General features: G+C 69.3%; 54 protein-coding genes, 2 tRNA genes and 1 pseudogene (1 of these 57 only partly in view). 41 read left to right on the forward strand and 16 right to left on the reverse strand.

Annotated features, from left to right (window positions below; translation table 11 throughout):
* From AWB92_RS30165 to AWB92_RS05225, 6 genes are all read left to right on the forward strand, one after another.
* A partial coding sequence (locus AWB92_RS30165) for a PGRS repeat-containing protein (RefSeq protein WP_193791387.1) occupies positions 1–1,976 on the forward strand: 1,976 nt, incomplete at its 5' end.
* Positions 1,977–2,052: 76 nt separating this feature from the next.
* Positions 2,053–2,538, forward strand: coding sequence for an SRPBCC family protein (locus tag AWB92_RS05205; protein WP_085184370.1), 486 nt, complete (start codon positions 2,053–2,055; stop codon positions 2,536–2,538).
* The gene (locus AWB92_RS05210) at positions 2,535–2,852 is read left to right on the forward strand and encodes a metalloregulator ArsR/SmtB family transcription factor (RefSeq protein WP_085184371.1); all 318 of its coding nucleotides are present in this window, start codon (positions 2,535–2,537) and stop codon (positions 2,850–2,852) included. Before AWB92_RS05205 ends, AWB92_RS05210 begins: the two co-directional genes overlap by 4 nt.
* Positions 2,853–3,046: 194 nt before the next feature.
* Positions 3,047–5,125 (forward strand): NAD-dependent DNA ligase LigA, encoded by a 2,079-nt coding sequence (ligA, locus tag AWB92_RS05215; protein ID WP_085184372.1) that lies wholly within the window; start codon positions 3,047–3,049, stop codon positions 5,123–5,125.
* Positions 5,122–6,246: a cystathionine gamma-lyase gene (locus tag AWB92_RS05220; protein WP_085184373.1), complete on the forward strand. Its 1,125-nt coding sequence runs from the start codon at positions 5,122–5,124 to the stop codon at positions 6,244–6,246. Before ligA ends, AWB92_RS05220 begins: the two co-directional genes overlap by 4 nt.
* Positions 6,243–6,917, forward strand: a complete 675-nt coding sequence (locus tag AWB92_RS05225) for a DUF5995 family protein (RefSeq protein ID WP_085184374.1) — start codon at positions 6,243–6,245, stop codon at positions 6,915–6,917. The genes AWB92_RS05220 and AWB92_RS05225 overlap by 4 nt, the downstream gene beginning before the upstream one ends.
* 5 nt (positions 6,918–6,922) lie before the next feature.
* Here AWB92_RS05225 and AWB92_RS05230 read toward each other — a convergent pair whose 3' ends face one another.
* Positions 6,923–7,579 (reverse strand): amino acid-binding protein, encoded by a 657-nt coding sequence (locus AWB92_RS05230; RefSeq protein ID WP_142281947.1) that lies wholly within the window; start codon positions 7,577–7,579, stop codon positions 6,923–6,925.
* 151 nt (positions 7,580–7,730) lie between these two features.
* Here AWB92_RS05230 and gatC point away from each other — a divergent pair, with 151 nt between their 5' ends.
* The 6 genes from gatC (at position 7,731) to AWB92_RS05260 (ending at position 14,143) form a co-directional block, all read left to right on the forward strand.
* Complete coding sequence (gene gatC, locus AWB92_RS05235) at positions 7,731–8,030, forward strand: Asp-tRNA(Asn)/Glu-tRNA(Gln) amidotransferase subunit GatC (protein WP_067153317.1); 300 nt, start codon at positions 7,731–7,733, stop codon at positions 8,028–8,030.
* On the forward strand, positions 8,027–9,514 hold the full coding sequence (gene gatA / locus AWB92_RS05240) for an Asp-tRNA(Asn)/Glu-tRNA(Gln) amidotransferase subunit GatA (RefSeq protein WP_085184376.1): 1,488 nt from the start codon (positions 8,027–8,029) through the stop codon (positions 9,512–9,514). Before gatC ends, gatA begins: the two co-directional genes overlap by 4 nt.
* Before the next feature lie 54 nt (positions 9,515–9,568).
* The gene (locus AWB92_RS05245) at positions 9,569–10,600 is read left to right on the forward strand and encodes an ATP-dependent 6-phosphofructokinase (RefSeq protein WP_068102091.1); all 1,032 of its coding nucleotides are present in this window, start codon (positions 9,569–9,571) and stop codon (positions 10,598–10,600) included.
* Positions 10,601–10,728: 128 nt separating this feature from the next.
* Positions 10,729–11,877, forward strand: a complete 1,149-nt coding sequence (locus AWB92_RS05250) for a MinD/ParA family protein (RefSeq protein ID WP_085184377.1) — start codon at positions 10,729–10,731, stop codon at positions 11,875–11,877.
* Positions 11,878–12,059: 182 nt separating this feature from the next.
* On the forward strand, positions 12,060–13,571 hold the full coding sequence (gatB, locus tag AWB92_RS05255) for an Asp-tRNA(Asn)/Glu-tRNA(Gln) amidotransferase subunit GatB (protein ID WP_085184378.1): 1,512 nt from the start codon (positions 12,060–12,062) through the stop codon (positions 13,569–13,571).
* Positions 13,572–13,603: 32 nt separating this feature from the next.
* A complete protein-coding gene (locus AWB92_RS05260) occupies positions 13,604–14,143 on the forward strand; it encodes a flavin reductase family protein (RefSeq protein WP_085184418.1) in 540 nt (179 codons plus the stop codon).
* On the opposite strand, the gene AWB92_RS05265 is transcribed toward AWB92_RS05260, so the two are convergent.
* Complete coding sequence (locus AWB92_RS05265; protein ID WP_068102085.1) at positions 14,140–15,261, reverse strand: sorbosone dehydrogenase family protein; 1,122 nt, start codon at positions 15,259–15,261, stop codon at positions 14,140–14,142. The two genes, AWB92_RS05260 and AWB92_RS05265, sit on opposite strands and share 4 nt — an antisense overlap.
* A gap of 219 nt (positions 15,262–15,480) precedes the next feature.
* Here AWB92_RS05265 and AWB92_RS05270 point away from each other — a divergent pair, with 219 nt between their 5' ends.
* Positions 15,481–16,341 (forward strand): DoxX family protein, encoded by an 861-nt coding sequence (locus tag AWB92_RS05270; RefSeq protein ID WP_085184379.1) that lies wholly within the window; start codon positions 15,481–15,483, stop codon positions 16,339–16,341.
* Positions 16,342–16,344: 3 nt separating this feature from the next.
* On the opposite strand, the gene AWB92_RS05275 is transcribed toward AWB92_RS05270, so the two are convergent.
* On the reverse strand, positions 16,345–16,722 hold the full coding sequence (locus AWB92_RS05275; protein ID WP_241523369.1) for a PH domain-containing protein: 378 nt from the start codon (positions 16,720–16,722) through the stop codon (positions 16,345–16,347).
* Between the two features lie 353 nt (positions 16,723–17,075).
* Here AWB92_RS05275 and AWB92_RS05280 point away from each other — a divergent pair, with 353 nt between their 5' ends.
* Genes AWB92_RS05280 through ilvC form a run of 3 tightly spaced genes read left to right on the forward strand, consistent with a single transcriptional unit; the run spans position 17,076 to position 20,479 of the window.
* On the forward strand, positions 17,076–18,944 hold the full coding sequence (locus tag AWB92_RS05280; RefSeq protein WP_085184380.1) for an acetolactate synthase large subunit: 1,869 nt from the start codon (positions 17,076–17,078) through the stop codon (positions 18,942–18,944).
* Entirely contained in the window at positions 18,944–19,444 is a 501-nt protein-coding gene (gene ilvN, locus AWB92_RS05285) for an acetolactate synthase small subunit (RefSeq protein ID WP_085184381.1), read from the forward strand. The genes AWB92_RS05280 and ilvN overlap by 1 nt, the downstream gene beginning before the upstream one ends.
* Before the next feature lie 33 nt (positions 19,445–19,477).
* Entirely contained in the window at positions 19,478–20,479 is a 1,002-nt protein-coding gene (gene ilvC / locus AWB92_RS05290) for a ketol-acid reductoisomerase (RefSeq protein WP_081665585.1), read from the forward strand.
* A gap of 136 nt (positions 20,480–20,615) precedes the next feature.
* Here ilvC and AWB92_RS05295 read toward each other — a convergent pair whose 3' ends face one another.
* Complete coding sequence (locus AWB92_RS05295) at positions 20,616–21,026, reverse strand: nitroreductase/quinone reductase family protein (RefSeq protein WP_085184382.1); 411 nt, start codon at positions 21,024–21,026, stop codon at positions 20,616–20,618.
* Positions 21,027–21,137: 111 nt separating this feature from the next.
* Here AWB92_RS05295 and AWB92_RS05300 point away from each other — a divergent pair, with 111 nt between their 5' ends.
* Entirely contained in the window at positions 21,138–22,088 is a 951-nt protein-coding gene (locus AWB92_RS05300) for a helix-turn-helix domain-containing protein (protein ID WP_085184383.1), read from the forward strand.
* Positions 22,089–22,175: 87 nt separating this feature from the next.
* Here the strand turns inward: AWB92_RS05300 and wrbA are convergent, their stop codons facing one another.
* Complete coding sequence (gene wrbA, locus AWB92_RS05305; RefSeq protein ID WP_085184384.1) at positions 22,176–22,775, reverse strand: NAD(P)H:quinone oxidoreductase; 600 nt, start codon at positions 22,773–22,775, stop codon at positions 22,176–22,178.
* 123 nt (positions 22,776–22,898) lie between these two features.
* Here wrbA and AWB92_RS05310 point away from each other — a divergent pair, with 123 nt between their 5' ends.
* Positions 22,899–23,561 carry a TMEM175 family protein gene (locus tag AWB92_RS05310; RefSeq protein ID WP_085184385.1) on the forward strand — a complete coding sequence of 221 codons (663 nt, stop codon included), beginning with the start codon at positions 22,899–22,901 and terminating at the stop codon, positions 23,559–23,561.
* Between the two features lie 6 nt (positions 23,562–23,567).
* Here the strand turns inward: AWB92_RS05310 and AWB92_RS05315 are convergent, their stop codons facing one another.
* Positions 23,568–25,013, reverse strand: a complete 1,446-nt coding sequence (locus AWB92_RS05315; RefSeq protein WP_085184420.1) for an NAD(P)/FAD-dependent oxidoreductase — start codon at positions 25,011–25,013, stop codon at positions 23,568–23,570.
* 35 nt (positions 25,014–25,048) lie between these two features.
* On the opposite strand from AWB92_RS05315, the gene serA reads away from it, so the two are divergent.
* Positions 25,049–26,635 (forward strand): phosphoglycerate dehydrogenase, encoded by a 1,587-nt coding sequence (gene serA, locus AWB92_RS05320; RefSeq protein ID WP_068102072.1) that lies wholly within the window; start codon positions 25,049–25,051, stop codon positions 26,633–26,635.
* Positions 26,632–27,642, forward strand: coding sequence for a 3-isopropylmalate dehydrogenase (locus AWB92_RS05325; RefSeq protein WP_085184386.1), 1,011 nt, complete (start codon positions 26,632–26,634; stop codon positions 27,640–27,642). The genes serA and AWB92_RS05325 overlap by 4 nt, the downstream gene beginning before the upstream one ends.
* A gap of 133 nt (positions 27,643–27,775) precedes the next feature.
* Here the strand turns inward: AWB92_RS05325 and AWB92_RS05330 are convergent.
* A pseudogene (locus tag AWB92_RS05330) lies at positions 27,776–28,840 on the reverse strand (MFS transporter); the annotation flags it as partial.
* 69 nt (positions 28,841–28,909) lie between these two features.
* On the opposite strand from AWB92_RS05330, the gene AWB92_RS05335 reads away from it, so the two are divergent.
* The 4 genes from AWB92_RS05335 to AWB92_RS05350 all read left to right on the forward strand — a co-directional run bounded on the left by AWB92_RS05335 (position 28,910) and on the right by AWB92_RS05350 (position 31,481).
* On the forward strand, positions 28,910–29,710 hold the full coding sequence (locus AWB92_RS05335; protein ID WP_085184387.1) for a fumarylacetoacetate hydrolase family protein: 801 nt from the start codon (positions 28,910–28,912) through the stop codon (positions 29,708–29,710).
* Positions 29,707–31,161: a glutamate--tRNA ligase gene (gene gltX, locus AWB92_RS05340; RefSeq protein WP_085184388.1), complete on the forward strand. Its 1,455-nt coding sequence runs from the start codon at positions 29,707–29,709 to the stop codon at positions 31,159–31,161. The genes AWB92_RS05335 and gltX overlap by 4 nt, the downstream gene beginning before the upstream one ends.
* Before the next feature lie 103 nt (positions 31,162–31,264).
* Positions 31,265–31,336, forward strand: a tRNA-Gln gene (locus tag AWB92_RS05345).
* Between the two features lie 72 nt (positions 31,337–31,408).
* A tRNA-Glu gene (locus AWB92_RS05350) sits at positions 31,409–31,481 on the forward strand.
* A gap of 7 nt (positions 31,482–31,488) precedes the next feature.
* Here AWB92_RS05350 and AWB92_RS05355 read toward each other — a convergent pair.
* A complete protein-coding gene (locus tag AWB92_RS05355; RefSeq protein ID WP_085184389.1) occupies positions 31,489–32,001 on the reverse strand; it encodes a PPOX class F420-dependent oxidoreductase in 513 nt (170 codons plus the stop codon).
* A gap of 228 nt (positions 32,002–32,229) precedes the next feature.
* The gene (locus AWB92_RS05360; protein ID WP_085184390.1) at positions 32,230–32,931 is read right to left on the reverse strand and encodes an IclR family transcriptional regulator; all 702 of its coding nucleotides are present in this window, start codon (positions 32,929–32,931) and stop codon (positions 32,230–32,232) included.
* A 65-nt stretch (positions 32,932–32,996) separates the two neighbouring features.
* Between AWB92_RS05360 and leuC the strand changes: the two genes are divergently transcribed.
* The 3 genes from leuC (at position 32,997) to AWB92_RS05375 (ending at position 35,903) form a co-directional block, all read left to right on the forward strand.
* The gene (gene leuC / locus AWB92_RS05365; RefSeq protein WP_085184391.1) at positions 32,997–34,433 is read left to right on the forward strand and encodes a 3-isopropylmalate dehydratase large subunit; all 1,437 of its coding nucleotides are present in this window, start codon (positions 32,997–32,999) and stop codon (positions 34,431–34,433) included.
* A 17-nt stretch (positions 34,434–34,450) separates the two neighbouring features.
* A complete protein-coding gene (gene leuD, locus AWB92_RS05370) occupies positions 34,451–35,047 on the forward strand; it encodes a 3-isopropylmalate dehydratase small subunit (protein ID WP_068102057.1) in 597 nt (198 codons plus the stop codon).
* Between the two features lie 214 nt (positions 35,048–35,261).
* Entirely contained in the window at positions 35,262–35,903 is a 642-nt protein-coding gene (locus AWB92_RS05375) for an HU family DNA-binding protein (protein WP_068189652.1), read from the forward strand.
* A 65-nt stretch (positions 35,904–35,968) separates the two neighbouring features.
* Here AWB92_RS05375 and AWB92_RS05380 read toward each other — a convergent pair whose 3' ends face one another.
* The 3 genes from AWB92_RS05380 to cofC form a co-directional block, all read right to left on the reverse strand.
* Positions 35,969–36,916 carry an NUDIX hydrolase gene (locus AWB92_RS05380; RefSeq protein WP_085184392.1) on the reverse strand — a complete coding sequence of 316 codons (948 nt, stop codon included), beginning with the start codon at positions 36,914–36,916 and terminating at the stop codon, positions 35,969–35,971.
* Between the two features lie 63 nt (positions 36,917–36,979).
* A complete protein-coding gene (locus tag AWB92_RS05385; RefSeq protein ID WP_085184393.1) occupies positions 36,980–39,169 on the reverse strand; it encodes an RNA degradosome polyphosphate kinase in 2,190 nt (729 codons plus the stop codon).
* A 105-nt stretch (positions 39,170–39,274) separates the two neighbouring features.
* The gene (gene cofC / locus AWB92_RS05390) at positions 39,275–39,931 is read right to left on the reverse strand and encodes a 2-phospho-L-lactate guanylyltransferase (protein ID WP_085184394.1); all 657 of its coding nucleotides are present in this window, start codon (positions 39,929–39,931) and stop codon (positions 39,275–39,277) included.
* 91 nt (positions 39,932–40,022) lie between these two features.
* On the opposite strand from cofC, the gene AWB92_RS05395 reads away from it, so the two are divergent.
* Complete coding sequence (locus AWB92_RS05395) at positions 40,023–41,042, forward strand: NAD(P)H-dependent glycerol-3-phosphate dehydrogenase (RefSeq protein ID WP_085184395.1); 1,020 nt, start codon at positions 40,023–40,025, stop codon at positions 41,040–41,042.
* A 79-nt stretch (positions 41,043–41,121) separates the two neighbouring features.
* Positions 41,122–42,231, forward strand: a complete 1,110-nt coding sequence (locus AWB92_RS05400; protein WP_085184396.1) for a D-alanine--D-alanine ligase family protein — start codon at positions 41,122–41,124, stop codon at positions 42,229–42,231.
* A gap of 55 nt (positions 42,232–42,286) precedes the next feature.
* Here the strand turns inward: AWB92_RS05400 and AWB92_RS05405 are convergent, their stop codons facing one another.
* On the reverse strand, positions 42,287–42,802 hold the full coding sequence (locus AWB92_RS05405) for a DUF3515 domain-containing protein (RefSeq protein ID WP_085184397.1): 516 nt from the start codon (positions 42,800–42,802) through the stop codon (positions 42,287–42,289).
* Between the two features lie 172 nt (positions 42,803–42,974).
* On the opposite strand from AWB92_RS05405, the gene AWB92_RS05410 reads away from it, so the two are divergent.
* Genes AWB92_RS05410 through AWB92_RS05425 form a run of 4 tightly spaced genes read left to right on the forward strand, consistent with a single transcriptional unit; the run spans position 42,975 to position 45,855 of the window.
* Positions 42,975–43,937, forward strand: a complete 963-nt coding sequence (locus AWB92_RS05410; protein ID WP_085184398.1) for a thiamine-phosphate kinase — start codon at positions 42,975–42,977, stop codon at positions 43,935–43,937.
* 9 nt (positions 43,938–43,946) lie between these two features.
* Positions 43,947–44,237 carry a DUF1330 domain-containing protein gene (locus AWB92_RS05415; RefSeq protein WP_085184399.1) on the forward strand — a complete coding sequence of 97 codons (291 nt, stop codon included), beginning with the start codon at positions 43,947–43,949 and terminating at the stop codon, positions 44,235–44,237.
* Complete coding sequence (locus tag AWB92_RS05420) at positions 44,234–44,917, forward strand: uracil-DNA glycosylase (RefSeq protein WP_085184400.1); 684 nt, start codon at positions 44,234–44,236, stop codon at positions 44,915–44,917. Before AWB92_RS05415 ends, AWB92_RS05420 begins: the two co-directional genes overlap by 4 nt.
* A gap of 5 nt (positions 44,918–44,922) precedes the next feature.
* Positions 44,923–45,855: an NADP-dependent oxidoreductase gene (locus tag AWB92_RS05425; protein WP_085184421.1), complete on the forward strand. Its 933-nt coding sequence runs from the start codon at positions 44,923–44,925 to the stop codon at positions 45,853–45,855.
* 79 nt (positions 45,856–45,934) lie between these two features.
* On the opposite strand, the gene rpmB is transcribed toward AWB92_RS05425, so the two are convergent.
* Positions 45,935–46,129 carry a 50S ribosomal protein L28 gene (rpmB, locus tag AWB92_RS05430; RefSeq protein WP_066930307.1) on the reverse strand — a complete coding sequence of 65 codons (195 nt, stop codon included), beginning with the start codon at positions 46,127–46,129 and terminating at the stop codon, positions 45,935–45,937.
* Positions 46,130–46,376: 247 nt separating this feature from the next.
* Here rpmB and AWB92_RS05435 point away from each other — a divergent pair, with 247 nt between their 5' ends.
* Genes AWB92_RS05435 through AWB92_RS05445 form a run of 3 tightly spaced genes read left to right on the forward strand, consistent with a single transcriptional unit; the run spans position 46,377 to position 51,000 of the window.
* Positions 46,377–48,050 (forward strand): DAK2 domain-containing protein, encoded by a 1,674-nt coding sequence (locus tag AWB92_RS05435; RefSeq protein WP_142281948.1) that lies wholly within the window; start codon positions 46,377–46,379, stop codon positions 48,048–48,050.
* Positions 48,051–48,052: 2 nt separating this feature from the next.
* A complete protein-coding gene (gene recG / locus AWB92_RS05440; protein ID WP_085184401.1) occupies positions 48,053–50,293 on the forward strand; it encodes an ATP-dependent DNA helicase RecG in 2,241 nt (746 codons plus the stop codon).
* Positions 50,290–51,000: an HNH endonuclease family protein gene (locus tag AWB92_RS05445; protein WP_085184402.1), complete on the forward strand. Its 711-nt coding sequence runs from the start codon at positions 50,290–50,292 to the stop codon at positions 50,998–51,000. The genes recG and AWB92_RS05445 overlap by 4 nt, the downstream gene beginning before the upstream one ends.
* A gap of 9 nt (positions 51,001–51,009) precedes the next feature.
* Here AWB92_RS05445 and AWB92_RS05450 read toward each other — a convergent pair whose 3' ends face one another.
* Positions 51,010–51,855 carry an aldo/keto reductase gene (locus AWB92_RS05450; protein ID WP_173817358.1) on the reverse strand — a complete coding sequence of 282 codons (846 nt, stop codon included), beginning with the start codon at positions 51,853–51,855 and terminating at the stop codon, positions 51,010–51,012.
* Positions 51,856–52,114: 259 nt separating this feature from the next.
* Here AWB92_RS05450 and AWB92_RS05455 point away from each other — a divergent pair, with 259 nt between their 5' ends.
* The 5 genes from AWB92_RS05455 to coaD all read left to right on the forward strand — a co-directional run bounded on the left by AWB92_RS05455 (position 52,115) and on the right by coaD (position 55,812).
* On the forward strand, positions 52,115–53,227 hold the full coding sequence (locus AWB92_RS05455; RefSeq protein WP_085184404.1) for an alpha/beta hydrolase: 1,113 nt from the start codon (positions 52,115–52,117) through the stop codon (positions 53,225–53,227).
* Between the two features lie 75 nt (positions 53,228–53,302).
* Positions 53,303–54,061 carry a DsbA family protein gene (locus AWB92_RS05460; RefSeq protein ID WP_085184405.1) on the forward strand — a complete coding sequence of 253 codons (759 nt, stop codon included), beginning with the start codon at positions 53,303–53,305 and terminating at the stop codon, positions 54,059–54,061.
* A gap of 11 nt (positions 54,062–54,072) precedes the next feature.
* A complete protein-coding gene (locus AWB92_RS05465) occupies positions 54,073–54,693 on the forward strand; it encodes a vitamin K epoxide reductase family protein (protein ID WP_085184423.1) in 621 nt (206 codons plus the stop codon).
* Between the two features lie 4 nt (positions 54,694–54,697).
* A complete protein-coding gene (rsmD, locus tag AWB92_RS05470; RefSeq protein ID WP_085184406.1) occupies positions 54,698–55,252 on the forward strand; it encodes a 16S rRNA (guanine(966)-N(2))-methyltransferase RsmD in 555 nt (184 codons plus the stop codon).
* A 77-nt stretch (positions 55,253–55,329) separates the two neighbouring features.
* Positions 55,330–55,812 (forward strand): pantetheine-phosphate adenylyltransferase, encoded by a 483-nt coding sequence (coaD, locus tag AWB92_RS05475; RefSeq protein ID WP_085184407.1) that lies wholly within the window; start codon positions 55,330–55,332, stop codon positions 55,810–55,812.
* Positions 55,813–55,831: 19 nt separating this feature from the next.
* Here coaD and AWB92_RS05480 read toward each other — a convergent pair whose 3' ends face one another.
* A protein-coding gene (locus tag AWB92_RS05480) for a permease (RefSeq protein ID WP_142281949.1) crosses the window boundary here: on the reverse strand, positions 55,832–56,961 show its 3' portion. 79 nt of this gene lie beyond the right edge of the window; only the last 1,130 of its 1,209 coding nucleotides appear in the window; its start codon lies beyond the right edge, outside the window; the stop codon is at positions 55,832–55,834.

The raw sequence follows: 56,961 nt of genomic DNA on the forward strand, positions 1-56,961 counted from the left end.
GTGCGGGCGGGGTCGGTGGTGCCGGCGGGGCCGGCGGTCTGTTCGGCGCGGGCGGCAATGGGGGGGCCGGGGGAATCGGCACCATCCTCGGCGGCGCGGGTGGTGCCGGCGGGGCCGGCGGTCTGTTCGGCGGACTGTTCGACGCCGGGGGCGGCAATGGTGGGACCGGCGGAGGAGCCTCAGCCAACGGGACCGCTGGTGCCGGCGGTGCAGGCGGGGCGGGCGGCCTCGTGTGGGGCAGTGGCGGCCTCGGCGGTCAGGGCGGCGGTGCCAACCTCAACGGCGGCACGGGCGGCGCCGGGGGTCAGGGCGGCAACGCGGGCGCGCTCCTTGGCTATGGAGGCGCCGGCGGTGCGGGCGGCGGCGGCGGGCTCACAGGTGGCAACGGCGGCCTCGGCGGCAACGGCGGGTTGCTGTTCGGCAGCGCCGGGGCCGGCGGCGCGGGTGGCCCCGGTGTACTCGGCTCCGGCGGAGCGGGCGGCGGCGGCGGCAACGCCGGCCTGTTCGGTTACGGCGGCGTCGGTGGTGCGGGCGGGAGCGGCGTGGTCGGCGGCGGGCTCGGCGGCAACGGCGGCCAGGCGGGTCTGCTCTTCGGTGGCGGCGGTGCCGGCGGCGAGGGCGGCAATGGTGGCGTCGCGGCGGCCGGCGGTAGCGGTGGGGCCGGCGGTAACGCCGTGCTGTTGGGCGACGGCGGCAATGGCGGCAACGGTGGCCTCGGCGCAACGACGGGCGGCACCGGTGACGGGGGCGCCGGTGGGCTGGCGTTCGGTGCCGACGGGTTCAACGCTCCCGTCAACCCCTCGCCGTGGCATGCGGTGACGCAGTCGGTGCTCGGGGCGATCAACGCGCCCACCGAGCAGTTCCTGGGCCGGCCATTGATCGGCAATGGCGCCAACGCGCCCGCGGGCAGCGGTCTTAACGGTGGCGCCGGCGGGATCTTGTTCGGTGACGGCGGTGCGGGCGGGTCCGGCTCCGCGGGTGCCGTCGGTGGTGCCGGAGGCGCGGCCGGGCTAATGGGTACCGGGGGCGCCGGGGGCGCGGGCGGGTTTGCGGCCGCCGGCACCGCCGGGGCCGGCGGCACCGGAGGAGCCGGCGGCCTGCTGTGGGGTGACGGCGGGGTCGGCGGCGGGGGCGGCAACACCGGTGTCGGCGCCACTAGTGGGGCCGGCGGCAACGGCGGGGCCGGCGGGCTGTTCGGCGCCGGCGGCAACGGCGGCGCGGGCGGGCTGAGCCACGCCGGCACGGCCGGGGCCGGCGGTGCCGGTGGGTCCGGCGGCCTGCTGGGCGGATTGATCGATGCCGGCGGCGGCAACGGAGGGGCCGGCGGGGCCACCGTGGCCGGTGTCGGCACCGCCGCTGGGGCAGGCGGAGCGGGCGGCAGCGGCGGTCTGCTCGCCGGCGCCGGCGGCGCCGGGGGCGTCGGCGGAACCGGTGCGCTCGGCGGGACAGCGGGAACCGGCGGGGCCGGCGGGCACGGCGGTAACGCCGGCCTGCTGTTCGGCAGCGGCGGCGCCGGCGGATCCGGCGGATTCACCTCGCTGAACGGCACCGGCGGCAATGGCGGAGACGGTGGCAACGCCGGACTGTGGTTCTCCAGCGCGGGTGTCGGCGGTGAAGGTGGGGGCGGGACCACCGGCGGCGCCGGCGGCGCCGGCGGCGACGCCGGCCTGGTCGGCTTCGGCGGCGCCGGTGGGCTCGGCGGCCACGGCAGGACTGTCGCGGGTAATGGCGGGTCCGGCGGGCACGCCGGTCAGCTGCTGGGCGACGGCGGCGCCGGCGGCGCGGGCGGGACTGGCGGCTTCTCTGGTGGCGTCACTGGTGTCGGGGGCGCCGGCGGTAATGGCGGCGGGGCCGCGGGGATCGGCGACGGCGGCAACGGCGGCAACGCGGGCATCGGCCCCGCGGGCACCGGCACCGCCGGCATCGGCGGGCCGTTGGGCATCTTCGGTGAAAACGGTTCGGACGGTTTGACCTAACAAACGCCATACGCAACTAAACGGTTGCGCTTCGGCCTGGGTTGTGGCAGCCTAAAAGGCAACCAGTAGGTTGCATATGAGTACTGATCAAATTCAGAAACAGGTCGTGTTGCGCGCGCCGCTGGACCGGGTGTGGCGGGCCATCACGGACGCCGAGCAGTTCGGGCGCTGGTTCGGCGTCCGCTTCGACGGGCCGTTCGTCGCAGGGCAGCCGGTCGCCGCCACCATCGCCCCGACCACCGTCGACGAGGAGGTCGCCAAGCGCCAGGAGCCACACGCCGGCGTGACCACCACGTGGGAGATCGTCGCGATCGAGCCGCGCCGGCGATTCGCCTACCGCTGGCAGCCGTGCGCGGGCGAGCCGGATGCGGACGATGCGCCGACCACGCTGGTCGAGTTCACCCTCGCCGAGACGCCCGACGGCGTGCTGCTCACGATCACCGAGTCTGGTTTCGACGCCATCCCGGCGGCGCGTCGGGCTTCAGCGTTCGAGGCCAACTCCGAGGGCTGGGCCATGCAGACCGACCTGGTGCGCCGGTATCTGGAGGGCACCCGGGTATGAGCGCCGTCGGCGCGCCGCTGTTCGACGCGCTGGGGGACGCGAATAGGCTGCGCATCGTCGTGCGGCTCTGCGACGTCGGGCCGTGCTCGACATCGCAAGTCACCCAAGCCATTCCGGTCACTCGGCAAGCCGCCAGCAAGCACCTGGCGCTGCTCGAATCCGTGGGAGTGGTCACCAGCGCCCGCCGCGGGCGCGAGCGCGTCTGGACGGTGCGGACCGAACCGCTGGCCCAGGCCAGCGACTACCTCGACCAGCTGTCGCGGCGTTGGGATGCCGCGGTTGAGCGGTTGCGGGCGTTCGTGGAAGAGGAGTGAGTCACTCCGGTCACAGCTCGGCGGGATGTGCGGTAGTGCCCGCCTCACAGCGACTACTGACTCGGCCAGCGTCGGGCTCGCGAATTGTCGCTATGAGGCGGGCACAAGGGGTGCCGGCTCTCGGAGAGGCAGGTGTGGCAGATGTGACCGACGCGCCGCAGGCTGGCGTCGGTCCCCTTCGATAACCTGCGAAGGTGACTTCAGCCGAAGCTGACCCGGTTGCGCCCGACGTTCGGCGGCAATGGCGGGAACTGGCCGACGAGGTGCGCGAACACCAGTTTCGTTACTACGTGCGCGACGCCCCGATCATCTCCGACGCGGAGTTCGACCAGCTCCTAAAGCGGCTCGAAGCGCTCGAGGAGCAGCATCCCGAACTGCGCACGCCCGATTCGCCGACCCAGCTCGTCGGCGGCGCCGGCTTCGCCACTGATTTCACCGAGGCCGAGCACCTGGAGCGAATGCTGTCCCTGGACAACGTGTTCAGCGCCGAGGAGTTCGAGGTGTGGGCCGCGCGCGTGCGCGCCGAGGTCGGCGACGACGTGCCCTACCTGTGCGAGCTCAAAATCGACGGTGTCGCGCTGTCGCTGGTGTATCGCGACGGTCGGCTGGTCCGGGCGGCGACGCGGGGCGACGGCCGCACCGGCGAGGACGTCACGCTGAACGCCAGAACCATCGACGACGTCCCGGAACGGCTGACAGCCGGCAAGGACTACCCGGTGCCGAAGGTTCTCGAGGTGCGCGGCGAGGTGTTCTTCCGGCTGCACGACTTCGAGGCGCTCAACGCCGCGCTGGTCGAAGACGGCAAGACCCCCTTCGCCAACCCGCGCAACAGCGCCGCGGGCTCCCTTCGCCAAAAGGACCCCGCGGTCACCGCGCGGCGCAGGCTGCGGATGGTCTGTCACGGCGTGGGGCACACCGAGGGCTTTCGCCCGGCCACGCTGCACGACGCCTACCTGGCGCTGGGCGCGTGGGGCCTGCCCGTCTCCGAGCACACCACCCGGGTGGAAAACGTGGCGGGTGCACTGGAGCGCATCACCTACTGGGGCGAACACCGCCACGACGTGGATCACGAAATCGACGGTGTGGTGGTCAAAGTCGACGATGTGGCGCTGCAGCGCAGGCTGGGCTCGACCTCGCGGGCGCCCCGGTGGGCGATCGCGTACAAGTACCCGCCCCAGGAGGTGCAGACCAAGCTCCTGGACATCCGCGTCAACGTCGGCCGGACCGGGCGCGTCACACCGTTCGCGTTCATGACGCCGGTCAAGGTGGCGGGGTCGACGGTGGGGCTGGCCACGCTGCACAACGCCGCCGAGGTCAAGCGCAAGGGCGTGTTGATCGGCGACACCGTGGTGATTCGCAAGGCCGGCGACGTCATTCCCGAGGTGCTCGGCCCGATCGTCGACCTGCGCGACGGCTCGGAACGCGAATTCGTCATGCCCACAACGTGTCCCGAATGCGGCACCCCGCTTGCCCCGGCCAAGGAGGGCGACGCCGACATCCGCTGCCCCAACGCGCGGTCGTGCCCGGCGCAGTTGCGGGAGCGGGTTTTTCACGTCGCGGGCCGCGGCGCGCTCGACATCGAGGGACTGGGTTACGAGGCCGCCACCGCGCTGCTGCAGGCCGGCGTGATCGCCGACGAGGGCGACCTCTTCGCCCTCACCGAAGATGACCTTTTGCGAACCGAGCTGTTCCGGACGAAGGCCGGCGGGCTGTCGGCCAACGGCGCGCGGCTGCTGGCCAATCTCGATGTGGCCAAGGCGAAGCCGCTCTGGCGGGTGCTGGTGGCGTTGTCGATCCGGCACGTGGGCCCGACGGCCGGCCGCGCGCTGGCCACCGAATTCGGCGACCTGCAGGCGATCGAGGTCGCGTCCACCGAGCAGCTGGCCGCGGTGGAGGGCGTCGGCCCGACCATCGCCGCCGCCGTCACCGAATGGTTCACCGTCGACTGGCACCGGGCGATTGTGGACAAATGGCGGGCGGCCGGGGTGCGGATGGCCGACGAACGCGACGCGAGTGTGCCGCGCACCCTCGAGGGGCTGACGATCGTGGTCACCGGTTCGCTGGCGGGTTTTTCGCGCGACGACGCCAAGGAGGCGATCGTGTCGCGCGGCGGCAAGGCCGCGGGATCGGTGTCGAAGAAGACCGACTACGTCGTCGCCGGCGACTCGCCGGGCTCCAAGTACGACAAGGCGGTGGAGTTGGGCGTGCCGATCCTCGACGAAGACGGGTTCCGAAAGTTGTTGGCCGACGGGCCCTCCGGGGCCGACGAGTGAGCAGTCCGTACGGTGATTCGACGCGCAGCGTCAAGGCCGTAAGCTCCCCGGCCGTCGCCGGCCTGGGAGTGGCGGCGCCGGCGGTGCTGGCCTCCACCTATCACCTGTCCGCCGACGAAACCGCTGATCTCGATGCCTACGGCCGCAGCTCCAATGCGACCTGGCGGCAAGTGGAATCGGCCCTCGCCGCCCTGGAGGGAGCGGCCGGCGCGGTGGTGTTCAGCTCGGGCATGGCGGCCATCAGTGCCGCACTGTGCGCACTGGCCCGTCCCGGGACGGCCTTGGTGGTGCCGTCCGACGGCTACTATCAGGTGCGCCAGTATGCAGCGGAACACCTTGCGCCCGCGGGTGTTTCGGTGATCGAGGCGTCGAGTTCGCAAATCCACGACGCGGCGGCCGGCGCGGACGTGGTACTGGCCGAAACCCCCACCAACCCCGCGCTGGATGTGATCGACCTCCAGCGGTTGGCCACCGTGTGCCAAGCTCGCGGGGCGCGGTTGATCGTCGACAACACCGCGGCAACACCTTTCGGTCAGTGCCCCCTGGCGCTGGGCGCCGACCTGGTGGTGGCCAGCGCCACCAAGGGACTCTCGGGGCACAGTGACCTGCTGGCCGGTTACGTGGCGACCAACCAGCCCGAGTTGATCGCCGCGGTCGAACGCCATCGGCTGCTCGCCGGTGCGATCCTGGGCGGCTTCGAGGCGTGGCTGCTGCTGCGCAGCCTGGGAAGCGCCGGGCTGCGATTCGACCGCCAGTGCCGGAATGCGCAAGCGGTGGCGACGATGCTGGCCAGCCATCCGTCGGTACGAGCCGTGCGTTACCCGGGGCTGGTTGAGGACCCGGCGCACCCGGTGGCCGTCGCGCAGATGCGGCGGTTCGGGTCCCTGGTCTCATTCGAGTTGGCCGACGCGGCCGCGGTGCGGGCACTGGTGGACGGGTCCGAGCTGCTGATCGCGTCCACCAGCTTCGGCGGCATGCACACCTCGGTGGATCGCCGGGCACGGTGGGGTGACCGCGTCGCCGCCGGATTCGCGCGCCTCTCGCTGGGCATCGAAGACACCGACGACCTGGTTGCCGACATCGAGCGGTCGCTCGCGGCGTCTGCTGTGATGGGCGGATGAGCCCAACCTCCGTTGCCGACGTGGTCGCGCGCATGCGGGCCATCGCGGCACAACTGCCGCCCGATGACGGTGCCGAGGTGTTCAACGGCGTCTACCTGCGAGTGACCGAGATGATGGCGGACCGGCTCGCGACGAAGGGCGTGTTCCACGACGAGGCGTTCGTCACCGACCTCGACGTCCGCTTCGCCGGTTACTGGTTCGACGCATACGACGCCGCCGGGGCCAAGCCCAAGGCGTGGGCGCCGCTGTTCGCCGCCCGAGGCAGCAAGGGAATCCTGCCGATTCAGTTCGCGCTTGCCGGCATGAACGCACACATCGAGCACGACCTGCCGCTCGCCGTGATCGCGACGTGTGCCGCGCGCCGGTGCACGCCGGACAGCGAGGGCGTGCACGCGGACTACGAGAAGATCAACGATGTCCTCGCCAGCGTCGAGGCCGAGATCCGGCGGTCCTTCCTTGACGACGTGGAGAGGTCGATCGACGATCACCTCGAGCCGGTCGCGCACCTGATCACCTCGTGGGACATCGCGAAGGCGCGCGATTTCGCGTGGCTGACCATGCAGACGATGTGGGAGCTGCGACGGGTCAGGGGGTTGTTCGACGCTTATGCCGCGGGGCTGGCCCGCACGGTGGGGATGGGTTCCCGGCTGTTGCTGACCCCGCTGACCTGAACGCCTCAGCGCAGCATCGTCGCCACGATGCCGGCCAGATAGCCCAGCCGGGCGACCTCCGAGGGCCGGAATTCCGGGCCCGGACGGCCAAGCATTACCGCCGTGTGCGGGTCGCCCAGCGGCGCCGCGACCATCGTGGTGTCCATGTCGCGCCACGCCTGCGGCACCCACTCGGCGGTATGGTCGAGCGCCGCCGCGCGTTCGATCGGCAGCCAGGGGGCGGAATCGGCCTTGGTTTCCGGGCACCCTGGGCTGTCGGCGAGGCGTTCCAGTTCCCCGTGTGAACTGCGCAACACCGTGCACCAGCTGACCCGCAGCACCTTGGGCGCCTCGTTGACCAGGACCTTCAGTCTCGACGCGTCGTCGCCCGCGGCGGCGACGTGGTCGAGCAGCTCCAGCTCGCGGTGCGCCTCCAGCAGCCCGGTGTGCGGGCGGACGCTGTCCACGCGGACGTTGGGCAGTGATTCCGCGGCGGTGATCAGCCGGTCCGGCATCGCCCCCGGCGGCAGCTCGATGACCAGGTCGTCGATCGCATAACCCGAGCTGCGCTCCACCACGTCGAGCGACAGGATGTCGGCGCCCGCCGAACCGAGCGCGACGGCCAGCGAGCCCAGGCTGCCCGGGCGGTCGGCTAGCTCGATGCGCAACAGATACGACGGCACGGCCAACACTTTGGCACAGCAATGTATCCGCGGCATTTCGGCTGGGACGGCGGCGTGAAGCCCGCGTCCTGCCCCCGACGGGGTCTGATCGCCCGCCGCCTCCTCCCGCCGCTCTGCGGCGCGCATCGTCGCCGGGCTAGGCTTTCCGGTCGTGTCCCAGATCTCCCGCGACGACGTGGCGCACCTTGCCCGGCTGGCCCGGCTGGCGCTGACCGATGCCGAGCTGGACAGTTTCGCCGGCCAGCTCGACGCCATCCTCACCCACGTCAGCCAGGTCCAATCGGTCGATGTCACCGGCGTCGAAGCGACCGACAACCCGCTCAAAGACGTCAACGTCACCCGCCCGGACGAGCGGACGCCGTGCCTGACGCAGGCCGAGGCGCTGGCCGAGGCGCCCGAAGCCGTCGACGGCCGCTTCGCGGTGCCGCAGATCCTGGGGGACGCCGAGTGACCGATATCGTCCGCTCCGACGCCGCGACGCTGGCCGACCAGGTCGCCGCCGGGGAGCTCTCGTCCACCGAGATCACCCGGGCCTGCCTGGACCAGATCGAGGCGACCGACGACCGGTACCACGCGTTTTTGCACGTCGCGGCCGACGAGGCGCTGGCCGCCGCGGCTGCCGTGGACGACGCGGTGGCCGCCGGCGAGCCGCTGCCGTCGGCGCTGGCCGGGGTGCCGCTGGCGCTCAAGGACGTGTTCACCACGGTCGACATGCCCACCACCTGCGGCTCCAAGATCCTGGAGGGCTGGCGTTCCCCCTACGACGCGACCGTCACCGCGCGGTTGCGCGCGGCCGGCATCCCGATCCTGGGCAAGACCAACATGGACGAGTTCGCGATGGGCTCGTCGACGGAGAACTCCGCCTACGGCCCCACCCGCAACCCGTGGGACACCGACCGGGTGCCCGGAGGTTCCGGCGGCGGCAGCGCGGCCGCGCTCGCCGCGTTCCAGGCCCCGCTGGCCATCGGGTCCGACACCGGGGGCTCCATCCGCCAGCCGGCCGCGCTGACCGCGACCGTCGGCGTCAAGCCCACCTACGGCACGGTGTCGCGCTACGGGCTGATCGCCTGCGCGTCGTCGCTGGATCAGGGCGGCCCGTGCGCCCGCACGGTGCTGGACACCGCCCTGCTGCACCAGGTGATCGCCGGGCACGACGTCCGCGATTCGACGTCCGTCGACGCCGAGGTGCCCGACGTCGTCGGCGCCGCCAGGGCCGGCGCGGGCGGTGATTTGCGCGGCGTGCGCGTCGGCGTCGTTCGGCAGCTGCGCGGCGAGGGCTACCAGGCCGGGGTCCTGACGTCGTTCGAGGCCGCCGTCGAGCAGTTGACCGAGCTGGGCGCCGAAGTCAGCGAAGTCGACTGCCCGCACTTCGATCACGCGCTGGCCGCCTACTACCTGATCCTGCCGTCCGAGGTGTCCAGCAACCTGGCCCGCTTCGACGCGATGCGCTACGGCCTGCGGGTGGGCGACGACGGCACGCATTCCGCCGAGGAGGTCATGGCGCTGACCCGCGCGGCCGGCTTCGGCCCGGAGGTCAAGCGGCGCATCATGATCGGCACCTACGCGCTGTCCGCCGGCTATTACGACGCGTACTACAACCAGGCGCAGAAGGTCCGCACACTGATCGCGCGCGACCTCGACCGGGCCTACGAAGCCGTCGACGTGGTGGTGTCGCCGGCGACCCCGACCACGGCGTTCCCGCTGGGGGAGAAGGTCGACGATCCGCTGGCTATGTATCTGTTCGACCTTTGCACGCTGCCGCTGAACCTGGCCGGCCACTGCGGCATGTCGGTGCCGTCCGGGCTGTCCCCGGACGACGGCCTGCCGGTCGGGCTGCAGATCATGGCCCCCGCGTTGGCCGACGACCGCTTGTACCGGGTGGGCGCCGCCTACGAGGCGGCCCGCGGGACGCTGCCTAGCGCGGCCACCGTCTAGCGGCAATTTGCGCCAGGTCGCGCCATCCGGGGCCCATGCGGGCAAGATGAACAGATGCGGATCGGAATTCTCACCGGGGGCGGCGACTGTCCCGGGCTCAACGCCGTCATCCGGGCGGTGGTGCGCACCTGCGACTCGCGATACGGATCGTCGGTGGTCGGATTCCAGGACGGATGGCGCGGGCTGCTGGAGAACCGGCGCATCCAGTTGCAAAACGACGACCGCAACGACCGCCTGCTCGCCAAGGGCGGAACGATGCTGGGCACCGCCCGCGTGCACCCTGACAAACTTCGGGCCGGGCTGAACCAGATCAAGCAGACCCTCGACGACAACGGCATCGACGTGCTGATTCCGATCGGCGGCGAGGGCACGCTGACCGCTGCGCACTGGCTGTCCGAGGAGAACGTTCCCGTGGTCGGCGTGCCGAAGACCATCGACAACGACATCGATTGCACCGACGTGACTTTCGGGCACGACACCGCGCTGACGGTGGCCACCGACGCCATCGATCGGTTGCATTCCACGGCCGAATCCCATCAGCGGGTGATGCTGGTGGAGGTGATGGGCCGGCACGCGGGATGGATCGCGTTGAACGCCGGGCTGGCGTCCGGCGCGCACATGACGCTGATCCCCGAGCAGCCCTTCGACGTCGAGGACGTGTGCCGGCTCGTCAAACGCCGCTTCCAGCGCGGGGATTCGCACTTCATCTGCGTGGTCGCGGAGGGCGCCAAGCCGATCGCCGATTCAATCACGTTGCGCGAGGGCGGGATTGACGAGTTCGGCCACGAGCGGTTCACCGGCGTCGCCGCGCAACTCGGCGCCGAGGTGGAGAAGCGGATCAACAAGGAGGTCCGGGTGACCGTGCTGGGCCACGTCCAGCGCGGCGGCACCCCGACCGCGTACGACCGGGTGCTGGCGACCCGGTTCGGCGTCAACGCCGCCGATGCCGCCCACGCGGGCGAGTACGGGCAGATGGTCTCGCTGCGGGGCCAGGACATCGGCCGGGTGTCGCTGGCCGACGCCACCCGCCAACTCAAGCTGGTGCCCGAGAGCCGCTACGACGACGCGGCCGCCTTCTTCGGCTAAGCGTTAACGAACGGTGGGTGGCAGCGAATTGACGGCCGACTGAATTTGCCGCCGAACCCGGCAGCTCACGCCAGGTCGCCGCGATTGTCGTGGTTTTCTGCCAGCTCGAAGCGGTTATACCGTCTGCTATGAGCAACCGCGGTTCGATTCGCGGAGCCGTTCGCCAGCCGGGGTCGGGCCCGCGAGACCGTCAGCGGCCGCCGCCGCGCGGTCGCGACGATGCCAATTGGACGTCTGCCACCGTGCCCCGGCCGCCACAGCCCCCGCCGACCGCGCCGGCACCGGCGCGGCTGGTCCCCCCGCGGTCGCGCCCGGAGCTGACCGTCGGCGGGACGGCCCTCGACAGCCTCGAACCGCAGGAGACCCAGGACTCCGCCGGGTTTGACTGGCGAGACCTGGTCCGGCGCCTTACCGGAATCAACCTCGGCCGGGGCAAAGGTTCGGCATACGAGCGGGAGCTACGGGAGCGCATCCGCGCTCCGCTGGGCGGCGCGTTCCCCATCGCGGTGCTCAACCTCAAGGGCGGCGTCGGCAAGACCGTCGTCGTCGAGGCACTGGGCTCCACCTTCGCCGCCGTCCGCGACGACAAGGTGATCGCCGTGGACATCGACGCCGGCGACTTGGCCGAGCGCCACGGCCGCCGCAACCCGCTGAGCATGGCCGATCTGTTGCGGGACGGCGCGGCCACCCACTATTCGGATGTGCGGGCGCACACCTACATGAACAGCTTCGGGCTGGAGGTGCTCGGGCTGCCGGACTACGCGCGCACCGATTGGCGGCTGGAGCGCCACGACGTCGTCAGGACCTTTTCGATTCTGCGCAAGCACTATTCGGTGGTGTTGGTGGACTGTGTCAAGGCGGTCAATTCGTCCGTGATGGACGCCGTGCTGCCGGCGTCGTGCGCGCTGGTGGTGGTCACCAGCACCTCCATCGATGCGATACGCAAGACCAGGACCACGCTAGACCTGTTGCGCAACAAGGGATATCAGCGCTTGATGGCGCGGACCGTGCTGGCGATCAACCATGTCGAGGCCGGCAAGGTGGCCGTCGTCGCCGCCAAGGAGCTCGACGCGTTGTCCGCCCGCGTGGCCGCCACCGTCGTGCTGCCGTTCGATCGGCACGTGCATGACGGCAAGGAGATCGGCCTGGACCGGCTCAGCAGGGAAAGCCGGCGCAGCTATCTGGAGATGGCGGCCGCGTTGGCCGACATGTTCCCCGGCACGGGCATGGAGCAAGGGCTCCGGCTCGGGGCAAGCCGAAGGCCGCCCGGGTTCTAGCTGTGCCGATGGGTGGTGACCCGCTTCGCCCGGCTTCGCCGCGCTCGCGATCACCACTACCCCGATGGGTGGTGACCCGCTTCGCCCGGCTTCGCCGCGCTCGCGATCACCACTACCCCGATGGGTGGTGACCCGCTTCGCCCGGCTTCGCCGCGCTCGCGATCACCACTACGATCGACGGCATGAGTGTTGCCGCCGGTCCCGAGTTGCTCGACTACGACGAGGTCGTCGCACGTTTCGACCCCGTGCTCGGCCTCGAGGTGCACGTCGAGCTGTCCACCGCGACCAAGATGTTCTGCGGTTGTTCCACCACATTCGGCGCCGAACCCAACACCCAGGTGTGCCCGGTGTGCCTCGGGTTGCCGGGCTCGCTGCCGGTGCTCAACCAGGCCGCGGTGGAGTCGGCGATCCGGATCGGGCTGGCGCTGAATTGCGAGATCGTGCCCTGGTGTCGCTTCGCCCGGAAGAACTACTTCTACCCGGACATGCCCAAGAACTACCAGATTTCGCAGTACGACGAGCCGATCGCGATCAACGGCTACCTGGAGGCGCCGCTGGAAGACGGCTCCACCTGGCGGGTGGAAATCGAGCGCGCCCACATGGAGGAAGACACCGGCAAGCTCACCCACATCGGTAGCGAGACCGGCCGCATCCACGGCGCGACGACGTCGCTGATCGACTACAACCGGGCCGGCGTGCCGTTGATCGAAATCGTCACCAAGCCGATCGTGGGAGCGGGCGCCCGGGCCCCGCAGATCGCCCGGTCCTACGTCACCGCGCTACGAGACCTGTTGCGCACCTTGGGCGTATCCGACGTCCGGATGGATCAGGGCTCGATGCGTTGTGACGCCAACGTGTCGCTGAAACCGACGGGGGCGACCGAGTTCGGGACCCGGACCGAGACGAAGAACGTCAACTCGCTGCGCAGCGTCGAGGTTGCCGTGCGGTACGAAATGCAGCGCCAGGGCGCCATCCTCGTGTCCGGCGGACGGATCACCCAGGAAACCAGGCACTTTCACGAGTCCGGGTACACCAGCCCCGGTCGTACCAAGGAAACCGCCGAGGACTACCGCTACTTCCCGGAACCCGACCTCGAGCCGGTCGCGCCCAGCCGCGAGTTGGTCGAGCAGCTGCGGCAGACCATCCCCGAGTTACCCTGGTTGAGCCGCAAGCGAATTCAGCAGGAGTGGGGCGTTTCCGACGAGGTCATGCGCGATCTGGTCAACGCCGGTGCCGTCGAACTGGTCACCGAGACCGTCAAGCACGGCGCGTCGAGCGAGCAGGCCCGCGCTTGGTGGGGAAACTTCCTGGTGCAGAAGGCCAATCAGGCCGATCTCGAATTGGACGAGCTGGCCATCACGCCCGCTCAGGTCGCCGCGGTGATCGCGCTGGTCGACGAGGGCAAGCTGTCCAACAAGCTGGCCCGCCAGGTCGTCGAGGGTGTGCTGGCCGGGGAGGGCGAACCTGAGCAGGTGATGACCGCCCGCGGCCTGGCGCTGGTGCGTGACGACTCGGTGACGCAGGCCGCCGTCGACGAGGCGCTGGCCGCCAATCCGGATGTCGCCGAGAAGATTCGCGGCGGCAAGGTGGCCGCGGCCGGCGCGATCGTCGGCGCGGTGATGAAGGCCACTCGCGGACAGGCCGACGCGGCCCGGGTCCGGGAGCTCGTGCTGGCCGCCTGCGGTCAGGGCTGACCGGGACGGCCGCGCCGGTGTTCGACGACCTGATGGCCATGCTGGACAGCCCGGTGTTCGTCGTGACCACCCAGGCCGACAATCAGCCGTCGGGTTGCCTGATCAGTTTCGCCACCCAAACCAGCGTGCAGCCACCGAGCTTCATGGTCGTGATGCCGCGCAGCAGCCCCACCTGCGACGGGGCCCGCCAATCCGAGCACCTGGCGGTGCACGTGCTGGCGCAGCACCAGGTCGCCCTGGCGGAGCTGTTCGACGGCGAAACCGACGACCAGGCCGACAGATTCGGTCGCTGCTCGTGGCGCGTCGGGCCGCACGGGATGCCCATACTCGACGAGGCGATTGCCTGGTTCGTCGGCAGGACCGCGCATTGGATCGATATCGGGGATCACGTCGCCTTCATCGTCGAACCCGTCGCCGGATGGGTTCCTGATTCCTACGAGGACGTGCTCTACCTTTCCGATCTCGACGAGATGGAACCGGGCCAGGTCGCGCCCGAGCGGTTCGTCCTGCACAAGCCGGCCGCCGAGCCGCGCAAATACGGCCTGAGGTTCACCCTGGAGGGGCCCGTTTAGGTTTTGTCGTCGTTGTTGCGCGGGAAGCCGCCGCCCTGCGGGAACAACGGGAACACCACGTCATCGAGCTTCTCGGCGTCCCCGGCGGTCTTGTTAACCGTTGCGCCCCAGACGTTTCCGTCCGGCGACATCCGCAGCGCCCACGCGTGCGCGTGGGTGTCCTTGCGGACGACGTCGGGTTCGCCGGTGACCGCGCCGGTCTTCGGCGCGAGCCGCACCGCCACCGTCAGCTTGGTGTTGATCAGGTTCACCAGCACGGTCCCGTCCATCGCCGCGCAGCCCGCGACGCCGGGCTTGTCCGGCCACGTCCACACGGTGGAGACCTCGGAGGTCTTGGTGATGCGCTGCAGGCGGTCGGCGGTCGGGGTGCGGTCGGCGACATACAGCGAGCCGTCGACGGGGTCGATGCACATGCCGCCGCCGGAGCCCACCCCGGACAGCGCGGTCGTCGGCGGGGCCTGGCCGATGGTGGTCGGCTGCTCGATGCGCAGCACCTTGCCGGCCAGCGACTTGGGGTCGGCGGCCATCGCCGGGTTGCCCGCGTCGCCGGTCATCACGACCAGCGTGGTCGGGCTGGTGAAGATCAGCGCGCCGGTGTTGCCGGTGGCGCCCTTGGGGATCCCGGTCAGGATATCCTTCGGGATGTCGCCGTCGGCCACGCGGATGACCCGGTTGTCGGTGGGCGTGCTGATGTAGGCGTACATCAGGCGGTCCTGCTGATAGGTGGGCGACAGCACGATGTCCATCAGCCCGCCGTCACCGGACGGGTCGACGGGGATGACGACCTTCACCTTCGGCTCGGCGTTGACCGAGATGTCCTTGACGGCGCCGGTGGTGCGTTCGGCGACCAGCGCGGTTTTGCTGTCGGGGCCCATGATCAGGCCGCTGGTGCTCTCCAGGCAGCCCTGCATGACTCCCGGCGCGGGGCACACTTTCGGGAAGGGCGTCGGCGGCAGCGGCGGCGGCGGGGGAGGCGTCGAGCTGGGCTGGGGCTTGAGTTCGGGGGCGGTCGTGAAGGGCTGGGATTGGGCGTCGTTGAACCGCGCGCACCCGCTCGCGACCAGCACGACCGCGGACAGCGCGGCCAGACCGCCGCGAACCGAGCCCCGTATCCGCATGATCGACAGGCTACGGACTGGGCGGGCACCGCCGCCACACGCCTGCCCGGGTCCGGCCACGGAAGGTGTGCCGGTGAGGCGCCGATTTGACGCTTTTTTGGCCGCGCGGAGGGGCGGAAAAGGCGATTTGGGGCCAATCCGGGGCGTTTTGGCGGACTAACCGGCGAAAGGGCCGCTCAAATCCCCGATTCAGGCGCGTTTGCCCTTACCCTGACACCCGTGACCAGTCAATCGAATGACGCACATTGGAGCCGTCCGGGCGAATCCTCGGAGCCGCTCGCGGGGCGCCCGGCCTCGGCGCGCTTGGTCGACCCCGAGGATGACCTGACGCCGGTCGGGTATCCGGGCGACTTCGGAAACACCACCGTCATCCCCTACGTCGACCCCGCTGCGGCGGGTGCCCCCGGGGCCGGCGGATACCACCTCCTCGATCAGCAGGAGCCGCTGCCGTACGTGCAGCCGGCGTCGACGGCGCAGCCGATGCCCATCTCCGCGACCGAGCCGGCCCAGATCGACGGGGACAAGGACGAGGACGAGCGTCACCGCGAGATCGGCAAGCGCGGCACCCAGAATCTGGGTTTGCTGGTGCTGCGGGTCGGGCTCGGCGTGGTGTTGGGGGCCCACGGGCTGCAGAAGCTGTTCGGCTGGTGGGGCGGCGGCGGCCTGACCGGCCTGAAGAATTCGCTGTCCGACGTCGGCTACCACCACGCCGACATCCTCGCCTACGTCAGCGCGGGCGGCGAGATCGTTGCGGCGGTGCTGCTGATCTTGGGCCTGTTCACCCCGGTGGCCGCGGCGGGCGCACTGGCGTTCCTGATCAACGAACTGCTGGCCACCGTGTCGGGCGGCGCGCGGTCGCACGCCTTCGCCTACTTCCTGCCGCAGGGGCACGAATACCAGATCACCCTGATCGTCCTGGCCGTTGCGGTGATCCTGTGCGGACCGGGCCGCTACGGCTTGGACGCCGGCCGGGGTTGGGCCCACCGCCCCTTCATCGGGTCGTTCGTCGCCCTGCTGGCCGGCATCGCCGCCGGCGTCGCGGTCTGGGTCACGCTCAACGGGGTCAACCCGATCGGCTGACCCTCATCGGTAGGGGTTGGGCACCCGTCCCGCGCTTACCTCGGTCAGCTGCGGCAGCGTGGCGAATGTAACCGCCGGCAGGCGCAGCTCCGCACCGCTTTTCAGGCGGGCGCGCGCCCAGGAACCGCGGTGGAAGCGCAGCCCGTCGATCTCTTCCCAGCGCACCGTCCTGCTCGCCAGCAACGTCCGAACGGTCAGGCCCCGCTCGTCGGCGACCGTGCGCAGCCGGATGACCAACGCGGACAACACCACCGGGATGATCAGCAGCGGCGCGGATACCGGCCAGGCCAGCACCGGTATCAGCAAGCCGAGGGTGAAGAACCCGACGGCGAAGTGCGCCATCGGCGACACCTTGATCACCACGGGGGAATCGGTAGCCACTGGAACATCATTTCACCGCGCGCCGGCCTTCCCGCGGCCCGCTGCCGAGTGTGAACAGGCGGCGACGGTCCCGGTGTGTCGCCACCAGGAATGCACACGGGAAAGCCGTGGCTGCGCACTGGACCCCGGATTTGACTGTTGAGCTGTGCGAAGGCTACCGTCGGACGTTATGGAAACCGCCGGAAAGCCCGGGATGCTCGTAGTACTTAGTCAGCGCGTTGGTGCCTGACTGAGCCCTTCAGCATTTGAAGCGATCCAGCACCAACGCGCAACCCTCGTTCAGCCGATGAGCTGACGGGGGTTTTTTCTTGCGCAGCAACGAAACTTCGAATAGTGAATAGGACCCCAGGACAGTGAGCGCTCCCACCAGGCCACCCGCCACGCAGGCGCAGGATCCGGCCAGCGTCGCCACGGACGCCGTGAAACCCTCCGCAAAGACGCCGGCCGCTCAACCGAAACGCGTTGGCCCGGAACAACTTACCGGTGCCCAGTCGGTGATCCGGTCGCTGGAGGAACTCGACGTCGAGGTCATCTTCGGGATACCAGGCGGTGCCGTGCTGCCGGTCTACGACCCGCTGTTCGACTCGAAAAAGCTGCGCCACGTGCTGGTTCGGCACGAGCAGGGCGCCGGCCATGCCGCCAGCGGCTACGCGCACGCCACCGGCAAGGTCGGCGTCATGATGGCGACCTCGGGTCCCGGCGCGACCAACCTGGTCACCCCGCTGGCCGATGCCCAGATGGACTCGATCCCCGTCGTCGCCATCACCGGGCAGGTTGGGCGTGGGTTGATCGGGACGGACGCCTTCCAGGAGGCCGACATCTCGGGCATCACGATGCCGATCACCAAGCACAATTTCCTGGTCCGCTCCGGCGACGAGATCCCCCGGGTGCTGGCCGAGGCGTTCCACATCGCCCGCTCGGGACGTCCGGGCGCGGTGCTCGTCGACATCCCCAAGGACGTGCTGCAGGGTCAGTGCACATTCAGCTGGCCCCCGCGGATGGACCTGCCCGGCTACAAGCCGAACACCAAGCCGCACAACCGGCAGGTGCGGGAGGCCGCCAAGCTGATCGCGGCCGCGCGCAAACCGGTGCTGTACGTGGGCGGCGGGGTCATCCGCGGCGAGGCAACCGAGCAGCTGCGCGAGCTGGCCGAGCTGACCGGCATCCCGCTGGTCACCACACTGATGGCGCGCGGCGCCTTCCCGGACAGCCATCCGCAGAACCTGGGCATGCCCGGCATGCACGGCACCGTGGCCGCGGTGGCGGCGCTGCAGCGCAGCGACCTACTGATCGCGCTGGGCACCCGGTTCGACGACCGGGTGACCGGGAAGCTGGACTCCTTCGCCCCCGAGGCCAAGGTCATCCACGCCGACATCGACCCCGCCGAGATCGGCAAGAACCGGCACGCCGATGTGCCGATCGTCGGCGACGTGAAGGCCGTCATCACCGACCTCATCGCGATGCTGCGCCACCACGATGTGCCCGGCAACATCGAGATGACGGACTGGTGGGCGTATCTGCACAGCGTCCAGTCCACCTACCCGCTGAGCTACGGCCCTCAGAGCGACGGCAGCCTGAGCCCGGAGTACGTGATCGAGAAGTTGGGCGAGATCGCCGGACCGGACGCGGTGTACGTCGCCGGCGTCGGCCAGCACCAGATGTGGGCCGCGCAGTTCATCTCGTACGAAAACCCGCGCACCTGGCTCAATTCCGGCGGGCTGGGCACCATGGGCTTCGCCGTCCCGGCGGCTATGGGCGCCAAGATCGCCCGCCCGGACGCCGAGGTCTGGGCGATCGACGGCGACGGCTGCTTCCAGATGACCAACCAGGAGCTGGCCACCTGCGCCATCGAGGGCGCGCCGATCAAGGTGGCGCTGATCAACAACGGCAACCTGGGCATGGTGCGCCAGTGGCAGACGCTGTTCTACCAGGAGCGCTACTCGCAGACCGACCTGGCCACGCACTCACACCGGATCCCGGACTTCGTGAAGCTGGCCGAGGCGCTGGGCTGCGTCGGATTGCGTTGCGAGCGTGAGGAAGACGTCGTCGACGTGATCAACCAGGCGCGGGCGATCAACGACCGCCCGGTGGTGATCGACTTCATCGTCGGTGCCGACGCGCAGGTGTGGCCGATGGTCGCCGCCGGCACCAGCAACGACGAGATTCAGGCCGCCCGCGGGATCCGCCCGTTGTTCGACGACGAAAGCGAAGGGCACGCCTGATGAACACGCACACGCTGTCGGTGTTGGTGGAGGACAAGCCCGGTGTGCTCGCCCGCGTGGCGGCGCTGTTCTCGCGGCGCGGCTTCAACATCGAGTCGCTGGCCGTCGGCGCAACCGAGCAGAAGGACATGTCGCGGATGACCATCGTGGTCTCCGCCGAGGAGACCCCGCTCGAGCAGATCACCAAGCAGCTCAACAAGCTGATCAACGTGATCAAGATCATCGAGCAGGACGACGACAACTCGGTGTCCCGGGAGTTGTCGCTGATCAAGGTGCGGGCCGACGCCGGCACCCGTAGCCAGGTCATCGAGGCGGTGAACCTGTTCCGCGCCAAGGTGATTGACGTGTCACCGGAATCGCTGACCATCGAGGCCACCGGTGACCGCGGCAAGGTCGAGGCGTTCCTGCGCGTGCTGGAGCCCTTCGGTATTCGCGAAATCGCCCAATCCGGAATGGTGTCGCTATCCCGCGGTCCGCGCGGTATCGGCACGGCCAAATAGCAAACAAGGAGAAAGTTCACCGTGGCATTAGAGATGTTCTACGACGACGACGCAGACCTGACGATCGTCCAGGGCCGCAAGGTCGGCGTCATCGGGTACGGCAGCCAGGGGCACGCGCACTCGTTGAGCCTGCGCGACTCGGGCGTGCAGGTGCGCGTCGGGCTCAAGGAGGGTTCGAAGTCCCGGGCCAAGGTTGAAGAGCAGGGCCTGGACGTCGACACCCCCGCCGAGGTCGCCAAGTGGGCCGACGTCATCATGCTGCTGGCCCCCGACACCGCGCAGGCCGACATCTTCAAGAACGAGATCGAGCCGAACCTGAAGGCCGGCGACGCTTTGTTTTTCGGGCACGGGCTCAACATTCACTTCGACCTGATCAAACCGCCCGCCGACGTGACCGTCGCGATGGTCGCCCCGAAGGGCCCCGGCCACCTGGTGCGCCGCCAGTTCGTCGACGGCAAGGGCGTGCCCTGTCTGATCGCCGTCGACCAGGACCCGACCGGCCAGGGCGAGGCGCTGGCCCTGTCGTACGCCAAGGCCATCGGCGGCACCCGGGCCGGCGTCATCAAGACGACCTTCAAAGACGAGACCGAGACCGACCTGTTCGGTGAGCAGGCCGTGTTGTGCGGTGGCACAGAGGAATTGGTGAAGGCCGGCTTCGACGTGATGGTCGAGGCGGGCTACCCGCCGGAGATGGCGTATTTCGAGGTGCTGCACGAGCTCAAGCTGATCGTCGACCTGATGTACGAGGGCGGCATCGCCCGGATGAACTACTCGGTGTCCGACACCGCGGAGTTCGGCGGCTACCTGTCCGGCCCGCGCGTCATCGACGCCGGCACCCGCGACCGGATGCGCGACATCCTGCGCGAGATCCAGGACGGCACCTTCGTCAAGAAGCTCGTCGCCAACATCGAGGGCGGCAACAAGCAGCTCGAGCAGTTGCGCAAGGAGAACGCCGAGCACCCCATCGAGGTCACCGGGAAGAAGCTGCGCGACCTGATGAGCTGGGTCGACCGTCCGATCACCGAGACGGCATAGCTTCTGGCGGCGCGGGGCGCCGCTCGAGCGCCCAGCCGCCGGGCGACGGCCAGCACCCGGCGGCCCAGGTGGTCAAGCGTTCGGTGTCGCTTTGCCGAAACGTGAACGGCTGCGGCCCGTTTTGGCGTGTCGTACGTTAAGTGTCGCGAGGGTTGTCGTCTTGTCCCGCGACGTCGACTCGCACGGTGAGAAACTGGGCACCGACCGCGGCGACGGCCATGCTGTTGACCCGTGGCAACGTGCGCAGCCGGGCTTTGGCATCGTCGTCGTACATCAGGACGGCGGTGCCGGAGTACCACCGGCCCCGAACACGTACCCGGACTTGCGGATTCGCCTTGATGTTGCGCACATACTGAGAGCGTTCGCCGAACTCCGACACCATCCAGAATTGGCCGTTCGCCAGCCGGCCCCCGACCGGTGTCCGACGGGGTCGGCCCGTGTTCCGTCCCGTGGTCTCCAGCAAGCTCATGGTCGGAACCCGTCGCATGAGCGGGTTGAAAAACCATCTCTGGGATCGATTGATCAGCCGGTCCCGAAGCGTGGGCATCGCAGTTCTCCTTGTCATCACGGGCGTCTCATTGGGTGGGCTCTTGAACACTGACGCTTGCAATGGCTTTTGGGTAGTGTCCTAAACGACAGGTATCAGGAGATTCTGGCCATGCATCGAGTTGCGGTAATCGCCGTCCCGCCCGTGACGCCCTTTGATTTGTCGATTCCCGACTTGATCTTGGGCAATGCGGAGGTCGACAACCGATCCGCTTACAAGGTCACCATGTGCACGGCCGAACCCGGCCTGGTCGCAACGACGGGCAGCCTGGGCGTGAGCGTGGATCACGGATTGGAGGCCATCCGTTCCTCTGACACGGTGATTGTCACCGGAACGGGCAACCGCGAACGGGTGGACGGCCGTGTGCTCGACGCGCTGCGCCGCGCCGCCACGCGCGACAAGCGCATCGCTTCGATCTGCACGGGCGCGTTCGTGCTCGCGGAGGCTGGCCTGCTCGATGGGAGAACCGCCACCACGTACTGGCCCTACTCCGACGAGTTCCGACGTCGATATCCGCGGGTACAGCTTCGGGCTGACGTCCTTTACGTCGATGACGGCATGATCCTGACCTCCGCCGGCCTGGCGGCGGGAATCGATCTGTGCCTTCACCTCATTCGTCGTGATTTCGGCGCGCGTGTCGCCAATGCGGTTGCGCGGCGCGCCGTGGTGGCCCCGATCCGACCGGGCGGGCAAGCGCAATTTGTCGAGACGGCTGTAGCCGACGGTGCCCGTGACTCGTTGGCACGAACCCGCGCGTGGGCTCTCCGACAGTTGGACCGGCCACTCTCGCTGGAGGACGTTGCCCACCACGCCGGCATGAGCGTGCGCAACCTAAGCCGGCGCTTCAAGGCGGAAACGGGGCAGAGCCCGCTGCAATGGCTGCTTTATCAACGAATCGATCGGGCGCGCGAATTGCTCGAGTCGACGGCACTGCCGGTCGGTCAGGTGGCCGCGCGATCCGGCCTGGGGACCGCGGATTCGCTGCGCAAGCACATGGTCCGCCGGCTGGGTGTGCCGCCCAGCTCGTATCGGGCCACCTTCTCCCGCCTGACAACTGGGTGAAGGGCGTCTTCCTTCCGCCGAGCGTGCAGCTGTTGTGAATTTCTTGGCCGATTCTCGCAACTGTTCACTATCGGCGCCGGGCGCCCCTCAAGAACCCAGCCGGTCGGCGACGGCGACCACCCGGCGGCCCAGGTGGTCCAGGGCGTTATTCGTGGGCTCGTCGAATTCGTTGATGTTGTCGTGGGTGGACACCAGGCTCACCCCGTACGGGTTGCCGTCGACGAACTTGACCGGATCGGTGTAGCCCGGCGGCACGATGATGCCACCAAAATGCATCAGCGTGTAGTAAAGGGAGAGCAAGGTCGACTCCTGGCCGCCGTGCAGTGTGTTGGACGACGTGAACGCGGCGTAGACCTTGTCGGCGAGTTTGCCTTCGGCCCACAGCCCGCCCAGCGAGTCCAGGAACGCCCGCAATTGCGCGGCGGGCGAACCGAACCGGGTCGGCGAGCCGAAGATCACCGCGTCGGCCCAGACGATGTCGTCGCCGGTGGCCGCCGGAAGGTCCTTGGTCGCTTGGTAATTCGCGGTCCAGGCCGGGTTGTGCGCAAAGGATTCCGGGTCGTGGGTCTCGGCGACGTGCCGCAGGCGCACCTCGGCGCCCGCCGACTCGGCCGACGCGGCGACACGTTTGGCCATCGCGGTGCCGTGACCGGTGGCCGAGTAATAGATGATCGCGAGTTTGGTCACGGTGTCAGCTTAGGCATGTCCAACTTGCTGGAAAACCCAAGGGCAGCCGGTTTAAGTTAGATGATCGGGAGTCGATTCGCGTCTGGGCGCAGTGCACCTTCCGACCAACCAGATGGGGGCGTCATGGCCGACGAGTCCGGTAACCCGATGGGGCTGAACGACACCGGACGTGTCGAGGCCTTCAGCGACGGTGTGTTCGCGATCGTCGTCACCTTGCTCGTGCTGGATCTGAAGGAGCCCGAACATGCTCCGGGCGAACTGCTCGACGGCCTCGCCCGACAGTGGCCCGCGTATCTTGGCTACTTCGCGTCCTTCGCCTTCGTCGGGGTGATCTGGCTCAATCACCATCAAGCATTCGTTGCGATCCAGCGGGTGGACATGGGCGTGAATTTGGCGAACCTCGCGCTGCTGTTCACCACTGCTTTGATTCCGTTCCCCACCGCGGTGCTCTCCCGGGCATTGATCACCGGGGTCGACAGCGCGGACGCGCGGACCGCGGTGGCGCTATACGCGGGCATAGCCACCGCGATGTGCGCTAGTTGGCTACTTCTCTACGATCAGGTTCACCGCCGCCGCGGCGCGCTCGTCGAAGCCGGAATCGACCAGCGAGCCTTCGCGGCCAATCGGATCCGTGCGGTGGCGGGGATCGCGGCTTATGTGACGGCAGGTCTGATCGGGGCGTTGTGGTTCCCGGCGGCAGCACTGGTCGTTTTCGCCGTCATGCCGATTTTCTATGCGCTCACAACCGGACGAACCGAGTCCGCGCGAGACAAAGGCCACCGGTAGTACGAGTCACGGTGCGAGCTTCGGCATGCCCAGGCCGAATTCGCGGCGCAACAAGGTGCGCGCGGCGTAATAGCCGGACATACCGTGCACCCCGCCGCCGGGCGGGGTGGCCGCCGAGCACAGGTACACCTTCGGAATCGGTGTGCTCCAAGGGTTTATCCGCGGCGTGGGACCGGCGATCGCGCGCCAGGCGGAATTTCCGCCCATCCCGATGTCGCCGCCGACGTAGTTCGCGTTGTGGTCGGCCATCCGGGCGGCGGGCACGGCGCGGGCCGCCACCACGATGTCGCGGAAGCCGGGCGCGAACCGCTCGACGGTCTCGGTGACGGCCTCGGTAGCGTCGACGGTGGAACCCGACGGCACGTGGGCGTAGGTCCAGAACGGGCGGCGGCCCACGATGTCGATGCGGCCGGGGTCCGCGATGTGCGGCGACGCGGCCAGCACCATCGGCCACTGCGCATGACGCCCGGCGGCGATGTCGGCCTCGGCCCGAGCCATCTGCTCGCGGGTGCCGCCCAGGTGCAGCGTCGGGGCCCGCCCCAGCCGCGCGTCGGTCCACGGGATGTCCTCGCTGAGCACGAAGTCGACCTTGGCGACGCCGGGGCCAAAGGTGTAGCGGCGCAACGCCTTCGCGTAGCGGTCCGGAAGCGCGTCCCCGTAGATGCGCAGCAGCGCCGTCGGCGCGGTGTCGAACGCGACGACCCCGCCGGGCGGCCGAGTGACCTCGGTGCCGGCCGTGAGCTCGCCGCCGTGCGCGCGCAGGTCGGCGATCAGCGCGTCCGTGATCGCCTGGCTTCCACCCACCGGGATCGGCCAGCCGACCGAATGCGCGAGGGTGGCCAGCATCAAACCGGCCCCGGCGGCCGTCAACGACGGCATCCGCGAAATCACGTGCGCGGCAACGCCGGTGAACAGGGCGCGTGCGTCCTCTCCGGTTAGGAAGCCCAGCAGTGACCCCCAGGCGGGGGTGCCCTGCGCCAGCATCCGAACGCCGAGTTGCAGGGCGGACGGCAGCGATCCGGGCACCGATCGTTTGTCGCCGAGCAGCAACCCCACGACGGCGTCGGAATGCTCGACCAGCGGGCCGAGCAGGCGTCGCCACGACGTGCCGTGCTCCAGTTCCGCGCAGGTGCGCTCGAGATCCCGGTAGGCGATGACCGCCGGGCGGCCCGGCAGCGGGTTGGCGTAGGAAATCTCCGGGACCGCCAGTTGCACGCCGCGCGCGGGCAGGTCGAACGCCGCGAAAAACGGCGACGCCAGCGCCAGCGGGTGAACGGCCGAGCACACGTCGTGTAAGACTCCCGGAGAATCTGGGTCGGGCGCGGTGCGCGCGCCGCCGCCGAAGGTCGGCTGGGCCTCGACGACCTGGACTTTCAGCCCCGCACGGGCGCAGATGACGGCCGTGGTGAGCCCGTTGGGTCCGCTGCCGATGACGGTGACGTCCGAGGTCACGTCCACGCGTCAATTACAGCCGATAGGCTGTCCGGGTGAATCTGCCTGTTGTACTTATTGCCGACAAACTCGCCGAATCAACCGTCGCCGCGCTGGGGGACCAGGTCGAGGTGCGCTGGGTGGATGGCCCGGACCGGCCCAAGCTGCTGGCCGCCGTCCCTGAGGCGGACGCGCTGCTGGTGCGGTCGGCCACCACCGTCGACGCCGAGGTGCTGGCCGCCGCGCCCAAGCTGAAGATCGTGGCCCGCGCCGGGGTCGGCCTGGACAACGTCGACGTCGACGCCGCGACCGCGCGCGGGGTGCTGGTGGTGAACGCCCCCACGTCGAACATCCACAGCGCCGCCGAACACGCGATGGCGCTGCTGCTGGCCGCGGCCCGCCAGATCGCGGCGGCCGACGCCACGCTGCGCGAGCATACCTGGAAGCGGTCGAAGTTCTCCGGCACCGAAATCTTCGGCAAGACCGTCGGTGTCGTCGGGCTCGGCCGCATCGGCCAGCTGTTCGCGCAACGGATCGCGGCCTTCGGCACCCACGTCGTCGCCTACGATCCGTACCTGGCGCCGGCCCGCGCCGCGCAGCTCGGCATCGAGCTGCTGTCCCTGGACGACCTGCTGGCCCGCGCCGACTTCATCTCGGTGCACCTGCCGAAGACCCCGGAGACGGCCGGCCTGATCGACAAGGAGGCGCTGGCGAAGACCAAGCCCGGCGTCATCATCGTCAACGCCGCGCGCGGCGGCCTGGTCGACGAGGCGGCGCTGGCCGACGCGATCAACAGCGGGCACGTCCGCGCCGCCGGCCTCGACGTCTTCTCCACCGAACCGTGCACGGACAGCCCGCTTTTCGAGCTGCCGCAGGTAGTGGTGACGCCGCATCTCGGGGCCTCCACGGCCGAGGCGCAGGACCGGGCCGGCACCGACGTCGCCGCAAGCGTGCGGTTGGCGCTGGCGGGGGAGTTCGTTCCCGACGCCGTCAACGTCGGCGGTGGCGTGGTCAGCGAGGAGGTGTCGCCCTGGCTGGACCTGGTGCGCAAGCTCGGGGTGCTGGCGGCCGCTCTGTCCGGCGAGGTGCCGGTGTCGTTGTCGGTGCAGGTGCGCGGCGAGCTCGCCTCGGAAGATGTTGAGGTGCTTAAGCTTTCGGCGCTGCGCGGGCTGTTCTCGGCGGTCATCGACGAACCGGTGACGTTCGTCAACGCGCCGGCGCTGGCCGCCGAGCGGGGCGTCTCCGCCGAGATCACCACCGCATCCGAAAGCCCCAACCACCGCAGCGTCGTCGACGTGCGGGCCGTCGCCCACGACGGCTCGTGCGTGAACGTCGCGGGCACGCTGTCCGGGCCGCAGTTGGTGGAGAAGATCGTCCAGATCAACGGCCGCAACTTCGACCTGCGGGCCCAGGGCACCAACCTGGTGATCAACTACGCCGACCAGCCCGGGGCGTTGGGCAAGATCGGTACCCTGCTGGGCTCTGCCGGCGTGAACATTCAGGCGGCGCAGCTGTCCGAGGACGCCGAGGGGCCCGGCGCGACGGTCCTGCTGCGGCTGGACCAGGACGTGCCCAAGGACGTGCGGTCGGCAATCTCGGCGGCCGTCGGCGCCAACAAGCTGGAAGTGGTTGACCTGTCGTGAAACTCGCGGTGATCGGCGGCGACGGCATCGGGCCGGAGGTGGTGGCCGAGGCCGTCAAAGTCCTCGACGCGGTCGTGCCGAACGTCGAAAAGACCAGCTACGACCTGGGCGCCCGTCGCTACCATGCCACGGGCGAGCTGCTGCCGGACTCGGTGCTCGCCGAGTTGCGCGAGCACGACGCCATCCTGCTCGGGGCGGTCGGCGACCCGTCGGTGCCCAGCGGCGTCCTGGAGCGAGGTCTGTTGCTGCGGCTGCGCTTTGAGCTCGACCACCACGTCAACCTGCGACCGGGCCGGCTGTACAAGGGGGTGAGCAGTCCGCTCGCGGGAAACCCCGAGATCGACTTCGTGGTGGTGCGTGAGGGCACCGAGGGCCCCTACACCGGCAACGGCGGCGCGATCCGCGCCGGAACGCCCAACGAAGTCGCCACCGAGGTCAGCGTGAACACCGCGTTCGGCGTGCGCCGCGTGGTGCGCTACGCGTTCGAGAAGGCCCGGCTGCGCCGCAACCACCTGACGCTGGTGCACAAGAACAACGTGCTGACGTTCGCCGGGAAGCTGTGGACGCGGGTCGTCGCCGAGGTCGGCGCGGAATATCCCGACGTCGAGGTCGCCTACCAACACGTCGACGCCGCCACCATCTTCATGGTCACCGACCCCGGGCGGTTCGACGTGATCGTCACCGACAACCTGTTCGGCGACATCATCACCGACCTGTCCGCGGCGGTCTGCGGCGGAATCGGCTTGGCCGCCAGCGGAAATATCGACGCCACCCGGGCCAATCCGTCGATGTTCGAGCCGGTGCACGGCAGCGCCCCCGACATCGCCGGTCAGGGCGTCGCGGACCCGACCGCGGCGATCATGTCGGTGGCGCTGCTGCTTTCCCATCTGGGCGAGGACGCTGCGGCTGCCCGGGTGGATGGGGCCGTCGAGACCTATCTGGCAACTCGTGGGAGCGAACCGCGCGCCACCACCGAAGTCGGCGAACGGATCGCAGCCGCGCTCTAGTCTCCAGGCCGGGCGGCAGCAGCCGGATCGGCACCAAGGGCACCGCCGCCAGTGGGAACAACCCGCAGAGCAGCCACGCCGACGGGTATCTCGCCGCGCCGATCAGCACACCGAACAGCGGCGGACCGACCGCCGCCATCACGCGCTGGGTGGTGTTCTGGATGCCCAGGGCGCGCCCGCTCCAGAACGGCCCGGCGAACTCGGTGATGGCGGTCGCCTCCAGGCCGTTGTCGAGCACGGCGAACACCGAGACGGCGACCATCAGCGGGATGTCGAACCGCGAGTCGAGCTGGTCGGAGAGTGCCAACAGAAACAGGGTCAACGCGGCGACGGCGGCGATGACGGCGACCGGTTGCATGCGTGAGCCGATGCGATCCGACCAGCGGCCCACCGCGACGCGGCCGACCGCGCCGAGCAGCTGCGACAGCGTGACCAGCCCGCCGGCGGCGGCGACCGACCAGTGGTGGTGGTTCATCAGCCAGACCAGCATGAACGTGACGGTGACCGTTTGCGGCATCATCAGCAGGCCCGCGACGGCGTGGATACGCCACAGCACCGACGACCCGCGGTAGGGGCTGGCCAGCTCCGCCTCGGTCGCCGTCTCCCGGGGCTTGCGCACCGGGTCGACGATGCCGACCGCGCTCGCCAGCGCCGCCGCCGTGCACACCAGCGCCGGAAACATCAGCCCGGCATGCACGCCGCGCTCCGCCAGTTCGGGCATGACCAGCGCGCCCGCCGCGATGCCCAGCGGCTGCGCGGTCTGCCGGATGCCCATCGCGAGGCCGCGCTGCTGCGGGGGGAACCACGCGGACACCAGCCGGCCGCCGGCGGTGTTGCAACTCGCGGCGGCCACGCCGCCCAGGAACAGATAGACGGCGACCCACACCATCGAGTGCACCGACGCGGCGGCATAGGCGGCGGCCGCGGTGAGACCCGAGCCCAGCGTCAGCACCAGCCGCTCGCCGACGCGGTCCAGCACGTAGCCCCATGCGATGAGCGTGACCACCATGCCCCAGCTCGGCATCGACGCGAGCAGGCCGGCCTCGGCCAGCGGGGTGCCACGCGTGGCTTCCAGCGACGGGATCAGGAATGCGACGCCATTGATGAATAGGAAGGAGCTGGTCGTCACGAACAGCGAGACGATCATGATCGACCATCGCTTGCCGGCGCCGACGGCGGCAGGGTGCCCCTTGGGCATCAGTCCATGCTTGCACACGGCCGGCACCGGTTGCGGGAGCCGCTACTAGCCATCACTAGGCTTCTGCGAATGCGCCTCGGTCGAATCGCCAGCCCGGACGGTGTCGCCTTCGTCAGCATCGAGGGCGAACTCGACGATCCCGCCGCACTGACCGCCCGGGAGATCGCCGAGCACCCGTTCGGCACCCCGACCTTCACCGGACGATCGTGGCCGCTGGCCGACGTCCGGCTGCTGGCGCCGATGCTGGCCGGCAAGGTGGTCTGCGTCGGCAAGAACTACGCCGATCACATCGCGGAGATGAGTAGCTTCGCGACGGGCCCGGCGGCCGCGGACCCGATCATCTTCCTCAAGCCCAACACCGCGATCATCGGGCCCAACGTGCCGATTCGGCTGCCCGCCAACGCATCACCGGTGCACTTCGAGGGTGAGCTGGCGGCGGTCATCGGCCGGCCGTGCAAGGACGTTTCGGCCGCCCAGGCCGCCGAGAACATCCTCGGCTACACCATCGCCAACGACGTGTCGGCACGCGACCAACAAAAGGCCGACGGCCAATGGACCCGCGCCAAGGGCCATGACAGCTTCTGCCCCGTCGGGCCGTGGATCGTCACCGATGTCGACCCGGCGGACCTCGAACTGCGCACCGAGGTCAACGGTGAGGTGAAGCAACACAGCCGCACCTCGCTGATGATCCACGACGTCGGTGCCATCGTGGAGTGGATCTCGGCCGTGATGACGCTGCTGCCCGGCGACCTCATCCTCACCGGCACGCCGGCCGGCGTTGGGCCCATCGAGGACGGCGACACTGTCTCCATCACCGTCGAGGGAATCGGCACCCTCACCAATCCCGTTGTGCGCAAAGGAAAGTCGTGACAGTTCGAGTCCGGTTCTGCCCGTCGCCCACCGGCACCCCGCACGTCGGGATGGTGCGAACCGCGCTGTTCAACTGGGCCTACGCGCGACACACCGGCGGCACCTTCATCTTTCGCATCGAGGACACCGACGCGGCGCGCGACACCGAGGAAAGCTACCTGGCGCTGCTCGACGCGCTGCGCTGGCTCGGCCTCGACTGGGACGAGGGGCCGGAGGCGGGCGGGCCGTACGGGCCGTACCGGCAGTCGCAGCGCGGCGAGATCTACCGCGACGTGGTGGCGCAGCTGCTCGAGGCCGGCGAGGCTTACTACGCCTTCTCGACGCCGGAGGAGGTCGAGGCGCGGCACATCGCCGCGGGCCGAAACCCCAAGCTGGGCTACGACAACTTCGACCGGCAGCTGACCGATTCGCAGCGCGCGGCGTTCCTCGCCGAGGGCCGTAAGCCGGTGGTGCGGCTGCGCATGCCCGACGACGATCTGAGTTGGGACGACCTGGTACACGGGAACACGACCTTTGCGGCGGGCAGCGTGCCCGATTTCGCGCTGACCCGCGCGAGCGGAGATCCGTTGTATACGTTGGTCAACCCGCTCGACGACGCGCTGATGAAGATCACCCACGTGCTGCGCGGCGAGGACCTGCTGTCGTCCACCCCGCGCCAGCTGGCGCTGTATGGGGCGCTGACGCGGATCGGTGTGGCCGAGCGCACACCGCAATTCGCGCACCTGCCAATCGTGTTGGGCGAGGGAACCAAGAAGCTGTCCAAGCGCGACCCGCAGTCGAACCTGTTCGCGCATCGCGACCGGGGCTTCATCCCCGAGGGCCTGCTGAATTACCTTGCGCTGCTGGGCTGGGCGATCGCCGACGACCACGACCTGTTCAGCCTGGACGAAATGGTGGCCGCCTTCGACGTCGTCGACGTCAATTCCAATCCGGCCCGATTCGACCAGAAGAAGGCCGACGCGCTCAACGCCGAGCACATCCGGATGCTCGACGTCTCCGACTTCACCGCCCGCCTGCGCGACTACTTCGACGCGCACGGCCACGACACCGGGCTGGATGACGCCGGATTCGCCGAGGCCGCCGAGCTGGTGCAGACGCGCATCGTCGTCCTGAGCGACGCGTGGGACTTGCTGAAGTTCCTCAATGACGACGAATACGCGATCGACGAGAAGGCCGCCGCCAAGGAGCTCGGCCCGGACGGCGTCGCGGTTTTGGACGCCGCGCTGGGTGCGCTGGACGGCGTGACCGACTGGACAACCGAGCGGATCGAGGCCGCGCTCAAGGCCGCGCTCATCGACGGCCTGGCGCTCAAACCGCGCAAGGCGTTCGGCCCGATCCGCGTCGCCGCGACGGGAACAACGATCAGCCCGCCGCTGTTCGAATCACTCGAACTACTGGGCCGCGAGCGCAGCATGGCGCGGTTGCGGGGCGCGCGCGACGGGGCGGTCTGAGTTTTTGGTAGTCTGCACAGCGGTTTACAAAGGCCGACGACGGCCGGCCACGACGGCGCGGGACACCGCAGAACCGTTGTGACCAGCGGTTTTAGGCAGCCAATGGGGTATGGTGTAATTGGCAACACAGCTGATTCTGGTTCAGCCATTCTAGGTTCGAGTCCTGGTACCCCAGCAAGATCGCGGCACGGCTTGCGATTAGGTCGCCCTTCTCGGGTGAGCTATGCTGGCAGCTCGGATCGGTTCAGGCCCCGTCGTCTAGCGGCCTAGGACGCCGCCCTCTCACGGCGGTAGCGTGGGTTCGAATCCCATCGGGGCTACAAACAATTACTGGCCGGTCCCCAGCACGGCCGGGGCGGTCGACCCGCCCACCGGCATGGGCGGCAATCCGAGCTTGCGGTGATCCCACGAGCGCGCGCGGCGGGCCACGATGCGCACGCACACCCGCTTGTTCATCATCTGCTCGACGAAGGGCTTCATCTCGTCGGTGTAGGGGCCGGTGTAGCGCTCGAACACGCTGACGCCCACCCGGCGCGCAACGTCGGGATCGTCGACGATCTCGGCGACACCCTCGAACGACACCCCGCGCAGCGTGTCGTAGGTGTCACCGTCCTCGATCAGAAAGCTCACCCGCGGATCCCGGGTGAGGTTCACCGCCTTCTGCGACTTGGCCTTGGTCTCGAGCCAGACCTCGCCGTCGACGACGGCGTACCACATGGCGGTCAGGTGCGGCTGCCCGTCGGGCCCGACGGTGGCGAGTGTTCCGGTGCGGCTCTTGACGACGAAATCGGCGATCTCGTCCTCCGACATGACGATGCTCGCGCGCTGATTGGTTCCCATGGCCGTCAGTTTGTCAGGCGGGTTGCGGTCGAGTGTGCGGTGGTGGCTTTCGGTGTGCGCTGGGGGCGGCCTCAACGCACACTCGTCCCCCTGGAAAGGGGAGGGCCGGTTGAGTGTGAATCCACGGCTTTGCGAGTGAACGGAGGGCGTGAAATTCGCCATTTTGCCGCCCAGGATGCACAGTCAGAGCCGTGGATTCACACTCGAGCTGCACACGCGCCGCGGGGACTAAAGCCGGCGGGTGAGTGCCTCGGCGGCGGACAGCAGGTCGGCGGCCCAGCGAGCCCCGGGGCGGCGCCCGATGCGATCGACGGGCCCCGACACCGATATCGCGGCGATGACGACACCGCGGCCGTCACGCACCGGCGCCGACACGCTCGCCACCCCGGGCTCGCGCTCGGCGACGCTTTGCGCCCAACCGCGCCGGCGCACTTCGGCCAGTGCCCGGTCGGTGAATTTCGCCGTCGGCAGCACGGCCTTCTGGACGGTGGCGTCGGCGTAGGCGAGTAGGACTTTGGCCCCCGAGCCCGCCGTCATCGGCAGGCGCGCACCGACCGGAACCGTATCGCGAAGACCCGCAGCCGGTTCGAGGGCGGCCACGCACACCCGCGACATGCCCTCGCGGCGATACAACTGCACGCTCTCGCCGGTGGTCTCGCGCAGGCCGGGCAGCACCGCCGCGCTCGCGGCCAGCAGCGGATCGTTGACGCGGCCGGCCAATTCGGTGACGGCCGGACCGAGTCGCCAACGCCCTTCGTCGTCGCGCGCCAGCAGCCGATGAACTTCCAGCGCGGCCGCCAGCCGATAGGCGGTGGCCCGGGGCAACCCGGTCCGCTCGCACAGTTCGGCCAGCCCGCACGGGGATTCCGCGATCGTATGCAGCACGCCCACCGCTTTGTCGAGGACGCCGATACCGCTATGCTGTCTCACACGGAGATACTAGCGTCTCGCATTCTGAGATGACAGCCGAAAGACCGGATAGGGGCGAATTCGATATGGGATCCGAAGCCAAGCCGCGCACCCTGGCCGAAAAGGTTTGGGACGACCACGTTGTGGCGTCCGGGGGCGGTGCCGAACAAGCGGGGGCCCCTGACTTGATCTACATCGACCTGCATCTGGTACACGAGGTCACCAGCCCGCAGGCGTTCGACGGCCTGCGCCTGGCCGGCCGGGGAGTGCGGCGCCCCGACCTGACGCTGGCCACCGAGGACCACAACGTGCCGACGGTCGACATCGACAAGCCGATCGCCGATCCGGTGTCGCGCACCCAGGTCGAGACGTTGCGGCGCAACTGCGCGGAATTCGGCGTCCGGCTCTATCCGATGGGCGACATCGAACAGGGCATCGTGCACGTCGTCGGTCCGCAATTGGGGCTCACGCAGCCGGGGATGACGATCGTCTGTGGCGATAGTCACACGTCCACGCACGGCGCATTTGGCGCGCTGGCCATGGGGATTGGTACCTCGGAGGTGGAGCACGTGCTGGCCACCCAGACGCTGCCGCTGCGGCCGTTCAAGACGATGGCGGTCAACGTCGACGGGCAGTTGCCCGTGGGCGTCACCGCCAAGGACATCATCCTCGCGCTGATCGCCAAGATCGGCACCGGCGGGGGACAGGGCCACGTCATCGAATACCGGGGCAGCGCCATCGAATCGCTGTCGATGGAAGGCCGGATGACGGTCTGCAACATGAGCATCGAGGCCGGCGCCCGGGCGGGCATGGTGGCGCCGGACGAGACCACGTACGAGTTTTTACGTGGCCGGCCGCACGCCCCGACCGGCGCGCAGTGGGACGCCGCGGTGCACTACTGGCAGCAGTTGCGCACCGACCCCGGCGCCGTCTTCGACACCGAGGTCTACCTCGACGCGGCCTCGCTGAGCCCGTTCGTCACGTGGGGAACCAACCCCGGCCAGGGGGTGCCCCTGGGGGCGGCGGTGCCCGACCCCGAAATGATGTCCGACGACGGCGAGCGGCAGGCCGCCGAGAAAGCCTTGGCGTACATGGACCTTCGACCGGGCACGCCGATGCGCGAGATCCGCGTGGATGCCGTGTTCGTCGGCTCTTGTACCAACGGTCGTATCGAAGACCTGCGTGCGGTGGCCGACGTGTTGCGCGGGCGCAAGGTCGCCCCGGGGGTGCGGATGCTCGTCGTGCCGGGCTCGATGCGGGTGCGCGCGCAGGCGGAAGCCGAAGGGCTGGGCGAGGTTTTCACCGCCGCGGGCGCCGAGTGGCGCCAGGCGGGATGCTCGATGTGCCTGGGCATGAACCCCGATCAGCTGTCGCCGGGCGAGCGGTGTGCCGCCACGTCCAACCGCAACTTCGAAGGGCGGCAGGGCAAAGGGGGCCGCACCCACCTGGTATCGCCGGCCGTCGCCGCGGCCACGGCGGTGCGGGGCACGCTGTCTTCGCCGGCCGACTTGAACTCCAACTGATTTGAATCGAGGACGAAATGGAAGCCTTTCGCACCCACACCGGCATCGGAGTGCCGCTGCGGCGGTCGAATGTCGACACCGACCAGATCATTCCGGCGGTGTTCTTGAAGCGGGTAACCCGAACCGGTTTCGAGGACGGGTTGTTCGCCACATGGCGCTCGGATCCCTCATTCGTGCTCAATCTCAGCCCCTTTGACCGCGGCTCGGTTCTGGTGGCCGGACCCGATTTCGGCACCGGGTCGTCGCGCGAGCATGCGGTGTGGGCGCTCATGGACTACGGGTTCCGGGTGGTCATCTCGTCTCGGTTTGGTGACATTTTCCGGGGCAACGCCGGCAAGGCGGGCCTGTTGGCGGCGGAAGTTTCTCAGGACGGCGTGGAACTGCTTTGGAAGCTCATCGAGGGCAGCCCGGGCTTGGAAATCACTGCCAATCTTCAAGATCGAAATATCACCGCCGGAACGACGGTGCTGCCGTTCAAGATTGACGATCACACCGCGTGGCGATTGCTCGAGGGCCTCGACGATATAGGCCTTACGCTGCGGAAACTCGATCAAATCGAGGCGTTCGAGTCGGCGCGCCCGGAGTGGAAACCGCGCACTCTGCCCGCCTCCTGAAGGGTCGATCGGGACGGCGATTTCACCTCCGACCGATTAGGTAGCCCGTCTTAATTTGGGGCCGCGCCACCGGTCAAGGGCGGCAACCGGATTGCGAAAAATTCGTTCGTTCCGTCCTGAAATTGCGCGTGGCTCTTGGAAATTTGCTAGGTGAGGGTTTACCGTGTTCGCAGTCGGTTCCCAAAAATGGGACCACTGGCTTCGGAGGGTTTGGATGAACAAAGCAGAGCTCATAGATGTGCTCACACAGAAATTGGGCTCGGACCGTCGGCAGGCGACCGCCGCCGTCGAGAATGTTGTCGACACCATTGTGCGCGCGGTGCACAAGGGCGACAGCGTGACCATTACCGGGTTCGGTGTCTTCGAACAGCGGAAGCGCGCGGCGCGGGTGGCCCGCAATCCGCGCACGGGCGAGACGGTAAAGGTGAAGCCGACGTCGGTCCCGGCGTTCCGGCCCGGTGCTCAATTCAAAGCGGTTGTGTCTGGCGCACAGCGCCTCCCGGCGGAAGGACCTGCAGTGAAACGTGGTGTTGTAGCGGCCGGCGCAGCCAAGAAGGCGGCGAAGAAGGCTCCGGCGAAGAAGGCGGCGAGCAAGGCTCCGGCCAAGAAGGCCGCGGCCAAGAAGGCTCCCGCCAAGAAGGCCGCCGTGAAGAAGGCCCCGGCCAAGAAGGCCGCTACCAAGGCTCCGGCCAAGAAGGCCGCAGTGAAGAAGGCTCCCGCCAAGAAGGCCGCAGTGAAGAAGGCTCCGGCCAAGAAGGCCGCAGTGAAGCGGGCTCCGGCCAAGAAGGCGGCGAGCAAGGCTCCGGCCAGGAAGGCTCCTGCCAAGAAGGCCGCCGCTCGGCGCGGTCGCCGGTAGGAAGTTCCAGACGCGGATACCCTTCGGGGTGGCGGCAAATGCCCCACCCGGAGGGTATTTGCGTGTCAGGCCCGCACGTTGGCGGCCAGCGCGCCCCCGATGTGGTCGGCCGCCACCAGGCGGCCGCCTGACAGGGACAGCACCCACGTGCTGCCCTTGTGGTTGCGCGATTTATCGGCACGCACTCCGTCGCGTTCGCACCACCAGGCGATGAGGTCCGGAATCACCTTGCCCTGCGTGCAAATGACGGGGGTGTCGGCCTCCTCCGCGATGCGCAGCATCCGGTGGCGCGCGCGCTTCGGGCTCTTCGCGTACGACTCCTCGGTAAGGGCGGGCTCGTTGTGGACCGTCACACCGAGTTCCTCGGCGAGTGGTTCGACCGTCTGGTGACAGCGCAGCCGGTCCGCCGCGTACACGTCGGTGGCGCCGAAGGCCAGCAGCTGGGGAACCAGTGCCTCGGCCTGCGCGCGTCCCCGCTTGTCGAGCGGGCGTTTGGTGTCGTCGCCTTTGAAGCGTGATTTCCTGCCGGCGGTGCCATGCCGGACCACGAGCACGGTGCGCGTGTCTTCGGGCTGTTTCGCGAAGTGGCGCAACATCTTTCGATCGTGCGGGTAGGTGAGTTTGTCCTTCGCCTCGGCGACCGGCAGCCACACCAACTCATCGACCTCGCGTCCCGGCGTGAACTCGCCGCCGGTGTCGCGCGCCGCCCAGTAATAGACCTTCTTGACGCCCTGCTCGATCGGATAGCTCACCATGTCGAGCCGCCGTCCGAGGATGGCGCGGTGGCCCGTCTCCTCGAACACCTCGCGGACCGCCGCCACCGGGGCCGTCTCGCCGGGGTCCACCTTGCCCTTCGGCAGCGACCAGTCGTCGTAGCGCGGACGGTGGATCAGGGCCACCTCGAGGCTCGGGTCCGCCGGGTCGTCGCCGGCCCTGCGCCACAGCACCGCGCCCGCCGCGTACACGATCTTGCTTCCCGACCGTCGACCCGCCGATGAGGTCTGGTTCGACACCTAAACTCCTGCAGGTCAATTCGCTCGCGGTCGTGGATGCGACCTGGAAGCTATCACACGGCGTCAGGGGCTGCGGTGCCGCTCCATCAGCGATTCCTGATGGTCGCGCACGGTGTGACCCTCCTGGGGTGACGCGGTCCACTGCCCGTCGGGACCCAGTTCCCAGCACCGGGTCGAGGGATCCAGGGCGGATTCGAACAAGTCGTCCAGATAGGCCGTGAGTCGCGGATCCTTGACCTGAACCAGCGCCTCGACGCGCCGGTCGAGGTTGCGGTGCATCATGTCGGCGCTGCCGATCCAGAACTCGTTGAGTCGGTTGAAATGCATGATCCGCGAGTGCTCCAGGAAGCGGCCCAGGATCGAACGGACCGAGATGTTCTCCGAAAAGCCTTCTGCTCCGGGGCGCAGCGCGCAGATGCCGCGCACCACCACCTCGACCCGCACACCCGCCCGCGACGCGCGGTACAACGCGTCGATCACCTGCTCGTCGACCAGAGCGTTCATCTTCATCCGGATCCGGCCGCCGCCGTGTTCGCGGTGGGCGGCGATCTCGCGCTCGACGCGTTCGATGATGCCCGTGCGGATGCTGTGCGGGGCGACCAGAAGATTGCGGTAGGAAACCTTGCGCGAGTAGCCGGTTAGCGAATTGAACAAATCGGTCAGATCGGCCCCGATTTCGGGGGAAGCTGTGAGCAGACCGACGTCCTCGTACAGCCGCGCCGTCTTCCCGTTGTAGTTGCCGGTCCCGATGTGGCAGTAGCGACGGATCGCCGAGCCTTCGCGGCGCACCACCAGACAGGTCTTGCAGTGCGTCTTCAGTCCGACGTAGCCGTAGACCACGTGCACGCCCGCCTGCTCAAGTGTGCGCGCCCAGCGGATGTTGGCCTGTTCGTCGAAGCGCGCCTTGATCTCCACCATTGCCACCACTTGCTTTCCGGCCTCGGCCGCGGCGATCAGCGCCCGAACGATCGGCGAATCACCGGAGGTGCGGTACAACGTCTGCTTGATCGCCAGCACGTTGGGGTCGGCGGCGGACTGCTCGATGAATCGCTGCACGCTGGTGGAGAACGAGTCATACGGATGATGAAGCAACACATCACCTTCGCGCAGCGTCGCGAAGATGCTCCGCGGTGTTTCGCGGTCGGCGAAGGCGGGGTGGGTGTCGGGCACGAATGTCGGATCCTTGAGCGCCGGCCGCTCGATGCCGTAGATCTGCCACAACGACGAAAGGTCGAGCAGGCCGGGCACTTCGATGACGTCACCGGGGTGCACGTCGAGTTCGCGCAGCAGCAGTTCGAGCATGCTTTCGGTCATGTCGTCGGCGATCTCGAGCCGCACCGGCGAACCGAATCGCCTGCGCGCCAGCTCCCGCTCCAGTGCCTGCAGCAGGTCCTCGTCGCGGTCCTCTTCAACCTCGTAGTCCGCGTTGCGGGTGATGCGGAACGCGTGATGCTCAACGATCTCCATACCCGGGAACAGCTCGGGCAGAAAGGCTGCGATCAGTTCTTCCATCGGGAGATAGCGGACGATCTCCGGTCCCTCACCGTCGGCGCCGCGGATGTCGAGCTCGACGAAGCGATCGACGTTGTTCGGCACCTTGACCCGGGCGAAGTGCTGGCCGCCATCCTCGGGCTGGCGCACCATGACCGCGAGGTTCAAGCTCAAGCCGCTGACGAATGGGAATGGGTGAGCGGGGTCGACGGCCAGCGGCGTCAAGACGGGAAAGACTTGTTCGCTGAAATAGGTCGACAATTCGTCGCGCTCCGGCTGATCCAGATCGGCCCACGTGACGATGTGGATGCCTTCCTCGGCGAGCGCCGGTCGTACCGAATCGAGGAACACCCGCGCGTGCCTCGTGGCGATTCGCTGGGTCTGTTCGCCGATGACGGCCAGTTGCTCACGCGGTGTCAGCCCGTCGGCCGACCGGACGGACAGGCCCATCTCGTCGCGGCGCTTGAGGCCGGCGACCCGCACCATGTAGAACTCGTCGAGATTGGACGCGAAGATCGCCAGGAACTTCGCGCGCTCCAGCAGCGGCAGCGAGTTGTCGTCGGCCAGCGCGAGCACGCGCGCGTTGAAGTCCAGCCAGCTCAGTTCGCGGTTGAGGTAGCGGTCCTCCGGCAGCTCGTCGGAGATCGCGGCGGGGGTCGCGGCCGGCGGTGCGGCCACGTCGGCCTCGCCGGAATGCCATGTGGTCTCGTCGGGCCGTGCCTCGGCTTCGGTTTCGGTCACCATGCGATCATTGCTCATCACCCGCTGGTGCTGCTAGCGCTCGGCGGACATCCATTCGCAGTTGGCGCGCCGTTCATCGCTCGTACAGATTTGCTGTGGCGGGTTTTCGTTACTGCTGCGCTCGCGCTATTTGATGGCGCGGGCGGTCGCCGCGCCGACTCCGAGACGGCGCGCGGCCGCCAGGTCGGCGGGGGTATCGACGTCGCAGCGCAGGCCGGGCCACGCGCCCGTCAGCTCGATCGCGCCCGAACGCCGGTGCCGCGCGCACGAATCCGGGCCGAACTGCGGATCCAGCGCGGCGCCGAACGCGCAGAGCGCGGCGGTCCCAGTGGCCAGCCGGTCGGCGACGAAGCTGCGCCGATGCGGGCGCGCGGCGGCGATCGCCTCGGCCAGCTCCTGGGTCTGCAGCGCCGGCAGATCACCTTGCAGCACAACGACATTGGTGAAGGCCCCGGCCACCGCTCGTTCGGCGGCGACGATCGCGCTATTCAGCGGGTCGCGGTCGCCCTCGGGCGTCGGGTCGGCCAGCACGGCGGCCCCGAGCTCGGCCGCCGCAGCCGCCGCGGCGTCGTCGGGCGTGACGACGGTGATCGAGCCCAACGCCTCGACGCCCGACGCGGCGGTCAGGGTGTCGACCAGCATGGCCAGCACCACCTTCTCCCGCCGCGGCGCCGAGAACACCGGGGCCAGGCGGGTCTTGGCGGCGGCCAGCCGCTTGACGGCGATGATCAACGCGACGTCACCCGCGCCGTCGTCCGCCCCCTCGGCCCGTGTGCCGCTCATCCCGCCATCCTGCCAGCGCGACCGCGCCGACCCGGCGTCGCGGTAGCGTGATCCGCGTTGAGGACGTAACCGGCTTGGACGGGGGTGACTGATGGCCGGCACAGACGGCGCCGTTGCGGTGATGGGCGCCGGTGCGTGGGGCACGGCGCTGGCCAAGGTGCTCGCGGACGCGGGCGGACCGGAAGCACAAGTTGTGCTGTGGGCGCGGCGCTCCGACGTCGCCGACGAGATCAACGGCACCCGATATAACCCCGCCTATCTGCCCGGCACGCTGTTGCCGCCCGGCATCCGCGCCACCACCGACGCGAGCGAGGCCCTGGCCGGCGCGACGACGGTGCTGCTCGGGGTGCCGGCGCAGACGATGCGCGGCAACCTCGAGCGGTGGGCGCCGCTGGTGGCCGACGGCGCGACCCTGGTCAGCCTGGCCAAGGGCATCGAGCTGGGCACCCTCATGCGGATGAGTCAGGTGATCGTTTCGGTGACCGGCGTGGATGCCGCACAGGTCGCGGTCATCTCAGGGCCGAACCTGGCCAGTGAGATCGCCCAGTGCCAGCCCACCGCGACGGTCGTCGCATGCAGCGACTCCGGGCGCGCGGTCGCCGTGCAGCGCATGCTCAACAGCGGCTACTTCCGTCCTTATACCAACAGCGACGTGGTCGGCACCGAGATCGGCGGGGCGTGCAAGAACGTCATCGCGCTCGCCTGCGGGATGGCGGCCGGTGTCGGGCTCGGCGAAAACACCGCCGCGGCGATCATCACCCGCGGCCTGGCGGAGATCATGCGGTTGGGGATCGCGCTGGGCGCCAAGGGGGCGACGCTGGCCGGGCTGGCCGGCGTCGGAGACCTGGTGGCCACCTGCACCTCGCCGCACTCGCGCAACCGGTCGTTCGGCGAATGCCTGGGCCGCGGCGGAACACTGGAGTCGGCCACACACGCGGGGGAGGGGCACGTCGTCGAGGGCGTGACGTCCTGCGAGGCCGTGCTGGCGCTGGCGTCCAGCTACGACGTGGAGATGCCGCTCACCGACGCCGTGCACCGGGTGTGTCACAAGGGTTTGTCGGTGGAGGAGGCGATGGCGCTGCTGCTGGGCCGCAGCACCAAGCCCGAATGAGACGCCCCGGCGGGCGAAAGCCCAGGTGGCGGTGCGGTGCCCGGCCCCCGCGCGTAGGTACCGGTAGCCTCTCCAGGTTGTGAATGCCAGCGAGCGCGTGCGCGTGGCCGTCGTGTTCGGCGGGCGCAGCAACGAGCACGCCATCTCGTGCGTGTCGGCGGGCAGCATTCTGCGCAACCTCGACCCGCAGCGCTTCGAGGTGGTCGCGATCGGCATCACCCCGCAGGGTTCGTGGGTGCTCACCGACGGCGACCCGGATGCGTTGGCGATCACCGATCGGCGGTTGCCCGAGGTGACCGCCGATTCGGGCACCGAGTTGGCCCTGTCTGCAGATCCTGGGCGCGCAGGTGAGCTGGCGTCGCTGTCGCCGGGCGCCGGCGAGGTTTTGACGGCGGTCGACGTGGTGTTTCCGGTGCTGCACGGCCCGTACGGCGAGGACGGCACGATCCAGGGGCTGCTCGAACTCGCCGGGGTGCCCTACGTCGGCGCCGGGGTGCTGGCCAGCGCCGCGGGCATGGACAAGGAGTTCATGAAGAAGCTCCTTGTCGCCGAGGGACTTCCGGTCGGCCCGCACGCGGTGCTGCGTGCGCCGCGGGCGGCGCTGAACCTCGACGAGCGCGAGCGTTTGGGCCTGCCGGTGTTCGTCAAGCCCGCGCGCGGCGGCTCCTCGATCGGTGTCGGCCGGGTCGCGAGTTGGGACGAGTTGCCCGCCGCGGTCGCGAACGCCCGCCGGCACGATCCGAAGGTGATCGTCGAGGCGGCGATCAACGGTCGCGAGCTGGAGTGCGGCGTCCTCGAAATGCCCGATGGCACAGTGCAAGCCAGCACGGTGGGCGAGATCCGGGTGGCCGGGGTGCGGGGCCGCGAGGACTCGTTTTACGACTTCGCGACGAAATACCTCGAGGACGCAGCCGAATTGGACGTGCCCGCGAAGGTCGAGGACGAAATCGCCGACGCGGTGCGCCAATTGGCGATCCGCGCGTTCAACGCCATCGACTGCCAGGGCCTGGCCCGGGTCGACTTCTTTCTCACCGAAAACGGGCCGATCATCAACGAAATCAACACGATGCCGGGTTTCACGACCACCTCGATGTACCCGCGGATGTGGGCGGCCAGCGGGGTCGACTATCCCGCCCTGCTCGCGATCATGGTGGAGACGGCGTTGGCGCGGGGCGTTGGTCTGCGCTGACTAGTGGCGATCGCAAGCGCGGCATAGCCGGGCGCGGCGGGTCGCCGCCATTGGGCTAGCGCGCGGGTGCCGGGTCGATCGGCACGGCGGCCATGGTGTGGTCGATCGCTTCGGAGAGCTGCTGGATGGGCGTCGGTCCCGATCCCGCGGGCAGCGTGAGCGCCACGTACACCGGCCGGTCGACCGTGTACCAGGTGGCGCGCCCGGCCTCACCCGCGGATTGCTGGCCGGCGGCCACCTCAAACCACTGCACCCGATCGACGACCTGGATCGGCGACCCCACCACGAACTCGGCGGGGCGATCGAGCCCGCAGCGCAACACCACCGGCTGGCTGTCGGGTGAGGTCCGCCAGGCCGCCGCGCCGTCGGGCGCCGGCTGCGACAGCTGCGCGCGTTGATAGTCCCCGAGCCGCTGCGGCAGCGCACCCGCCAGCGCCCGGCACGCGGCGCTGTTCGCCTGGGGCGCGGGGAAGGCCGCGACGGTCACCGGTTGGGGCGGCGCCTGGCGGGTGGCCGCGATGGCCAGGATCACGCCGATCGCCACGACGGCCAGCGCCACCGCCGCGATCATCACGGCGCGCGGTGGTCCGGTATCGGTAACTGGGCCGCTTGCGGGGTCGGTCGTCACCGCCCGCGCACCTCCTTGCTTCTCTTACACTGGCGCGGTCCGCTCGCGCGGGCAGGGATCTAACTTACCGCAGGTCGGGCGGCGTACGGTGGCGCGGGACGGGCGAGGAGGTGGCGTGCGCGACGACACATCGGGGGAGTTCCCCACGCTGGCGCGGCTCGGAGAATTCGCGGTCATCGATCGGCTGGTGCGCGGCCGCCGGCAACCCGACGCGGTGCTGCTCGGGCCGGGCGATGACGCGGCGCTGGTGACGGCGGGCGACGGTCGCACCCTGGTTTCGACCGATGTCCTGGTGCAGGACCGGCACTTTCGGCTGGACTGGTCGACACCCCGCGACGTCGGCCGCAAAGCGATCGCCCAGAACGCCGCCGACATCGAGGCGATGGGCGGGCGGGCCACGGCCTTCGTCGTCGGCTTCGCGGCACCCGGCGACACGCCGGCCGCGCAGGTCGACGCGCTGGTCGACGGGATGTGGGACGAGGCGGGCCGGATCGGCGCCGGCATCGCCGGCGGCGACCTGGTCAGTGCCCCGCAGTGGGTGCTGTCGGTGACCGTGCTGGGCGACCTCGAGGGCCGCGCTCCCGTGTTGCGGTCCGGCGCGAGGCCCGGCTCGGTGGTCGCCGTCGCCGGTGAGCTGGGCCGCTCCGCGGCGGGGTATTCGTTGTGGGAGAAGGGCATTGAGGGTTTCGAGGAGCTGCGGCGCGGCCACCTGGTGCCGGAGCCGCCCTATGGGCAGGGCGCCGTGGCCGCGGCCGCGGGCGCGCAGGCGATGATCGACGTCTCCGACGGCCTGATCGCCGACCTGCGCCACGTCGCGGAGGCCTCCGGGGTGGGGATCGATTTGTCCACCGCGCCGCTGGCCGCGGGCCGCGACGCGCTGGCCGCCGCCGGGCACGTGGTCGGCGAGGACCCCCTGGCGTGGGTGCTCGGTGGCGGTGAGGACCACGCCCTGGCCGCGTGTTTCGCCGGACCGGCGCCGACGGGGTGGCGTGTCATCGGTCGCGTGCTCGACGGGCCGGCCCGGGTGCTCGTCGACGGCGCGGAGTGGAGCGGTTACGCGGGCTGGCAGTCGTATTAGGGTGACGCGGTGACCGTCTACGCGATCGCCCAGCTGAAGTTCACCGACCGGGCGGCCTACGACCGGTACCAGGCGAGGTTGATGGAGGTCTTCCGTCGGCACCCGGGAGCGCTGCTCGCCGCCGACGAGTCGCCGAAGGTCGCCGAGGGCCAGTGGGACCGCGAGAAGCTGGTGTTGATGCGTTTTCCCGACGAGGCAGCCTTTTACGCATTCGTGCAATCGCCCGAATACGAGGAGATCGCGAAGGACCGGCGGGCGGGGGCCGACACGGTGGTGCTGCTCGTGCAAGGGCTGCAATGACCGCGCGCCCGTTGAGCGAGCTCGTCGAGCCGGGCTGGGCCACCGCGCTCAAGCCCGTCAGCGACCAGGTCGCCCAGATGGGGCAGTTCCTGCGGGACGAGATCGCCGCGGGTCGCCGGTACCTGCCGGCGGGACCAAACGTGTTGCGCGCCTTCACCTATCCGTTCGACGGCGTCAGGGTGCTGATCGTCGGGCAGGATCCCTACCCGACGCCCGGGCATGCCGTGGGCCTGAGCTTCTCGGTGGCGCCCGACGTGCGGCCGCTGCCCCGTAGCCTGGCCAACATCTTCGACGAGTACGCCGCCGACCTGGGCCACCCCCAGCCGGCGTGCGGCGACCTGACGCCCTGGGCCGAGCGCGGCGTGATGCTGCTGAACAGGGTGCTCACGGTGCGGCCCAACAACCCGGCGTCGCACCGGGGCAAGGGCTGGGAGGCGGTGACCGAGTGCGCGATTCGCGCGCTGGCCGGGCGGTCGCTGCCGCTGGTGGCCATCCTGTGGGGTCGCGACGCGTCAACGCTGAAACCCATTCTGGCCGAGGGCAATTGCGTGGCGATCGAGTCGCCGCATCCCTCGCCGCTGTCGGCGTCCCGCGGCTTTTTCGGCTCGCGTCCGTTCAGCCGCGCCAACGAGCTGCTGACTTCAATGGGCGCCGACCCTATCGATTGGAGGCTGCCGTGACCGAGATGATCGCCCTGCGCGCGCACCGCCGGGGCGGCCCGGAGGTGCTGGTCGTCGAGCGCGCGCCCGTCCCGGTACCTGTCGCCGGTGAGGTCTTGGTGGCTGTGCACGCCGCGGCCATCACGTTCGACGAGCTGACCTGGGACGAGACGTGGACTACCGACGGCGTCAGCCGGGTCCCGGTCATCCCGTCGCATGAAGTGTCTGGTGTGGTGTCCGAAATCTCCTCGGGCGTAACAGATTTCAAGCCCGGCGACGAAGTGTACGGATTGGTCGGATTCGATCGCGACGGCGCGGCGGCCGAATACGTCGCGGTGCCGGCCGCCGGCCTGGCCGCCAAGCCTTCGACGGTGTCGCACGTTGCCGCCGCCGCGCTGCCGATGGGCGGGTTGACCGCCCTGCAGGCGCTGGTTGACCAGGCCGCGGTGCAGCCCGGGGAGGAGGTCCTGGTGCTCGGCGGGGCGGGCGGGGTCGGGCTGCTGACGGTCCAACTGGCCGCGATCCTCGGGGCGCGCGTCACCGCGACCGTGCGCAGCGATGCCGGCGAGCTCCTGCGTGGTTTGGGAGCCGCACGCGTAATCGACGTTCGCTCAGAAGCTTTCGACGAAGGCGCCGCCGCCTACGACGTCGTCATTGACACCGTCGGCGGCGAGACCCTGGACCGGTCGTTCGGCGTGGTACGTCGCGGTGGACGGTTGGTCACCCTCTCGGCGCCGCCGTCGGCCGGCAAGGCCGATGAATACGGCATCACCGCAACGTTTTTCATCGTCACGCCCAATGGGGATCAGCTTGCCGAACTTGCCGCGCTCGTCGACGGTGGACGGCTGCACGTCGAAATCGCCGGGACGTTTCCCCTGGAGCAGGGGCGGGAGGCGTTCGAAAGCGGCCGTCAGCCGGGCCGGCGCGCGGGCAAGACCGTCATCGTCGTTCGCGGCTAGCTTCGTCGAGATCGACGGTGGCGCGGAAAAGGTCGAGTGACTTCCACGCCAGCGGCGGTCTCGCTGCGGGGAACCGTAACTAGCCGCGGACGACCTTGCCGGCCTTGATGCAGGACGTGCAGACGTTCAGCCGCTTCTTGTTGCCACCCGGGCGGGTGACGACGTGCACGGTCTGGACGTTGGGGTCCCACCGGCGGCTGGTGCGGCGGTGGGAGTGCGACACCGACTTGCCGAAGCCGGGGCCTTTCCCGCAGATATCGCACACAGCGGCCATCGTTCAAGCTCCTCAAATGATCGGGGTCCGGCTCGGCGGTCTGGCTAGGGCCGGGACAGCCCGGAATGACTCGGGCCAGCCCAGGATACCGACTGACATGGGCAACCACCAAAACGATCAACACCCGGCCGGCGACGTGGCCCCGTCATTGTCGCCCGCTCTGGCTAGGCTCGATGGGTCGGCGCGTTCAGGCAGAGGGCGCGCCGCCGTGGCCGGCCGCTGGGAGGCTCCGAGGGAGGTGGGTCGCTTGGGCACGTCAGAGGCGCTGCTGGACGCCCCTGCCCTGCGGAACTGGGCCCACACCGCCGTCAGCGACCTGATCACCCACATCGACGAGATCAACCGGCTCAACGTCTTCCCGGTCGCCGACTCCGACACGGGTGCGAACATGCTGTTCACCATGCGTTCCGCGCTGGCGGAGGCTTCGGCAGGAGCGGGCGCGGACGGCGGGGACGGGTGCGTGGCGCGGGTGGCCGCGGCCCTGTCGGCCGGTGCATTGAACGGCGCGCGCGGCAATTCCGGGGTGATACTGTCGCAAATCCTGCGCGGCATCGCCGATGTCACCGCGGCCGCGGCGGCCGACGCCGGCGGCGAGCTGCCCCACATGGATGCCGCCATGCTCGGGGCCGCGTTGCGGCGCGGCGTGGAGCTGGTCATCGCGTCGATGGGCGGCGCCGAAGTCCCGGGAACCATCGTCTCGGTGTTGCGGGCCGCCGCCGAGGCCGTCGAGGGTTGCGCCGACGAGGGCCTGTCCGCCGCGATCACCGCCGCGGGCGATGCGGCGGTGATCGCGCTGGAAAAGACCCCCGAGCAGCTCGACGTCCTCGCTCACGCCGGTGCCGTCGACGCCGGCGGGCGTGGCCTGCTCGTGCTGCTGGACGCGCTGCGCTGCGCGGTCAGCGGTCAGGCGCCCCGCCGCGCGGTGTACGCGCCGTCGCCGCGGGCGCACCGACCCGAAGCGGCCGCCGAACAACCGGCGCCGCAGTTCGAGGTGATGTACCGGCTGGACGGCTGCGATTCGGCCGCCGGGGACGCGCTGCGCAATCGGCTCGAGAGCCTCGGGGATTCCGTGGCCATCGCCGCGGCGGCCGCGCAGGAATCCACCGACAGCTACTCCGTGCACGTGCACACCGATGACGCCGGCGCCGCCGTCGAGGCGGGCCTGGCGGCCGGGCGGCTCAGCCGCATCGTCATCTCGGCGCTGACCTCCGGTGCCACCGGGATGCCCGCCGGCGGCTGGACGCGCGAACGCGCGGTGCTGGCGGTCGTGGACGGCGACGGCGCCGCCGAGCTGTTCTCCGGCGAGGGCGCCAGCGTGCTGCGGCCCGATTCGGACATCGGCGACATCAGCGCCCACCAGCTGGTGCGGGCCGTCGTCGACACGGGCGCCGCCCAGGTGATGGTGCTGCCCAACGGGTATGTGGCCGCCGAGGAGTTGGTGGCCGGCTGCACGGCGGCCATCGGGTGGGGGATCGACGTGGTGCCGATACCGACGGGCTCGATGGTGCAGGGACTGGCCGCACTGGCCGTGCACGATGCGGACCGGCAGGCGGTCGACGACGGCTTCACCATGGCCCGCGCCGCCGGCGCGGCCCGGCACGCGTCGGTGCGCGTCGCGACCGAGAGCGCGTTGACCTGGGCCGGTCGCTGTCAGCCGGGCGACGGCCTGGGCATCGCGGGCGACGAGGTGCTCATCGTGGCCCCCGACGTGGCCGGGGCGGCGATCGGCCTGCTCGACCTGCTGCTGGCATCCGGGGGCGACCTGGTGACGGTGCTGATCGGCTCCGGCATTGACGATCAGGCCGCCGCCGCGGTGGGCGACGTCCTGCAGGACCACGTGCACGACCACCATCCGGGGACCGAGCTGATGACCTACCGTACCGGCCACCGCGGCGACGTCCTGCTGATCGGGGTCGAGTAGCCGTGGCGTCGCTTTCCGACCGGCTGACCTTCGTCGTGGGCGGCAAGGTGGTCAAACTGCTCGACGAGATATTCGGCATCCGGACCGTTGACGACCTGCTGCGCCACTACCCGCGTGGCTACTCCGAAGGCGCGAGCCTATGGGGCTTCGGCGACGAGCGGCCCGAGGAGGGCGAGCACATCACCATCGTCGACGTCATCACGGATGCCTTCACGAAGTCGATGAACAAGGACCCGAAGAAGAAGTACTGCCGCATCACCGTTGGCAGCGGCCGCAACAAGGTGACGGCGACGTTTTTCAACGCCGGCTGGATCAGCAAGGAGCTGACCAAGCACACCAAGGTGATGTTGTCCGGGGAAGTCGGTTACTACAAGGGCACGATGCAGTTCACGCACCCCGCCTTCCTCATCCTCGATTCGCCGGACGGCAAGGCGCACGGCACCAAGTCGCTGGCGAAAATCGCAGGCGCGTCACGAGCCAGCACCGCCGAAGAGGTCGTGGATGCGTACGAACGTCGCTTCTTCGCGATCTATCCCGCCAGCGCGAAATTGCAGAGCTGGGACATCTTCGCGACCGTCCGCCAGGTGCTCGACGTCCTGGACCCGGTGCCCGACCCGCTTCCCGACGATTTGCGTAGCCAGCTGGGCCTGATCTCCGAGGACGAGGCACTGCGCGCGATTCACCTCTCGGAGGACGAGCGCGAACGACAAAGGGCGCGTGAGCGATTGACCTTCGACGAGGCCGTCGGCCTGCAGTGGGCGCTGGTCGGCCGCCGGCACGGCGAGCTGTCGCAATCCGGCCCGCCTGCACCGCGACGCGACGACGGCCTGGCGGCGGAGTTGTTGCGGCGGTTGCCCTTCGAGCTGACGGCGGGGCAGCGCGAGGTGCTCGCCGTGCTGTCCGACGGGCTGGCCGCGACCCGTCCGATGAACCGCCTGCTGCAGGGCGAGGTCGGCTCGGGCAAGACGATCGTGTCGGTGCTGGCGATGCTGCAGATGGTCGACGCGGGCTACCAGTGTGCGCTGCTGGCGCCCACGGAAGTCCTTGCCGCGCAACACCTCCGGTCGATCCGCGATGTCCTCGGCGAGTTGGCGATGGCGGGCCAGCTGGGCGGGGCGGACAACGCGACGCGGGTGGCGCTGCTGACCGGCTCGATGACCGCGGCGCAGAAGAAGCAGGTCCGCGATGAGGTCGCGAGCGGCCAGGTTGGCATCGTCATCGGCACCCACGCGCTGCTGCAGGACGCGGTGAACTTTCACAACCTGGGCATGGTGGTGGTCGACGAGCAGCACCGGTTCGGTGTCGAGCAGCGGGATCAGTTGCGCGCGAAGGCTCCCGCGGGGATCACCCCGCACCTGCTGGTGATGACCGCGACGCCGATACCGCGAACCGTCGCGCTCACCGTGTACGGCGACCTGGAGACCTCGACGCTGCGCGAGCTCCCGCGCGGGCGCCGGCCGATCGCCACCAACGTCATCTTCATCGGCGACAAGCCCACCTGGCTCGAGCGTGCCTGGCATCGCATCATCGAGGAGGTCTCCGCGGGCCGCCAGGTCTATGTGGTGGCGCCGCGAATCGACGAGACCGACGACAGCGGAAAGGAGAACGAAAAGGAAAAGGAAAACGAGGAGGGCCGCCGTCCGTCGGCGACCGCGGTGGGACTGTTCGACCGATTGCGCTCAGGGGAGTTGGCGGACCTGCGGCTGGCCCTGATGCACGGGCGGTTGTCGGCCGACGAGAAGGACGCCGCGATGGCCGCCTTCCGGGCGGGTGACGTCGATGTCCTGGTGTGCACCACCGTCATTGAGGTCGGTGTCGACGTCCCCAACGCCACGATCATGCTGGTGATGGACGCCGACCGGTTCGGCATCAGCCAGCTGCATCAGCTGCGCGGCCGCATCGGACGGGGCGAGCATCCGAGCCTGTGCCTGCTGGCCAGCTGGGTCCCGCCGGATTCGCAGGCCGGTCGACGGCTGCGCGCCGTGGCCGAGACCATGGACGGCTTCGCCCTCGCCGACCTGGACCTCAAGGAACGCCGCGAGGGAGATGTGCTGGGCCGCAACCAATCCGGCAGGGCCGTGACGTTGCGGCTGCTGTCGCTGGCCGATCACGGAACGTACATCGAGGCCGCCCGCGACTACTGCGTGCGGACCTACGAGCGGGATCCCACCAACCCCGAATTGGCCTTGCTGGCGGCGCGTTTCACCGACACCGACCGGATCGATTATTTGGACAAAGCGTGAACCGGAAGCTGCTGCTGTGGTTGGCGGCGGCCGCGGTGCTCGCGGTGCTGGTCGCCTACCAGACGCTGGGAACGCTCTCGGCCAAAAACGCGGAGGTCGCCGCCCGCGCCGACGTCCCCACGGTGCAACCCGGCACCGATGTGCTCGCGGGCGTCGCGGTGCTGCCGGAGCGGGCCCACCGCTATGACTACCGCCGCGCGGCGTTCGGCGACGCCTGGGACGACAACAACGACGCCCCGCTCGGGCACAACGGGTGTGACACCCGCGACGACATCCTGGACCGCGACCTCGTCGACAAGACCTACGTCTCGATCAAGCGGTGCCCGAACGCGGTGGCGACCGGAACCCTGCACGACCCGTACACCAACACCACCGTGATATTTCAGCGCGGCGCCAAGGTCGGCGAGGCGGTGCAGATCGACCACATCGTCCCGCTGGCCTACGCCTGGGACATGGGGGCCTACGGCTGGCCGCTCCCCGAGCGGCTGCGCTTCGCGAACGATCCGGCCAACCTGCTGGCCGTCGAGGGCCAGGCCAACCAGGACAAGGGCGATTCGCCGCCGGCCCAGTGGATGCCGCCGAACACCGCGTTCGCGTGTCAGTACGCGATGCAGTTCATCGCGGTGCTGCGCGGTTACCAGTTGCCGGTCGACCAGCCGTCGGCAGGGGTGCTGCGGCAGGCCGCGGCCACCTGCCCGGCGGGGTAGCCCGGCCGTTTACGAGCCGTCGTAGGTGTCGGGATCCGGGCGCAACCGGGTGCCGTCGTTGAGGCCGTTGATCATGTCCAAGTGCTCGCCGGCCAATTCGAAATCGAAGATGTCCAAATTGCTGGCGATGCGCTCGGGGTTGCTCGAGCGGAAGATCACCGAATTGCCGAGTTGCACGTTCCACCGGAGCAACACCTGAGCCGGCGTCTTGCCGTACTCGGCGGCCACCGAGGTCACCGTGGGGTTGTCGATCAGCTTGCCCAGCGCGAGCGGCGTGTAGGACTGGGTGACGACGTTGTGCTGCGCGTTGGCCTTGCGCATCCCGTCCTGGTTGAGCAGCGGATGCAACTCGATCTGGTTGACCGCCGGGGTGACGAAGGTCAGGTCGATCACCGTCGAGAGGTGGTCCTCGGTGAAGTTGGAGACGCCGATCGAGCGGGCGTGGCCTTCCCCGCGGGACTGGATCATGCCGCCGAAGGCGTCGACGTATTGGCCCAGCGCCGCGGCCGGCCAGTGAATCAGGTAGAGGTCGACGTAGTCCAGGCCGAGACGCTCCAGGCTGGCGCTGCAGGCCTGCGGGGCCTTGCTGAAACCCTGGTCCGGGGTGGCCAGCTTGGTGGTGACGAACAACTCCGCGCGCGGAATCCCGGAGGCCGCGATCGCGCGGCCCACGGCGGCTTCGTTGCCGTAAGCGGCGGCCGTGTCGATGAGCCGGCAGCCGAATTCCAGCGCGGCCGACACCGCGCGCTCGGTCTCGTCCTCCGACAACTCGGCGACGCCGAGGCCGAGCACCGGGATGGTGTTTTCGTCATTGAGAGCTATCGACGGTATGGCGGCGCCCGGCTCCCGAGTCAACGTCATTCACCTACCTGTGAAATTGATGGTCCGTGGATTCGGATCCGCCGCCGAAATCTCTCACAATCCGTTTGGGTTCACCGACTTGGGGATCACGATATTACCCAGCCGCAAAAGCGACGTGAGCGACGCCCGCGCGGGCATGCCCTGTTCCCCGCGCGTCTCGCCGACGCCCGTAGAGTTGGTCGCACGGCGCGCCGGGTATAGACGGGTAGCGGACAACCGTCGTCCGGCGTGGCGAGGGGAGCAGGAGAAAGTCATGGCCAAGAGTCTCGCGGTGGACCTCGACCTCGGAGCCAAACGCGCATCGATGCGATGGACGAGCAGGGTGCAGGGTGCCGTCTCCACGATCGGCGTCAAGGTCATTCCCTGGATCCCGACCCCGGCCAAGCGGGCGCTGTTCGGCGGCCGCTCGGTGATCATCGACGGCAACACACTGGACCCGACGCTGCAGCTGATGCTGTCCGGGTTGCACGCCGTCGGCATTGACGGCCTGGTGGTCGACGACGACGCGGCCGCATCCCGCGCCCAACTGCGCGAGACGACGGCGGCCCTGCCCGGGCCCCAGGTTCACGTCGAGGTGGACGAGATCTCGCTGCCCGGCCCGGCCGGCGAGATCCGCGCGCGGCACTACCGCCCGGCCGACGGGACGGACGCACCCCTGCTCGTCTTCTACCACGGCGGGGGATGGGTGATCGGCGACCTGGACACCTACGACCCGCTGTGCAGGCTGACGTGCCGGGACGCCGGCATCCACGTGTTGTCGGTCGACTACCGGCTGGCTCCCGAGCACCCCGCGCCGGCCGCGGTCGAGGACGCGTACGCGGCCTTCAAATGGGCGCACGAGCACGCCGCCGAACTCGGCGCGGCCCCCGGGCGCGTCGCGGTCGGGGGCGACAGCGCCGGCGGCAACCTGGCCGCCGTCGTCGCCCAGCTGGCGCGAAACGAGGGCGGCCCCGCCCCGGTGCTGCAGTGGCTGATCTACCCGCGGACGGACTTCACGGCGCAAACCCGGTCCATGGGCCTGTTCGCCCGCGGCTTCCTGCTGACCCGCCGCGACATGGACTGGTTCCAGGCGCAGTACCTGCGGGGGTCGGGGATCGACCCGGCGGATCCGCGGCTGTCGCCCCTGCTGGCCGAGTCGCTGTCGGGCTTGGCGCCCGCGCTGATCGCCGTCGGCGGCTTCGACCCGCTGCGCGACGAGGGCGAGGCCTACGCCGCGGCCCTGCGGGCCGCCGGGACCGCGGTCGACCTGCGCTACATGGGCTCGCTGACCCACGGGTTCGTGAACCTTTTCCAGCTGGGCGGCGACAGCGCCGTCGGGACCAGCGAACTGATTTCGGCGTTGCGCGCCCATCTGAGCCGCGCCTGAGTCACCGGGCGTCACGCCGGTACGCTAGAGGCGCCTCTCAAGCGTGCATCACCGTGACAAAGGATCAGCGAACCCGTGGCCGACAAACCCAAACGCCCCCCGCGCTACGACCTGAAGTCCGGCACCGGGAAATCCGGGCGGCTCCTCCAGGTCGCGGGCACCGCGATCGTCGTACTCCTGCTGGTCGGCGTCGTCTACTGGGCCGTCAGCCACAAGAAGAAGCCCGGCGCTACCGGCGAGGGCGACACGGTGCGCGTGACGTCAAGCAAGCTGGTCACCCAGCCGGGGACCAGCAACCCGAAGGCCGTGGTGACGTTCTACGAGGACTTCCTGTGCCCGGCGTGCGGTAATTTCGAGCGCACTTTCGGGCCGACCGTTTCCAGGCTGATCGACGTCGGCGCCATCGCCGCCGACTACTCCATGGTGGCGATCCTCGACAGCCAGCGGAACCAGAATTATTCGTCGCGGGCGGGCGCGGCGGCCATGTGCGTCGCCGACGAATCCATCGACGCGTTCCGCCGTTTCCATGCCGCGCTTTACAGCACCGACATCCAGCCCAATGAGCGCGGCACCAGCTTCCCCGACAACGCGCGGCTCATCGAACTCGCCCGCGAAGCCGGTGCCGCCGGTAAGGTCCCCGACTGCATCAACAGCGGCAAGTACCTTCCCAAGGTCACGGGCGAGGCGGCGGCTGCCAAGATCAACGCCACCCCGACCATCAAGATCAACGGCGCCGATTACGAGCCGTCGACGCCCGACGCGCTGGTCGGCAAGATCAAGTCGATAGTCGGCGACGTGCCGGGCCTGGACACCGCCGTCGCTCCCGCGGCGTGACCACCGCCCCGGTGTCCGCGCAACCCGCCGAGGACGGCGGCGAGGCGACGCCGGATTCGCCGAGCCGGGTGCCCGCGCCCAGCGCGTGGTGGGTGCTGATCGCGGGGGTGATCGGCCTGGCCGCGTCGATGACCCTGACGGTGGAGAAAATCGACCTCCTGCTCAACCCGTCGTACGTTCCGTCGTGCAACATCAACCCGGTCGTGTCGTGCGGGTCGGTGATGGTGACGCCGCAGGCGTCGGTGCTGGGATTCCCCAACCCGCTGCTCGGGCTGGTGGGTTTCACGGTGGTGATCGTCACCGGCGTCCTGGCCGTCGCGAAAGTCCGTCTGCCGCAATGGTATTGGGTCGGGCTGACGGCCGGGGTGCTGCTCGGTTCGGTGTTCGTGCACTGGCTGATCTTTCAGAGCCTGTATCGCATCGGGGCGTTGTGCCCGTACTGCATGGTGGTCTGGGTGGTCACCATCGCGCTGCTGGTGGTGAGCGCGTCGATCGCGTTTCGTCCGGCGCTGCAGACCGGTGGGCTGCGGGTGCTCTACCAATGGCGGTGGTCGATCGCCGCGCTGTGGTTCACGGCCGTGTTTCTGCTGATAATGGTGCGGTTCTGGGACTACTGGTCGACGTTGTTGTGAACGCGTGACCCGGATCATCGGCGGCGTCGCCGGGGGCCGGCGCATCGCCGTCCCGCCGCGGGGAACCCGGCCGACCACCGACCGGGTGCGCGAATCGCTCTTCAACATCGTCACCGCGCGCCGCGACCTGACCGGGCTGGCGGTGCTCGACCTGTATGCCGGGTCGGGCGCGCTGGGGCTGGAGGCCTTGTCGCGCGGGGCCGCCTCCGCGCTCTTCGTGGAGTCCGACCAGCGCACCGCGGCGGTGATCGCCCGCAACATCGAGGCCCTCGGCCTGCCTGGTGCGACCCTGCGCCGGGGCGCGGTAGCCGCCGTCGTGGCAGCCGGGGCCCCGTCCCCGGTGGACCTGGTCCTGGCCGACCCGCCCTACGACGTCGACGCCGCGGAGGTGAACGCCGTGCTGGCCGCGCTGGCCGCGCACGGCTGGGTGCGCGACGGAACCGTCGCCGCGGTCGAGCGTGCGGCCGGCGGCGCGGCGCTGACGTGGCCCGCGGGCTGGTCGGCGTGGCCCGAGCGCGTCTACGGCGACACCCGCTTGGAGCTGGCCGAATTTGGGTGAGCCTGGCGTGTAGCGTCAGTCGACATGAGCGCCGCTCCTCCTCATCGCTCCGCTCTGCATCGTCGCCGGCGCGCGTCATGAGCGGCGCGGTATGCCCGGGCTCCTTCGACCCGGTGACATTGGGCCACATCGATGTCTTCGAACGCGCGTCGGCCCAATTCGACGAGGTGGTCGTCGCGATCCTGGTCAACCCCGCCAAGAAGGGCATGTTCGATCTCGACGAGCGAATCGCAATGATCGAGGAGTCGACGACGCACCTGCCCAACCTGCGGGTGGAGGCCGGGCAGGGCCTGGTGGTCGACTTCGTCCGGGCCCGCGGCATGACCGCGATCGTCAAAGGCCTGCGCACCGGCACCGACTTCGAATACGAACTGCAGATGGCACAGATGAACAAGCACATCGCCGGTGTGGACACGTTTTTCGTGGCCACCACGCCGCGCTATTCGTTCGTGTCCTCGTCGTTGGCCAAAGAGGTCGCGATGCTGGGCGGAAACGTGACGGAGCTGCTACCCGAACCGGTGAATCGCCGCCTGCGCGAAAAGATTTCCGCCCGGCCGTGACCCGGGCAACCCGGCGCCCTCAGTCGCACTGACGGCTGTGATCGTGGTGGCCCTCCGCCGCCGCGGGGGAGCCGCCCATCATCCGTAGCATCGGCAGCCCGCCCGAGGTGACGAACCGCACGATCAGGACGGCCGCGATGACGAGGAAGGCGATATTGAGCCAGGTGGTGTAGTTCCACGAGATCGACGCCTCCATCACCGTGGCGTTGCGCTGCCTTGGGATGAGACCCGTTGTGCCGAACAGCAATTCGACCAGGTATCCGGCGGCGACCATCGCGGCGTAGAAGGTGCCGAGCAGCGTGAGCATCATCTTGGTGCCGTAGTACTTCCGGTAGATGTTCAGGATCGGCAGGATCAGCAGGTCGGCGTAGATGAACGCGATGACACCGCCGAAGCTGATGCCGCCGTTCCACAGCACCGCCGCCAGCGGCACGTTACCGATCGAGCAGACGAACGACACGATCGCGACGATCGGCCCCACGATCGGTCCCCACACCGCCGACCAGCCCGGGTGATCGGTCAAAAAGAAGATCCGCCAAAAGCTTTCGGGCACCCACGCCGCGATGGCACCCGCGATCAGCAGGCCCAGGACGAGGTCGCGCAGGATCGCCAACCACTCCATCACGAACACATGCGAGACCGAGGTGAAGCCCTCCCGGGAGAAGAGCCGTTGGGTAAACGAGCCCTCCTTTTGGATCGACATGTCCATTGCGGCATGGCCTTCCATCGAGCCGGCGATTCCGCGCTCGGCCTGCTGCCGGGCGGCATCGACGAGCCGGGACCGCACGAACAGCCGGAATAGTACGGCGAGCGCCACGATCATCAGCGGGCCGCCGACGAATTCCGCCGCGGTGAACTGCCATCCCATCAGCAGCGCCAGGATGATGCCCAGCTCGACCACGAGGTTCGTCGAGCCGATCTCGAACGCCATTGCGGCGGTGAAGTTGGCACCCTTGCGGAACAGCGAGCGGGCCAGGGCGACCGCGGCGTAGGAGCACGACGACGACGCGGCCCCCAGCCCGGCGGCCACCGCCAGCGTGCGTGGCCGGTCGTCGCCCAGCAGGCTCACGATCGTCGAACGGTGCACGACGGCCTGCACCACCGCGGACAGGGCGAAGCCCAGGATCAGTGCCCAGAGGATTTCCCATG

Origin of the sequence: Mycobacterium sp. IEC1808 (assembly GCF_002101935.1) — a bacterium.
Classification (GTDB): domain Bacteria; phylum Actinomycetota; class Actinomycetes; order Mycobacteriales; family Mycobacteriaceae; genus Mycobacterium.

Excerpts from the sequence above, each read along its gene's own strand:
- AWB92_RS05205 (WP_085184370.1), top strand. The coding sequence starts at position 2,053 with ATGAGTACTGATCAAATTCAGAAACAGGTCGTGTTGCGCGCGCCGCTG.
- AWB92_RS05210 (WP_085184371.1), top strand. The coding sequence starts at position 2,535 with ATGAGCGCCGTCGGCGCGCCGCTGTTCGACGCGCTGGGGGACGCGAAT.
- AWB92_RS05225 (WP_085184374.1), top strand. The coding sequence starts at position 6,243 with ATGAGCCCAACCTCCGTTGCCGACGTGGTCGCGCGCATGCGGGCCATC.
- AWB92_RS05245 (WP_068102091.1), top strand. The coding sequence starts at position 9,569 with ATGCGGATCGGAATTCTCACCGGGGGCGGCGACTGTCCCGGGCTCAAC.
- AWB92_RS05250 (WP_085184377.1), top strand. The coding sequence starts at position 10,729 with ATGAGCAACCGCGGTTCGATTCGCGGAGCCGTTCGCCAGCCGGGGTCG.
- gatB (WP_085184378.1), top strand. The coding sequence starts at position 12,060 with ATGAGTGTTGCCGCCGGTCCCGAGTTGCTCGACTACGACGAGGTCGTC.
- AWB92_RS05260 (WP_085184418.1), top strand. The coding sequence starts at position 13,604 with ATGGCCATGCTGGACAGCCCGGTGTTCGTCGTGACCACCCAGGCCGAC.
- AWB92_RS05265 (WP_068102085.1), bottom strand. The coding sequence starts at position 15,261 with ATGCGGATACGGGGCTCGGTTCGCGGCGGTCTGGCCGCGCTGTCCGCG.
- ilvN (WP_085184381.1), top strand. The coding sequence starts at position 18,944 with ATGAACACGCACACGCTGTCGGTGTTGGTGGAGGACAAGCCCGGTGTG.
- ilvC (WP_081665585.1), top strand. The coding sequence starts at position 19,478 with ATGTTCTACGACGACGACGCAGACCTGACGATCGTCCAGGGCCGCAAG.
- AWB92_RS05295 (WP_085184382.1), bottom strand. The coding sequence starts at position 21,026 with ATGCCCACGCTTCGGGACCGGCTGATCAATCGATCCCAGAGATGGTTT.
- AWB92_RS05300 (WP_085184383.1), top strand. The coding sequence starts at position 21,138 with ATGCATCGAGTTGCGGTAATCGCCGTCCCGCCCGTGACGCCCTTTGAT.
- AWB92_RS05310 (WP_085184385.1), top strand. The coding sequence starts at position 22,899 with ATGGCCGACGAGTCCGGTAACCCGATGGGGCTGAACGACACCGGACGT.
- AWB92_RS05335 (WP_085184387.1), top strand. The coding sequence starts at position 28,910 with ATGCGCCTCGGTCGAATCGCCAGCCCGGACGGTGTCGCCTTCGTCAGC.
- AWB92_RS05355 (WP_085184389.1), bottom strand. The coding sequence starts at position 32,001 with ATGGGAACCAATCAGCGCGCGAGCATCGTCATGTCGGAGGACGAGATC.
- leuC (WP_085184391.1), top strand. The coding sequence starts at position 32,997 with ATGGGATCCGAAGCCAAGCCGCGCACCCTGGCCGAAAAGGTTTGGGAC.
- leuD (WP_068102057.1), top strand. The coding sequence starts at position 34,451 with ATGGAAGCCTTTCGCACCCACACCGGCATCGGAGTGCCGCTGCGGCGG.
- AWB92_RS05375 (WP_068189652.1), top strand. The coding sequence starts at position 35,262 with ATGAACAAAGCAGAGCTCATAGATGTGCTCACACAGAAATTGGGCTCG.
- cofC (WP_085184394.1), bottom strand. The coding sequence starts at position 39,931 with ATGAGCGGCACACGGGCCGAGGGGGCGGACGACGGCGCGGGTGACGTC.
- AWB92_RS05395 (WP_085184395.1), top strand. The coding sequence starts at position 40,023 with ATGGCCGGCACAGACGGCGCCGTTGCGGTGATGGGCGCCGGTGCGTGG.
- AWB92_RS05405 (WP_085184397.1), bottom strand. The coding sequence starts at position 42,802 with ATGATCGCGGCGGTGGCGCTGGCCGTCGTGGCGATCGGCGTGATCCTG.
- AWB92_RS05420 (WP_085184400.1), top strand. The coding sequence starts at position 44,234 with ATGACCGCGCGCCCGTTGAGCGAGCTCGTCGAGCCGGGCTGGGCCACC.
- AWB92_RS05425 (WP_085184421.1), top strand. The coding sequence starts at position 44,923 with ATGATCGCCCTGCGCGCGCACCGCCGGGGCGGCCCGGAGGTGCTGGTC.
- rpmB (WP_066930307.1), bottom strand. The coding sequence starts at position 46,129 with ATGGCCGCTGTGTGCGATATCTGCGGGAAAGGCCCCGGCTTCGGCAAG.
- AWB92_RS05455 (WP_085184404.1), top strand. The coding sequence starts at position 52,115 with ATGGCCAAGAGTCTCGCGGTGGACCTCGACCTCGGAGCCAAACGCGCA.
- coaD (WP_085184407.1), top strand. The coding sequence starts at position 55,330 with ATGAGCGGCGCGGTATGCCCGGGCTCCTTCGACCCGGTGACATTGGGC.